This window comes from Afipia sp. GW822-FHT04G07, from assembly GCF_058800765.1.
This window is the reverse complement of sequence record NZ_JBXAMP010000003.1, coordinates 1-55,844: the sequence shown is the minus strand read 5'-3', so window position 1 is coordinate 55,844 and position 55,844 is coordinate 1. Positions and strand designations below refer to the sequence as shown.

Here is a 55,844-nt window from a genome sequence, read left to right as displayed (position 1 = left end):
CGGCCCGCCTCGAAGAAAACGGCCAAATCCGTGAGGTCCAGGCCGACACCCTGGAAGTGGGTGCGACGATCCAGATAAGGCCCGGCGACCGGGTTCCCGGCGACGGTGTCATCCTGTCCGGAGAAAGCGCGATCGACGAAGCGCCGGTCACGGGAGAAAGCACGCCGGTCCGGAAGCGACCGGATGCGACCGTGTTTGCCGGCACCGTCAACGGCGACGGCCTGCTGCGCGTGCGGGTGACTGCCGCAGCCGCGGACAACACGATCGCGCGCGTGGTGCGCCTCGTCGAGGAGGCGCAGGAGTCGAAGGCGCCGACGGAGCGTTTCATCGACCGGTTTTCCCGCTTCTATACGCCGGGGGTGGTTGCGGCCGCCGCGTTGGTCGCGGTCGTTCCTCCTTTAGTGTTTGGAGGGGAATGGAGCGGGTGGATCTACAAGGGTCTGGCCATTCTGCTGATCGGGTGTCCTTGCGCCCTGGTCATCTCCACCCCCGCTGCAATCGCCGCCGCCCTGTCTGCCGGCGCCCGCCGGGGATTGCTGCTGAAGGGTGGCGCAGTTCTCGAACAGATCGGCAAGATCACCGTGGCCTGTTTCGACAAGACTGGCACGCTCACCTCCGGCAAGCCCCAGGTCACGGACATCATCGGCTTCGCGCGCAGCGAGGCTGATGTACTGCGCTTCGCTGCGGCGCTCGAGTCGGGGTCGAGTCACCCCCTTGCTACCGCAATCCTGACCCGGGCGGCAGTAAAGCAGATCTCGCTTCCGCCGACCTCCGACTCGAAGGCGATCGGCGGAAAAGGGATACGTGCGACCGTGGAAGGAGCGGAAGTATTCCTGGGATCGCCCAAGGCCGTCGCGGAATTCTGTCCTCTAACAACCGAGCAGGAGACGCAGATCGCAGCCCTGAACGACGAAGGCAAAACCGTTTCGCTCGTCGCGCTCGACGGGAAAATTGCGGGTGCGATCGCGATGCGCGACGAACCCCGTCCAGACGCGAAAAGCGGGCTCAAGCTTTTGACGGACGCGGGGATCCGGACTGTGATGCTGACCGGCGACAATCGGCGCACCGCGAACGCGATCGGCAAGCAATTGAGCATCGATATCGAAGCGGAACTGCTGCCTGAGGACAAGCAGCGGATCGTCGGCCAGTTTCAAAAGGCGGGCTGGTCGGTCGCAAAGATCGGCGACGGCATCAACGATGCGCCGGCACTCGCAGCAGCCGATGTGGGTATCGCTATGGGCGGAGGGACGGACGTCGCGCTCGAAACGGCCGACGCCGCCGTACTGCACGGGCGGGTCGCCGACGTTGCCGCAATGGTCGACTTGTCGAAGCGGACGATGATCAACATCCGGCAGAACATCGCGGTCGCTCTCGGGCTCAAGGCCGTCTTTCTTGTCACCACCGTCGTCGGATTGACGGGGTTATGGCCGGCCATCCTCGCAGACACCGGAGCGACGGTTCTGGTGACGATGAACGCCTTGCGTTTGCTCCGCTTGCCCACGACCGAGCCGTTCCAGTCTTGAGGAAGAAGAATTGAATGCTTTCCTGAGTGCCCCAACCCTGAGAGTGACGCGATGTTTCAAGCATTGAGCCGACTGTCCATCACGGAGGCGGCGCGTCATGCGGTGACTCAACTTGCGGTCATCGCTCTCACGCTCGGACTGACAACAGGTGGCGCCTTCGCAGCGGCAGGCGATGCCGGTGGTACTACCAGGTTCGATCTCGCGCTGCTTGTCCGGATCGCCGTTGCTGTCGCGCTGGCTTTCCCCATCGGATGGGAACGCGAGTTTCGCGGTTCGGAGGCCGGCGACCGTACCTTCATGCTCGTCAGCCTGGGAGCGGCCGCGTTCACGGCCGTTGGCGTCGAGAACTTTCCGGCGACCGCGGAGAAGATAATGGCGGGCGTCGTCACCGGTGTGGGTTTCCTCGGCGGAGGGATGATCCTCAAGGACGGCGGCAACGTTCGCGGCTTGACCACGGCAGCGGCCATTTGGGCAACGTCGGCGGTTGGCATGCTCGCAGGGATTGGCGAACTCCTCATTGCCGGACTAGTGACCGTCTTGGTCATCCTAATCCTGGAACTGCAATTCCTTCCTTTGATCGGTCGGCTCGATGCGCGGCGCTGGCGACCGAAGGAAGCTAAGCGGGAAGGGAATGGGCATGAGTTTTGACAGAAGTCACTGAATCCGAACGGGATAGCAATGAAGCGCTTTTTGGTCCTCATCGCGATCGCGGCATGTGCCGCTCTACCCGCCTTGGCTTTGCGAGCAGCGAATTGGCGTCTCGGACCGGTCGTTGACACTGCAATCTTCGGCGTTGCGATCCTCGCTGCCGGATTTCTTCTGTCGTGGGGTGCGGAAGCGGCCGAGCGGCACATCGCGCAGGGCCTGATCCTTGCGGCCGTCGCCTTGATAACGGTCCTTCCAGAATATGCGGTGGATATGTACTACGCTTTTCAGGCGGGCCAGGCCGGCCCGGAGTCGCCGTACGTCCACTATGCTGCGGCCAACATGACCGGCGCGAATAGGCTGCTTGTCGGCGTCGCATGGCCGCTTCTGGCACTGCTGCACTGGCTCAAGGATCGGCATCGCGCCATCGAACTGACAAACGACAACGCAATCGAAGTCTCGTTCCTTTTGCTCGCCAGCCTCTACGCGTTTGTCATTTTGTTCAAAGGCAGCATTACCCTTTTCGATTTCACGATGTTGGTGGCAATCTATGGAGGATATGTCTGGCGCGTCCGCAACGTTCGCAAAAGCGAGAACCCGGACGGAGAGGACGAACCCGGACCTGCCGCGGCGCTCAATGAATTGCCGCTCCGGACGCAGTGGATAGTTATGGCAGGCCTCGGGCTGGCCGCCTGCGGAATTATTCTCTGGAGCGCCGAGCCTTTCGCGGAAGCCTTGATCGAAGCGGGCCGCGCCTTCGGCATCAACGAATTCCTTCTCATCCAGTGGTTGGCGCCGCTCGCCAGCGAAGCACCCGCCGTATCTATCGCCGTCCTGTTTGTTCTAAAGGGGCGGGCCGCGGGCGGACTCATCACCATGATCAGCGACAAGATCAATCAGTGGACGCTCTTGGTCGGCATGCTACCGCTGGCGATGACCGTCGGCGCCCGCGGTGCGACAGCACTGCCGTTGGACGCGCGACAAATTGAGGAGTTTTTTCTGACTGCCTCTCAATCCCTGTTCGGGGTCGCACTGCTCATGCGGCTGCGTTTCAGTCTTCTGTCGGCGACCGCACTTGCGCTGCTGTTTTTGATTCAGGTGAGCTTGGCCTACTACTTCAGGAACGAGGAAATACGCACGATAGCCACTCTGTCGGGCTTAGCCTGGGTCTATCTGGCGCTTGCTTCGGTGCTCTTCATATGGAACGGCCGTCGATTACTAGAAATAATTCGCTTCACTCTTGGGTCGTCAACCGCGGCTGCAAATCCCAAGACATCGAATCCGGCTCGGGGTGAACGCTGATCCCTTGGAACCAGGCGTCAGAAAGCTCGAGGCAAGCATTTGCTCTAAACGTTCTAAAAAATCGTGCGGCAAGACGGACAATGACCGATGGAGGAATCCTATCGGCGTGGACCGTCAGGTGGATCCTATAACTAGCTTCGGTGCAGATAGTCTGGAGTCGGCGCTGCGCGACAACTGGGTTTCACGGACATCAATCTCTTCACTCGATCAAAAAAAGGAGATCAAAATGGGGTTCGATCAATATCACGAACCGCCGGAAGAACTTTCGCAGGAAATGCGCACATTCGCTCGGATGATCACGTCGCTCATAGAGGAGGCCGAAGCTATTGGCTGGTACGAACAGCGGATGTCGCTCGAAAAGGACAAGGAGGCGAAAGCCATCATGGCGAATGCACAAAAGGAAGAATTCAAGCACTTCGGGATGAACCTCGAATTCCTCCTGCGCCGCAACAAGGACTGGCGGACCGAACTTCAGAGCATCCTCTTCACGACGGGGGACATCGTGAAACAGGGAGAGGCGGCCGAAAAGAAAGTCGATTAGGCATGTCCCGGTGGGAGGCCCTCATGGAAGACAAGCGAAAACTGCGGCGAACGCGCGTTTTGAAGGCCGGAATGATCTCGTTCGGCGGCGCGGCCATCGATTGCACCGTCCGAAACCTGACGGCCTCCGGCGCACTGCTCGAAGTGGAGAGTCCGCTCGGCATTCCGCACCATTTCATCCTGGTAATCCCTTCGGAAGATATCTCGCGATCCTGTCGACTCATCTGGGCCTCCGAACGCCGCATCGGGGGCCGCTTCGATCGAACCGACGACGGCGCACCGAAGCAAAAAAGGAGGATCGTTCCGTGAAAGCGCCTCGACGAATTTCGCTGGCGGGTGCGCTGCTGCTGCTCGGCTCGCTGCTGACATGCGGGCAGTCGACCGCTCGCGGCAGCTTCGCCACTGAGAACCCGTGGGCATCCGAGCATATTGAGGGACTTCCGGCCGATATACGACGGGGGATTTTCGCGCGCGAAAGCGCGTGCGGCAGCGCGGCGGCTGCGGGGCATTACTTCTCGGTCTCGATCGAGGCGGGAGGCCTACGCTTCGTATCGCTGCACTTTGAAGACTTTGCCTGCGCGAACCGCGCCGCCGTTTGCAATGGCGGCGGGTGTCTGCACGAAGTGTACCTGGAATCACGTGGCCGACACCGGCTCGTCTTCAGCGTGCGCGCGCGCGATCTGAGGATGTTCGAGGACGGCGGGGCCGTCGGTCTGATGGTGACCGGAGGGAAGTCGGACCGTTTCTTTCGATGGGACGGACATCGTTTCGTTGCGGCCATCGGGAAGGGATCGCGGCAACTGCCATTGCCGATCATCGGACATCCTCATTCGGGCGGGCAGGACGTCGTCGCGACGGGCGAAGGCTTCGTGAGTCGGATCGAGCTTCTTCGTGCTGCTGGTCGAACTCGAAACGAAACTGCGCGATGCGATCGGCTCGAACACCGTACGTGGACGCCAGCACCATCGCACGTCAAAGCAGGTCGTCGCTTTCAGCCAGGATGAAATGCTGCCGGCGTCGTTCACGACCCTGCAGACTCAATTTCGAAAACACCGGACTCATTATTGATGGGACCGGCCTCAAAATCACTCAAACGGCACAAAAAATTCGAACTACCGAACGAGCCAAATGTTCCATAAGATGTCTTATGCGAATCCATTTTCATTATGTATCTCAGCTATGTGGCATACCTATTTTCCATAATGATGGGTTTCCATGTTTTCCCAAAAGCCGCGAGAGCGATCCTGCGCTTCACGACGAATATCATGGTCGCCATGCCTGCATCGCTTAATTGGGGGCGTCACCCTTTCTTTCTAATTCGCTATGTCGGAGTTGCCACAAGCCGCCGTGCAACCAGATGGCTGGCAATGTCGAACGTTAGGTCCAGTTAAATGGCTCCTTGGGTCTTGCCTTGCGGCGCACCATTTCTCTGGAATCATCCCGTCCTCATCCTCCCCATAAATCCCGCAAGGCCGGGAGCGGTTGTCCGCCACACGAGAGGTCTGACGCTAGCGTGAGCGCCACAAAGCACGTATCAATTTTATTCGACAACCTGCACCGCCCCTCGGAGATCCCCTTTGCAGTTCACGGTCATACCGTATTCGCGCAGTTCTCGCGCGGAGCGCGACATTGCTGGCGGTCGGCAATGCTTTCTCGTCGCCGATAATTGGGACGACTATTCGTATAAAACGGCGTTCTCGCTCGTCTACCTTGACGGCGACGGCACCCGTCACGACATCGGGGCCGTCAAAATCATGCGGCGTAGCATGAGCCACGGGTACACCCAGATCGAAGACGGCTTCGTCGCCCTCGGACAGGAATATGCGTCGCTTGGACAAAGCCAAGAATATTACGAAAATCTGATTGCGGTCGATGAAGAGGATCGCATCGCGATCTTGGAAGCACTGCAGGACGTGGTCTGGAATGATGACATTTTTGCCGCCTTCCAGAACGAAGCCGCGTTCGAGACGTCGCTTCTGCGCTCTGTTTCTGCGCGAGAATTGACCAAGCTCAGAACCATTGCGCACGAGCAAGCGATGCTGACGCCGTTCCATTTTCGCTACAAGTTCCCGGAATCGGATGATGCCGTCATCGAGGTTCAGGTGACCCCCAACGCGGTTCCGCCGACAAATATTCATGCCATCATCGGCCGCAACGGCGTTGGAAAGACGACACTCCTTCGTTCGATCAGTACCCTGCTGCGTGTCGGCCGGAAGCGATCACTCGGACGCCTGACCTTCATCACTGATGACGATGAGCTCAGCGGCGAGGAAGGCTTCGCAAATCTTGTCACCGTTGCTTTCAGCGCTTTCGATGAATTTGACCCCGCGATTCCGAACGACGGGACGGCCACAGGTCTGCAATACGCCTATATCGGCCTGAAGAAGAACGTGCGTTTGAAGAGCGGCAGGCGCGAGGCGCGAAATAAGACGACAGCCGATCTGCGCGCCGACTTTGTCGCGAGTACTCTCAAATGCCTGCGCAGCTCGCGAAAGCCGCGATGGCGCTCTGCCATGCGCGTCCTGGAAGGCGATCCGCTTTTTGCCGCGCTGCGATTGGAACGACTTGCCGACTTGCCGCAAGACGACTTCGAGGACACTGCAGTTCAATTGTTTGACGAGGCAAGTTCCGGCCACAAGATTGTCTTGCTCACGATGACGCGGTTGGTCGAACTGGTCAGCGAGGGAACGCTGGTTCTGATCGACGAGCCTGAAGCCCATCTTCATCCTCCTCTCGCCGCATCGTTCGTCCGCGCGCTCTCGGGTTTGCTGGCGCAACGCAACGGCGTTGCCATTCTGGCCACTCACTCACCCGTCATTGTTCAGGAAGTCCCCAGCAATTGCGTGTCGCTGTTTTTCCGCGATGGAGCAAGTGTTGAGATCGAGCGCCCTGAGGTCGAAACCTTTGCTGAGAATGTCGGGTTGCTGACACGCGAAATTTTTCGGGTCGAATTCACTGAGAGCGGATATCACGCGCTGATCTCGGATGTCGTTTCAAGATCAAACACTTTCGACCAGGCACTGGCGGCGTTTGAGGGCCATTTGGGTGCTGAGGGCCGCGCGCTAGTGCGGGCGCTCTGGGAGGAGCGCTGAGCCGTGATTGCGATTTCATGTCCAACTGATGATGCAGAGGCGGTGTTTCGCGAGTCGGCGGCGCGCACCCGTAACCCGGAGCTTCGAAGCGCTCTTCTCGCCCTGTCCGAGCGGATCAGCGAGCGTGCGACCGAATATCTGGACTTGGCGGTCCGCGCAGAGCTATTCCGACTGATGGCTGAGGACCCGGACGGCGTCAGCAAAGAGGATCTTTCGAACGTCTACGATCGCGTTCTCGTCCGTGGCAAAGGCCGCCCGGTCTACGACCGCCTGCGGGCAGGCGCGAAATATCGACGTTGCCCGCTCTGTGGCGCGCGAGATGTCAAAACGCTCGATCACTATCTGTCGCAATCGGAGTATCCCGAGTTTGCCGTGTTTCCGGCCAATCTTGTGCCGAGCTGTTCGGATTGTAACAAGGTCAAGCTAGCACATGCGCCTCGCACGCACGCCGAGCAGACATTTCATCCGTATTTTGACGATTGGAGTTCGCACCGCATTCTCCGTGCAGCAATCGATATTACCAACACGGTGCAGGTGAGCTTTTCCATCGAACAGGTCGCCGGTGTGCCGGCAGCACGCATAGCCAGAGCTCAGCAACACTTTGAATTGCTCGAACTCGGGTCGTTGTACGCGGGAAGTGCCGCAGTCGAGCTGGTCGAATCCAAGGACACCTTTCGGCGCAACTTTGCTGCCGGTGCAGACATCCTTCGGTCGGAACTCAACCACACCGCTCGCAGCCGCCAGCGCGGAAATCTGAATGCGTGGCGCGCGGCGCTCTATTGGGGCCTTGCGGCGAGCGACGACTTTTGCAACGGCGGGTTCAAACTGATCGAGGAAAGCTGATTTATCTGAAGAAAAGCGGTCGGTTCACGCTGAGGGCAGAGGTCATCTTTTCCAGAGTCACTGCGGCAGTTGCTGGATCAGCGCTCAATCGAAACGTCATTCTTCCTCCGTCTCCGGCTCATCCCCAAACGACCGGTGAAGGGACAGCAGCGTGTTGGCGGCCTCTTGCACCAGATTGCTCCCAGATCGGGTCCCGAGATGCAACGTCTTCATCATAGCTCCGAAGTTCTCATCCTGTTGCCCGCTGGCGGACGCAAGAATGTCGCGGACGTCGCAGCTATCACCCGGAGTGGATGGCGGGGATTCGCCCAGCGAAAGCGGCTTGCGTTCGGATTTTGGAGTCCCGCGCCGCGCTGTAATGGTAAGCGGCCCGGGGTTCAATGGAGCTGATGGCCTGGCGGTATCGGGTGACTTCTTCGGCGTGCGTTTTGCCGAAGGCCGGCGCAGCTGCCGGACTTTCGCCGGCGCGGCCGCGGTGATCCCGACACTGGTGTCTGCGCCCTCGACCGCCTCTGGCGCCGGATTGATGGCGCCGCCCAGCACTTCGTCCTGCCACGCCCGCAAGGCGGGAAGCTGTGGAGGGTGCCCCTTCGTTGCTTGATAATACCGGCGATACGGCTTGTCGACGTAATGCCGAATCTTCGTCAATTCGAACGATCGTGAGTTCTTGACCATCAGGATCGACAGCCGCGCGGACATTTCTCGAAGCTCAAGCGGGTTGCGCAGCGGCCGCGGCGTGTAATGCGGCGCCCAGACCCGCGGCGCGAAGATGCCCTGCCCCGGCCGCTTGATCGGTGTTTTGTAAATCTGCGTCGTCTCGCCCAGCATCTCGGAGACAAACTCCGACGTTTCGAGATCGTTGATCTGGATGAACAACTTGATCTGCGAGCCCGACACCGTGGTGATGCGCGTGTTGCGGCCGTAGAGCTCGTCGAGCTGCGCGATGTCTTGCATGACGATCGCCATGCGGAAGCCGTAGCCGGCGCTGATCGTGATCTTCGAGATCAACGAGTCCATCCGCCCGACGTGGTAGAATTCGTCGAGCATCAGCAGCACCTGATGGGGCTCATCGTCGCCAGGAATCTTCACCATCAGAAGATCGTGGATCTGCTGGAACAGAATTCGTATCAGCGGCCGGAAGATCGAGAGTTCTGCGATGGTGCAGCCGATGAAGATCGTCATCGGCTGGCGGCGTAACTCGCGAATATCGAAGTCGGACGTCTCGGTCGCTGCGGAGATCAGCCCGTTATTCCACAGCGACATCGCCATGTTGACATTGAAGACGGCGCTGTTGCGCGTCTCAGGTTCCAAGGCGATATACTGGTTAAAGCTGTCGACCACCCATGTCGGCAAATGCGGCCGTTCGGTCCTCACGATGGCGCGCAGCACCGATGAAATGTCTTTGCCGGTCGTGGTCATCCGCGCGACGCTGCGCATGTGCTGAGCACCAGCAATCAGAGGCGACGACAGCACGTAGCCGATCAGGGCAGACAGCAGGAGCCGCCCTGCCCCGGCCCAGGTATCGTCCGCCTTTTCAGGGATCACGAAGGAAGCGACGACCAGGCAGTCGGTCGCCATGCGCTCGTCACGTCGCACGAAATCCAGCGGGTTGTAGCGATGGGTGTCATTCGAGCCCGGCGAAAACATGAAGACCTTGTTGCCCATCGTTGCCCGATGATTTGCTAACGCGCCGAAGTTCTCCCGCTTGGGATCGAAGAACACCGCCGAACCCTGCCAGAAGTAACCGTTCGGGAGGACAAAGCCGGTGCCTTTTCCGGAGCGTGATGGCCCGACGACCAGAATATGCGCGGGTTCATCGGAGCGGATCGTCGCCCCGCCCAGCGTTCCGAGCACGATGCCCTGCCTGGCCGTCAGGCCTTGCTTCGCCGCCTCCATCACCGTGCCGAAGCGCGCGGCACCGTACGGCATCTGGCGCCGGTTGACGAAGGCGAACAGTAGGCCGCCCAGGCCGAGCGCGACAACAGCCGCCGCGGCGTAGCCCGCGCGAATGAGCGCCTCAACCCGGGTTGGCGTGAAGATGAGGCGGTCATAGAAATGACGCCAGGCGACAAGGAAAAAGTCCGCCGAGCGATCGGCGTTCTGCATCCGGAAGAGAGCCCAGCGGCTGGTACCTTCGCTGGGAAATCGGGTCGGCGCCCAGCGGAGCGCCACGACGACCTCGTAGGCCATGCTCCACAATAGCCAGAAGCCGAGAAGAAGAAGGATCGCGATGCCGATCCTATAGGCGACGACGCGCGCCATGGCGGCCTTTCCCCCCTGCCCGTTCCTGCCGCCACTCCGCCACGCGGGAAAAATAGATGGCCGAGGTGCCGCGCCAGCCGCCAACCTTGGTCTGCTGGATGACGATCGGCAGCACCGATTTGATGTAGCCGACGATCTCGTCGCGCCGCAGCCCGAGGCCCGCCTGCATCACCATGAGCGCGAGCTGCTCGAACGCGCCCGCCGGACTGTCGGCATGTACGGTGGTAATGCTGCCCGGATGGCCCGTGTTGATAGCGCGCAAGAACGAATAGGCCTCGGCGCCGCGGATCTCGCCGAGAAAGATGCGGTCCGGTCGCAAACGCATGGAGGCCTGCAGCAGCGTTTCAACGGTCACGCGGGCCTCTCCCTGGTCGCCCTTGGAGGCAACGAGCGGCAGGTAGTTTTTCTGGATCGGGTTGACTTCGCGCGTATCCTCGATGGTGATGATGCGCTCGTCGACCGGCACTTCCTTGAGGATCGCGTTCAGGAAAGTGGTCTTGCCCGAGCTTGTGCCGCCCGACAGCAGGATCGAATAGCGGTTAACGACCGCGAGACGGATGAACTCCTCGATCCGGCCGGCGTCGAGATGTTCGCACAGATGCCGGTCGGTTTCCGACAGCGCTCCTTCGCTTGCTGTCGTCACCTTGTCGAACGATCCGAGCTTGCGATAGTCGTCGAGCCGCATTTCCTTGATGACCTGCTTGCGGATCGCGAAGGCGCCGCCGGCCGTCGTCGCGGGCGGCATCACGCCCTGAAACCGCTCCCCTGTCGGCAGCGCGGCGGAAAGCAGCGGATGCTCCTCATTGACGCTCTGGCCGGAATGACCGGCGACGCGTTCCGCCAGATGGCGGATCGCATGTTCGGTCAGACTTGGCACTTCATGACGTTCCATCGCCGACTGACCGAAGCGCTCGACCCAGACTTCGCCGGGGCCGTTGGCGCAGATCTCGACGACCCGGTCGTCCTCGAGCCAGGGCCGAACGGGATCGAGCGCCCGATCAATGAAGACTGTCAGACTTCGTGCTAGCGCGTTCACGCTTGAGCTCCCTTAGGGCCTCTTTCACCGGATCGGGATAGAGCGCCGAGAAGTCGAGATCGCGCCGCACGAAGACGATGATCCGCGTCCCTTGGTCGAGATAGATCGTCGGCGGAATGTTGATCGAGTTCCGCAGCGCCTGCTGGGCGATGTTGGTGAGCGTTTGCGACACGTTTTGCGCCGCGATCTGACGCGCCTGCAGCGACAGCTGGTTCTGGTTCACGCCCGTCTGCGTCTGCGTCACCGCGCCCGTCATCGGATCAGTCGTGGTGATGATCGTGCCGTTGCCCGTGTTGTTGGCGTTCTGTCCGTAAGCGCTCAGGAACTGCGCCGCGCCACCCACGATGGAGAGCATGATCGCGGAGCCGAACCGCTCAACGTAGTGGTTGTCGACGAAGCCGGCATTGCCGGCGCGGCCTAAATCGTCCGTGCCGTTCGATCCGATCTGGACCGAGACGCCGTCCGACCGCAGCATTCGCGTCCAGACCACAAACACACGCGTCTGCCCTTGGGCGATGCCCGATTTGTATTCCCCGACAAGGCGGCTTCCCGCCGGGATCAGCACGCGGCGCCCGTCGAACGACCAGACGTTCTCGGTCACGACCGCGCGCACCATGCCCGGCAGGTCGCTTTGAACGGCCGTCTCGAGTACGCCGCGAATCATGGTACCCTGCGCCACCAGCGCGTCGATCCGGTTGTTCTTGGTGGCGCGTGAGACCTCGACGCCGGCAGCCGACACCGACGCCAAAAAGCGACGATTGGGATCGTCCTCTGGGCCTGCGGCGGCGTTGCTTCCACCGTCCGGATTTGCAGCGTTCGCCGTCGCCGATGCGTTGTCGGCGATCACCTGAGGCGCCCGCAGGCGCGCCCATTTTCGCCGCTCTTCCTCCTGGCGTTGACGTTCAAGCTCCGCGAGACGCCGCGCTTCGTCGTCGTTCGGTACTGCTGCGGCCAGCGGTGGTTCAGGCGGCGGTGGTGCCGGAAGCGCCAAGGGAGGGGCCACCGGAGGGGGCGGTAGTACAGGTTCGACCGGCGCCTGTGGGATGACGATGGTGCCCTGATTGGTTCGCGTCCGCGGCGCAGACAGGGATGGCGGCGGAAACTGCGTGGTGGTGAATTCCTCCTTGTCGGGCGTCGTCAGGGTGGGCGAACGCCGCACCACCGAGCCGTAGATTATCCAGGCGGCCACGACGAGAACGCCGATCGGGACCCCTAATTTCAAAAAGCTGCCAAGCGCTGTGCGGCCACGCGCGACGGAGGTCGCCGCCGCTTCGAGTTCGAATGAGCGATAGTCGTCGGCGCTCGGCATTGCGCGTCAACCTCCCAGAGTTGTGGCCGAGCCCACACGCTGCGGCGCATAGGGTTCGAGTCCGCTCGGTTCATGCACGTTGGTCAGACGGCGGTTGAAGATGCAGGTCGATTCCTGGCCGTTGCGCAACGTCCACTGCGGCGACACCTTGTCGACGATGATGTAGGGTCCCTCGGTCCGGAAATTGACGAGGCTCTCGTTGCGTTCGCCATCGACGATGTAGATCGTCGGCGTCTCGCCCTCGAAGCGGAACCAGGTCTTGGTGCCGTCATCGAACACCGCAACCGGCTTGTTCACCGACGATCCCTTGTAGCCATAATCGCTGTTGGCGTTGGCGATATTGAGGTCTTTGAGATTCGGATTGGCGGCGCGCTGCTTGGCTTCGGCTAACAGCTTGGCGCTCGCCTCATCATCCGGAAACCGGAACCGCACCGCATAGATTTGCCCGCCTGGCGACCGCGTGTTCGACCGCAGCAGGAACGAATAGATGCGCTTGTCGGTGACGACGTTGAGATTGGACTGGGCGTTCTTTTCGACCGGCTTGACGAAGATGATGTCGCCCTTGCGGTTCGGCTCGACCTTCCAGGCAATCGAATCACCGAGCGCCAGCGTTTCGATCTTCTCGTCCGGCTGCAGCTCGATCATCGTCGAGGTGCCGTAGCTGGCGTCGATCGCGGTGACGTTGTCCTTGTTGTAGACGACGTCGCGCACCCGCGAGTCGATGTGGCCCGGCCGCGGTAAAGCCTCGGCGAAGGCGGCGCCACTCGTGATGCACAGAATGAGAATGGAGGCGACGCAACATTTGATCATTGCTGCACACCTACCGTTCCCGGCGAGGGTGCGGTCTCCTGATCGCGACGATACTCGAGGACCTGGAAGCCGAGGGGGTTGTCGAAGCGCCATTCGTTGCGCATCGGAGCGGAGGTGTAGCGGAAGCGCACCAGCGACACCCAGTTGCGGGTGATGATGTTGGTCGACGACTTTTCCTCCGTCGAAAATCGAGCGAGTGCGGTTCGGTTGTTCGGGAAGGTCACGGACTTGATGTTGACGGCGACCACGGTGTTCGAGCCAAAGGCCTTCACCGGATTGTTAGGATTGGCGGGCGAGTAGATTTCCGTGAGCTCGCGCGCCGCGTCGCCGGTCGCGAGCAACTGCGCCAGATCGAAATTATCCTTCAGGGCCTTGGGATCATAGGTCTCGCGCGCCTTGATGTAGCGCACGACGTTAAACGTCGTGATGGCTTCGTCCTGGCTCAGTGAACCCTCGGCCATGGGCCGCTTTACCTCGACGAAGCCGGTGGTCTTGTCGACCACGACCATGTACGGCTCGTAGGTCTTGAGCGGGACCAGCAAAGCTAGGGTTCCGAGCGCGCCGACGGCCACGACCGCCATCACCGCGGCGACGATCCAGGCGAGCGCCCGCGAGTTGCGGTTGCGGCGCGCGATATCCCGCTCCCACGTCACGCCATCCGTGTAATAGCGTGAATCGACCTGTGCCGGCTCCGGGGCTGTCGTCTCGGTCATGGCCGTCCTCCCCCACTCGACGCCGGCGGGACGCCGGGATTGCGCAGCTGGTCAGCCAGACGACGAAATTCCGCGGACTGAGCCCAGGACGCGGCGCGCAATCCGACGCGCGCGCGCTGACGGGAAGCCAGCTCCTCCCGCCGGGACATCGAGACAGGATTGAGCGGGTTACGGAAGGCAAGGCGCGCCCGGTTGGCGGCGGCGCCGAGCCGATAGCCGGTGGCGGTCGCGAGCACCGCACCGATGCGCGGCGCAAATATTGGGACGCCGCCGGCGATCGCCGCTGCCATGTTGTTGATCTGGCTGAGCAGCAAAATGCCGATGATCGCGAGCAGCACGACCGGGCCGATGGTGGCCCAGGTTGCGGATTTGGAGTTGGCGACGCCGTTGAGTGTGTCGATCGTCTGCTGGATCAGCGAGACATAGAAGGCGAGGAACGCATAGACGAGGACCTGCACCAGGAAATACTGGACCAGCGCGCTCATCCAGCCGCTGAAGAACCGTGTCGTGACGCCAAACAGCAGCAGAATGATAAACAGCGGCGCCAACGCCAGCAGCAACCACATGAACATCTTCGACAGCACGATGAGAAAGATCGCGAAGCCGATCAGGAGGGCCATCACCACATAGAAGACAGCGGCAAAGATGTAGGGCCCCCAGTTGGTGATGCCGGCATTCTGCAGGAACGCCTCGGTCGCGCTGTTGGTTGTGTCCCACATGTTCTGCAACGCCGACTGGACACCGTTCACGGAGTTCAGATTTACGGACATTCCGGTGTTGTTCGCCGACGTCACCGCGCTGAGCAACGCGTTGCCGATCGCTGAAGGGCCATCATTGAGGAAATTGTACGCCAGCGTTTGGAAGTCGCCCCACTTCGTGGCCATGGCGTAAATCAGCACGGCACGGAACAGGCGAAACGCATGGTCAGCGGGACCGCCCGTCGCGGTGCCTTGCCAGATGCCGACGCCCCAGAAGATCACGTAGAGCGTGAGCAGCAAGCCGGCGACGCTGGTGGCGCCGCCCGAGGTCGCCGCGTTTGCCAAGGCCTGGTAGGCGGTCGATACATAGTTCTGACCGAGTTGGTCGACCGATTGCAGAAGCGAGGTAATGCTGAAGCTGTTTCCCATCGCCCCTCTCAGATCGGCCGCATCGGGCCGCAGCGGGCGAACCTTTTCAGATCATCAGGCTCGGTAGGCGGCGTCGCGTCTGAATAGGCGAGCGGCGCTCCGCCCTCATCCGGCGAGCAAGGCGCTTTGAGGGGTTTGTAGGCGCAGCCTGCGAGCAGCGTCGCCATCAGCGTCATGAACGCAAACGAAGTGATCAGCTTCATTGCGCCGACGCCTTCGGCTGCGTGAACGTCATGGCGCGTGAGGCGGCCTTTGCTGCCTCGCCCTGCGCGCTGGTTGCGCTGACGCCCACTGCCGGTGCCGGCGCGCGGTTGAAGCCATAGCGACTGATGAAGACGGCAGCGATCGCGACGATGGCGACAAGGATGGCAATACGTTTGGACAAGCTTCGCTCTCCCGCTCGGCTTACTGCTGTGTGAATTTCATGGCGCGCGCCGCCGACGACTCTGCCGCGATCCGGTCGAGGTTGGCCTGGTTGGCCGCGGCTGCCGCGTTGTTGACGACGCCGTTGAGCTCGTTGATCGTCTGCCCCGTCTGAATCTGCACCTGCGTGTTCTGGTCGACGCTGCCCTTGAGGTCTTGCGCCTTGCCGATCTGCTGGCCGCCCTGCGTGAACGCCGAGGACCTTTGCTGCACGGCGCCCTGCGTCGAGTTGATGAGGCCCGACAGGGTCGCGGCGACGTTGACGGAATTCTTGTATGCGGTGTCGGCAGGATGGCTCTGGCCATTGACGAGGCCGGTGATGGTCTGGACGAGCTGCAAGCCGTTGATCAGCGTCGAGACAATATTCTGAGACGCCGAGCCCATACCGGCAAATGATAAGGCGCCCCCGGAAATCACCGAGCCGAGGGAGGGTGCCTGCGCCATCGAGAAGCCGCCGCCGAGCGCCATCTGGGCGAGCGTGCCTTGGGCCTGCGACGACCGATCGCCGGTAACGGCCTGCAAGGTCTTTTGCGTAAACTGCAAAATCTGCTGATCCGCGGCAAGAATCTGCTGCGTGCTGGTCGCGATCTGCTGCGCCTTGGCGAGGTTGGCGTTGTCGAGCACAGGAACCTGCGCCATCACAGGCGAGGCCCCCACTACGGCCAGCGCGTACAACGTGAGCAGGACAATCAAGCGCATCGAAGCCTCCCTAGCGGCTGTTGGCGGCAATCGCGGCAAGAGCCGCAGTGACGTCGGCGGCAGTGAGCGCGGCGATGGAATTACGTCCTGCGTTCGCGGTGTTCTGCGCCTGAACGAGGTAGAAGATGACGTTGCCGTCGCTATCGACGGTGCGGGCGCTGACACAGGACGGATCGACCCGCGCGCCGGGCGCCGTGGTCGAACAGGCCGTCGGCGTCCGGCAAGGTTGCGCGGCTGTCCCCGCGCCGACCATGCCGACGGGACAGGCCGGCCCCGGCTGGGTGCTGGTCACGGTCGCCCGCATCCCCGTCGCGGCCCGGCTCATGTCGCTGTTGACCGCCAAGTTCAGCGCGTTCAGCGCCGTGACCCAGAGGTTGGCGGAGCCGATCGCGCCGTTCCAGACAAGATTGTTTTGCAATCGCGCGGCGCTGTTCATGTCGATCGCCGCCATCACCGTCTGCGCGGTCCCGACCTGCTGCCCGGCAGCCTGGAACGCCGACTGCGCCGCACTCATGGTCTGGCGGCTGGCATCAAGGCCGGCGACGACATCGCCGCTCGACTTGAAGAGCGTCTGGCTGTTGAGGGTCGCGCCTTGCGCGTTCGGATTGGAGGTCACCGGAAGATCAGGAGCGTAGGACCGGATCGCCTGGCTACCGGCCCCGCTTTGCGGCTGCACGGTCGGGTCGATGACGCTGACTTTCTTGCCCGTGGTCACCGCGCATTTGACGCCGTTATTGGCATCCTGTCGCCGTGTTGTGACCGGTAAGAGCTTCACCGTCGTGCTGGCCGTCTGGGAACGCAGCGTCAGTTGCGCGGCGTCGTTGACCGGGATATCGGCCAGCGCCGGCGTAGCGCCGAGCGCGAGAACGCTAACAATGATTGCAGATCTCATGCCTCGCTCCTGCCCATGAAGAGCGGCAACCACACGGCGGGGTCGTTGCCGACCCGCGCCCGCAGCGCATCGAGCTCGGCGACCGTCTCGGTGCGCCCGGACAGCACCTTGATCAGGTCCGGCATGCTGGCGAGATTGAGCTTCGCCACCACGCTGTCTCGGCCATGCTTGATCAGGAAGGAACGGCTCTCCGGCACGGTGCCGCGAATCCAGGCGACTTCCCGTCCCGACAAACGAAAAGCCTGCTTGTAGCTTTCGTCATCGGCTTTCGGATTCGGAAAGAAGATGTTGGTGCTGGTCTGTTCGATTAGCGTGTTCGAGGCTTTCGAGCGCACGATGTCGGCGGCCGATTGCGTGCCGAAGCCGACGATGCCGTTCTGCTTGCGAATGGTCTTGAGCTTGTCGCGGATGAAGAAGGCGAATACGTCATCGTCGAGCAGACGCCAGCCTTCATCGAGGAAAATCATCACCGGGTCACCGGTCAGGAGCTCTTCTGTCCTGTGGAAAATGTACATCAGCGCCGCAGTGCGGATCACCGGATCGTCGAGCACACGCGTCATGTCGAATCCGAACACGCTCGACAACGAGAACTGATCCTCGTCGTTGTTGAACAGCCAGCCACGCTGATCGGGCCGCATCCAGCTTTCGAGTCGCGCCAGCAGGTCCCCCTCCCCCGCCCGGATGCGGCCGCGCAGCAAGGTGGAGAAGGCTTTCAGCGTCCGACCCGCTGGACCGCCGGTGAGCGCCGCCGCGATGGCGTTGCGGATGACCTGCTCTTCGGACGCGGTCAGATCCGCGCCATTCGCAGGCCGCAACATGAAGGCGAACAGCTGATAGAGAAATTCCCGGTTGGGCGCCGTGTCCGGGAGCGACAGTGGATTGAAGCCGGTCGGCTCGCCGGGGACGAGCGTCTCATATTGCCCGCCGAGCGCCCGGATGAAGATCTCGGCGCCGCGATCCTTGTCGACGAACAGCAGCTTCGGCCGTGGCTGGATGCGCTGCGTCTGCGCCGCGATGAAGGACAGAAACACCGTCTTGCCCGACCCGGTCGGGCCGACGACGGTGAAGTTGCCGATGTCGCGGACATGATGGTTGTAATAATAGGCGGTCTGCGACGTCGTCTCGAACACGGAGATCGCCGGCCCCCAGTGATTGCCGGTCGGCCGACCGCTCGGATAATTGTGCAGTGAGGCAAAGCCGGCAAAGTTCTTCGATGAGATCACGCCCTTGCGGGCGATATAGGCAAAATTGCCGGGAAGCTGCGCCCAGAACGCCGGCTCGCAATTGAGGTCCTCGCGCGTCCAGATCACCGAGCGGTCCGTGAGCGCTGCGCCGACCACCGTGACGGCGGCGCCGACCTCCGACAAGTTGCGGCCGAGGCACATCACCGTCATGTGGTGCTCGCCATAGATCGCTTCCGAGGCCAGCAGTTCATCGCGGGCATCATCGAGATGCTCCGCGACAATCGATCCGGCCTCATCCGACATGTCGACTTGGCGCGACACCCGATCGATCTGCTTGGCAGCCTCGGGCCGGTCGACGATGGCGAAGCTCTGTGTGGCAATGAATTCGTGCGGCACGCGCAGCAGGTTGTCGAACGAGCCGGGACCGGTCTGCGCCGGGTATTCCCGGATCGAGACCATGGCGCCGAAGCGGGTATCCTCGGGGCCCGCGCCGCGAATTTCGATGGCGTTACGACCGAAGAAGATGCGTTTCATTGACAGCGCATCGGCGATGTCCAGGCGTGGCAGATGCATCGGGCGCGGGATGCCGCCATCAAGAATCTGCACCAGGAACTCGAGCGGCTCGGAGAACCAGACGCCATCGCGCCGCACCACACCGAGCTGGCGGGCGCCATAGCCGGCGAGAGTTTCGCGCACCGCGGTCGCCGCATCACGCAGCTCGGTCAGTGCGGTCTGCATCGCGACCGACTCGCCGGCCTCGTCCTTGCGGCCGAGCAACTTCGTCAGCATGAGATCGAAGGTGCCGGCCTGACCCTGCAAGGGCCGCCGCACGATGGTCAGGTAGATATCGTTGACGAACATGCGCCGCTGCGACAGCGCTGCGTCGTAGCGCTCGTCAAGCTCGCGGCACAACGGATTGTCGAAGGTCGAGTCGATCCTTGGCTGGACCTCCCGTCGGATGATGTGGGATACGAGCGCGAATCTCGAATTGGCAAGAGTCCGAATGACGTCGTTGCGTCCCAGCAGGCGCGAGTTGACTTCGCTCATGTCGGACGTCTCGAACGAATAACCATCGAGCTTGAGGACCGTCATGACAAGGCCATCGCGGGTCTTGATGATGTGGTCGTCGACATGGCGCGTATAGGGAACATGGGAGGCGACAGGACGCTCGCGCCGTGAAACGGCGCCGAAGGTCAACTCGTCAAGCAGGGCACGCGCAACCATCGCTTCCTCCTCACGCCGAATAGCTGTCGGCCGCCCAGAAGGCGCGCGAGCGGGGCGGGCATTTAGTGGATTTGACGAACAGGATTTCGAAGATGCGGTCGTCGCGCAGCGTCATCACGTAGCCGAACAGGTGCAGCGGGATGGCCACCAGCAGCATGAAGAGGTTATGCGTGACCAGGAAGCAGACGCTGGAGACCACGCCGCTGAACATGAAATACATGTATGGCACCCCCATCAGCGTGGGCGCGCGCGTCAACGCTTTGACGAGCGGTGTGATCAGCGGATCCTCGAGTTCGTCTTCGGTCATTGCCCGACCGCTGACTGGAAGAACTGGACGATCTGCGCCGAGCCGAACACCAGCACGATTCCGAAAATGACGCTGCCGGCGATGCCCCAGGTCAGCCGGCCGGACCAGGCGAAGAATCCGCAGGCGATCACGGCGAGCGTCGCCAATGCTGTCGCAATGGGCCCCGTGAGCGCTGAGACCAATTGCGTCAGCGTCGATTGAACGGGTTGCAGCGTCCCGCCACTCGACTGCGCCGCGGCCTTCGTGATGGTCTGTAACAGAAGCGCTCCGGCCAATGGCGCGCGTGAAAGCAATCTCTTCATCCAGTCCTCTCTTTTCAATCGACATGCATGACAAAGCCGTCATCCCAGCGTGCCTGGCCCGGCGGCGTCGGCGCGGAGGTCTGCGGCGGAGCGCGCGTTGACCCCGGTTCGATCAGGTCAGGCCGATCGGCGACTTTGCGGTGGAGTGCGCGCCGGGAATCCGCGTGGCCCGGCGCCGGCCAGGTGTAGAAGTCGTTGATCACCCGCGCGACGAAACGGACGGTTTCGGGAAACGGGGGCACGCCGCGATTGCTGTCCACGGCGCCCTCGCCGGCGTTGTAGGCCGCGAGGATAAAAAGCGGATTCCGGTACTTGTTTTGGAGGGCGCGGAGAAAGCGCACGCCGCCACGGACATTGTCGGCGGGATCGCATCGATCGACCTTGAAGCGTTGCGCCGTTTCCGGCTCCAACTGCATCAAGCCGACCGCACCCTTGTCCGACAGTGCGGTAGAATTGAAATGGCTTTCGATCTTGGCGACCGATTGGACGAAGTCAGGATAGAAGTTCTCCGCCGTAGCGATGCGAACGACCAGCGCGCGGGCTTCATCCGCCGCCATCGCTCTGGCGTTCGGGCAGGGCGATGTGCCAACCGATGTGCCGTCGATCCGTTCAATCGCGACTGGCGCGTCCGCGAGCGGCAGGATACGGCCGTCAGCGTCCACGGCGGCCACGCGCGCTGGCTTGGTGTCCTGCGCGTTGGCCATTGCCATACCCGCCAGGACGCTAAACCCGATTGCCGCGAAGCGGACTGACATACCACCCAACCCCATTATCTGATAGACAATATATTAGATGTTGGTACCTTGGCAATAGCGTGCAGCACGCCTGCTGCAACTCTAACCCCGGGTACCAGATGAAGCGCAGTGCAGCTTTGCTCGTGGCTTTCGGACTTGGATTCGCGCCCGGCGTCGGGATCGGAGCCCGCGCCCAAGACGCGTCGTTTGGGTGCAAGGTGCTGTTATGCGCAGCGGCTGCCCCGAGCTGGCAGGGCATCCCTTACTGCGTACCGGTTATGCAGGCGCTGTTTCGGCACCTGGCGAAAGGCGGCGGCTGGCCATCCTGCCCGGAGGGCAACGCCAGCGGTCTCGGCTATGAGCCTTATCAGGCCTGTCCTGCCGGCCTGACGTCAGTGCAGTCACCGACGGATGGTGGGGCCGACTTCATGCCTGCGCCGAACGGCAGTCTCTGCGCCGATCTCTCCAAGCCACAGCAGATCTGCTCGGGCGGGGATGGTGGCTGTACCACGAGTTATCCAACGACACCGCGCGATCCACGCAGCGAGCCCTACTACGTTGATATCAGCACGGCGAACGGCAGCCAACGCTTCTACTTCTCTTTACGGGGCTACTAGCATGCGGTGTACGCGCGCCGTCGTCGCCTTCTTTGCGCTGCTCATCGGCTTCGGCGCCGCACCGACGTGGACCGCTGAGTCCCACTGGTTTGCAGTTCCCACCACGGCCCTTTACCTCACCGGAGACAGTTGGTCCGACGCCGGCGTCACCTACCGGCTTTACGGTGTGCAGGCCTGCCTTCGCGGAACGAGCTTCACCAATGGCCATGGTCTCAAGCGCGACTGCGGTGAGGCGTCGCTCACGATGCTGGTGGCGCTGACGCGCGATCTGCGTCCTGTATGCTATGATGCGGCCGAGCAACCTGAGACGCGCACCGTCTTCGTGTTCTGCGTGGCAACGCGCATCAGTGGTGCCGGCGCCGGGTCGCGAATCGACCTCGGCACCGCTTTGATCGCGACGGGCTTTGCCTTCGCGGCCCTGAAGCCTGACGGCCAGCCGGTACATCCACCTTATTTCATCGCGGAGCTCGTGGCGCAGCGCGCTAAAGCGGGGCTTTGGGATTTTGCCGACCTGCCCGATCCAAACGCCATCATCCTGCGCGCGCTGCATCGGAGTGTGCCTGCCACTTCGCCTGCGCCTGCAACGTTGCGCTCGCAGGCGCCAACGCCCTGATAACCATCCAGCAACCCAAGGAGGAAGATCCATGAGAACGACAAATCTGTTCATCTTGCGCGGACGCGTCGGCCAAACGCCGAAGGCTTTCAACAAGGCTGCCAAGATCAACGTGGCGACTGATCGCGCCTGGACCGACGCCAAGGGCGAGCGCCGGGAAGAGACCGATTGGGTGACGGTCACGATCCTCAATGAAAAGGCCGCCGAATGGGCGATCGCAAATATCGCGAAGGGCGATGCGGTCTATGCCGAATGTCGCATCGCGGACGGCTCCTACAAGAAAGATGGCGAGACGGTCTACACGACCGACATTATCGCCAACGTCTTTCACAAGCTCGATCTCGGATCGCGCGATGATGTCGCCGCCTAAACTCGTTGTTGCCGCGCTGACGGGGCTGGCTGTTCTCAGCGGTCGAGCGAGCTTTGCTCAGACGCCTAATGCGGCTTCCGGAATCTATTCGCCGAAGGCCGCGGTACAGTCGCCACCATTGCGCGTTGAGGTGATTGACGGCACGCGCTTCCGCGACATCGAGACTCACGCGGTCTATCGGCTGTACGGAATCGACACCTGCGCGCCCGATCAAACCGCGCACCTCGGCCGCCAGCCTTGGCCTTGCGGTACAATGGCGACCGCCTGGCTCGTGACTGCGACGCTTAACGTCTGGCTCGCTTGCAGGACGCTGCGCGATGACGACGGTGAACGTCTCGTGCGTTGCGCTTCGGCGGGTCATCCGGATATCGCCGCGGACATGGTGCGCGAGGGCATCGCTGTCGCGCGGCCGCCCTCCCCGGACGATCCCGGCATCCGCGTCTACGCGCTCGCTGAACAGGACGCCCGCAAGGCCTACCGCGGTCTATGGTCCAGCACCTTTCAGATGCCGTGGGATTGGCGGGCTGGTTCCGACGGCAAACGCCGGGCGACGGCGAGCGGCGAGGCAACACCATGATCCACCGAACCCATGGTCTGATGGTGCCGCTGCTGATTACCCTGGCCGGCTGCGCCACACCGGCCGCGCCGGTGGTCGACCTCGGACCGTTTGCGCCGGAGCCGCTTTACAGCCCTGCTCAGGTCAGGCCGGGCCGACTCGAATACGCGCCGGATCGCTCGACCTTCGCGCCGCTGCTCACCGAGCGCTTCCCCTATCCCACGCAGCCGGAGGCAAACGCCGCCTATCTTCGCCTGATCGCGGCCGCGCCGGCGGACCGCCTCTACCCATCGTCGATCTGGCTGTTCGGATGCAAGCCCGGTGCTCTTGATGAGCAGACCGCGCGCGTGACCCGTTACCGCGGTCCGGTCGTGCATTGCGCCACGGATTTCCTTGATGCTTCCGGAAGGCGGTTGCGGCGCGAGACCGCGAACTTCTACTACTACGGCGCCGTCTGGAATATGCAGTCTATCCATCCGCCTGTGACGGCCGCCCCGTGGCGCAATCGCGAGCACTCGCCCAAGGATTTCTGGTGGTGGGTGCCAGGCCGATCCCGTTATGAATAGGAGAGCCGGTCGTGGGCGTGCTAGCATCGACAACACAAAGATATTATATTAGATATTGTCATACCGAGACGGTGCCGGCCGCACGCATTGCCAGACGTTCGGCGCGCATCCTGGCCGCGAGCTTGATTGCGATGACCGAAATCACCAGTGCCGTCACGGCGCGGCCGCTGACACCCGACCCCGGTGCATGGCGTGCGATGAGCTATGCCAATCTGCAACAGCGCTCGGCGGAAACGGCGACCTATGCCGATATCTGGAAGGACGCCATCGACGCCAACAATCGCGCCTACAAAGCGCGTGGCGACCAGAGATTTGCCGATGGTAACGCGCCCGCCACGGAAGCGCATTTCGTGATCTGGAGTCCCACGAAGTCCGTCGTCCTCTCAATCCTCAACACGGTCACCGGCTGCACGCTCAAGGAGCTGCGGGCGGTCGCCGGCGCGACGGTAAAACTCTGCCCGCTGCGGATAGCCATCTACGAAGGGATTCAGGTGCGGACCCTCGACGGCGGCCGCGCCTGCTTTCTCGAACTCGCTTCGCCCGCCGTCGGCACCAGCGGTGACCCGCAGACTGCTTCTTACGCTTCCTACGATGTCGCCACCAAGACCGTGAAGACCGGTGTCATCATCGATCACCAGGCCGTGGATGGCTGCTCTCAAAACATCGCGCTGCACCCCCAATGAAACGCCGCCCGCCGGTCCATCATGGTGCCACGCCCGCTGACGGCGCCGTCAAGGCGACCCCAGCGGGGCGCGCTGGCGCGCGGCCTGGACCGCGCTCGCGGCCGTGCCATGCTGGTCGGCAATCTCAGCATCAGGAGGCTTCGATGCGATTTAGGTTCATCCTTCCGATCGTCGCGCTACTCGCGACTCCTTGCCTCGCAGCCGCGCAGGATCAAGCTGCCAGCCGCTGGCAGGCGATGAGCTATTACAGTTTCCAGATCCCGTCGACCACCGACCCGCTACAGACGCTGATTTGGCCCGACGTCATCCGGGAGGCCAATGCCTACGTGACCACCGAGCTCAAGCGGAGCCTCGGCGGTAAAAACGCGCTGGTGACCGCGCTCGCCTCGACCTATCGCGACGGCAGCCGCACCATCATCGTGAGCACGGCGCTGTCGCGCGCATGTGATAGCGGGGCGAACGACAAAGGGGCCGAGATCGAGCCGTCTGTCTGCCCTCTGCGCATCGTCACGATCGAGAACGGCAAAGTGATATCCATCAAGTCAGATACCGGCTGCTACACGGATCACGCCGATCCCGACCTGCCGGCGAAGAACCGCAACGATAATTCCTACACGCGCTACGATCCGGCCGCCGGCACGATCAGCTTCCGCACCACGATCGGTGGCCATGACGTGCCGAGCTGCGCACGTGTCTATTCGCTCAAATGACGTTCTAGGATGCGGAGGGAACTTCATGTGCACGCGACTTAGCGGTCTAATGTTCGTCGTTGTTCTTTGCGCGAGCATTTCGTGGTTCGGCGCCGGGCGGGCAGTTGCGGGACAATATTGCGAACGCACCAATTACTCCGCTCAGCAGATAACGGATGCGGTGAGGAATTCTCCGCTGCGGGATGATCTCAAGGGAACGTCCTGCTCACTCGGCGGCCTGGGACGCTTCGAGTCGGGCGGCAACAAAGGCAACTATAATGGCAGCTGCTGCACCGGCATTTTCCAGCTCAACAACGCCAACGTCCAGAAATACGCGGGGACCGACCGCTCGGTCTACGGCTGCATGTCGCTGCAGGACCAAGTCGACGCATGGGCCAAGCTGACCAACGACGGCTATAATTCATCCGCAGTCAGGCAACTGGCCTCGATGTCGACGTTCGACGGTCAGAAGGTCGATGCCAGCCTTATCGCGGCCTGCATCCAGCTCGGCACCGGCAACTGCCAGAAGATGCTCAATTCAGGCACATGCTCCGGTTTCGCCGACATCAACGGGACGACCATCTGCAAGATGGCCAACAATGCGGGCGCCCTCGCGGACCCGAACTGCAAAGACGGCCAAGCCGTGTGCGGGCCGTCAGGGCCAGGCGACTTCCCGACCTCGACCGGCATCGCTGCAAACCCGCCGACCGCCGGGAGTGCTTCGATTATCGTGGCGCCGACCGACGTCTAGCGATCACTGCCTCAGTTCACCTCTGACGGATCCCGGATGATGAAGTCGGCGAAGGCGTGCAACTGCTCCTCGGCGACGGAACATAAATCGCCGCCGCGATAGTGCGCGTGCACTAGGGCCCAGAAGACGACTTCGTCGGAACGCCCGGCGAAGAGCGCCTTCTGCAGCGTGCGGCCAATGATGGTTACAGCGCGGACGTGGTCGTAGCGCATGTGAAGTTCCTGGGCGACGATCTTCGTGTCTGCAGTGCGGATCACCAGGCGACCTCCTCTCTTGTTGATGTCTCGTTCACGCAGCCGAAGGCAGCGTGGCGTCGGGAAGCACGCGGTCCTCGCAGCCGCGCGCCTGCCGGATCGCAGCGAGCGTCTCGCGGTTGAAAGACATGCGAAGCGCGACCACCTCGTCGCGGCCGATGCGTTTCGGAAATCCGAGAGGACGGACAAAGAAACGGAGCTGCATCGCGATTACCATCAATCGCCAGTCGATCGCGACCGTGACGGTGTCGACCTTGCTCGCCATGCCCCATTCGACAACGCCCTGCGCGAGCTCGAGAAAGGGGCTGTCGCCGCGCGGACGCATTTCGCGATGGCCGTGCGCGACGCAAAAGCGTGTCCACTCGAATACACGCGGTCCGCGCGGCGGGCGCTGACGGCACAGGTCAGACAGCACATCGGTGAGCAAGTGCGGACGCGTCGTCGGAAGCAGGCGCTGGTAGCCTACGATCTCGTCGCCGCGCAGGCAGATATGGTGAGTTGCATGTACGTCGTCGAACCGATCGCGCTCAAGACCGTCGGGCTGGCGCAAGTCCTCCCAGCCCTTCTCGTCGACGAACACGGCGTGGCGGAAGCGGAAGGCCCGATCCATCAGCGCGGCATGGCGGCTGATGTCCGAGCCGGGAATGACCATGAGCATGGGCGTCTCCTCGGCTTGTTGAATGAGCCGAGTTGGCCACGTATGGCGGCGCGCCGGTATGGTCAGAAAAGACCATTGCCGCCGGAAGTTGCGACGTCAGTTGCTGTTGCGCGTTGCTCGTGTCGGCGCAGAAGACTCGGAGTGCCAGCCTTTAGGTTTGTCCTTGCAGCCGCAGGCGGCGACAGGGAGATGATGCCGCAAGCTGGCGACCCGGGTGTCACGTTAGCCGGCGCGGGATCGCGAGGGGCAATGGGCGGACGGCAGGGCGATCCCGTGACCGACGGGTACGTAGCCGAGCTTGTCGCACAGGTCGCGAAAGAGAACGCGCCGGCGCTCCTTCTCGGCCTCCGCGGAGGCGCAGCGAAGAGCGTGCTCGCGGTCTGTGGTGCCGTCGGGCTGACAGGTCGGGCAATTCGCGATGTGAACCGCGCGTTCCAATGCCGCCAGCGCCTCAACATAGGCGCGGTGGGCCGCGACCGCCCGCGACTCGAGCGAGGTTTCAGGTCGCTCCCTAACCACTCGAACTCTCCCGGCGGGCAGTGTCTGCGGTGCGCCCCCGCAAACGAACCCTCGCTGACTCTTGGTGATCGGGGAGTTCGAAACCGTACGAGACGGCCCTATGGCCTTTAGTTCGGGTGAACCTGTTGCATACGCCACAGGCTCCCCGACCATAAGGTCAAGGAGTGCGGTGCCGAATCGGCCGGCACCAACCGCTCGTAGGGGTTTCGACGCCCCAAGGCAGCGCGTACTGCCCCGCACGACTCATAACCGCTTGTGCGGCCGCATTCCAGATGGTTTCCGAAAACTGTCGATTGCGCAGAAGGTGCAAGGGGTTGCGCTAAAGGCGCAGACCGCCTGCACGTAGCGGCCACGGGCGCGCGGGACGCCAAGGCAGGCAGCGGCGTCAGCCGCCCGCGCTGTCGCGACCTGTCCGCACAGTCTCGACGGTGAACGATGCGGGAGGCAGCGGGCGCAAAAGCTCCGACTCCGGGCGCGTGAGGTAGATCCAATGCGCCCAATCGGACGGCCGCAACACCACGACCTGGCGGTCTTGGTAGGGGGCGACGTCGGGGCCGGGCTCGGTCGTCAGCATTGCAAAGGCAGGACACCCGTCTGCCTTGCCTTCCCGCCAGACCCCGGCGATCGCCGTGAAAGGCGCGTCGCGCAGCACGAAACGGTGCTTGCTCTCGGGGTAACGCTTCCCGGTGAATTCGAAGAAGGCAGAGACGGGTATCAGGCAACGATTGCTTTTCGCGAAACTCCGCCTCTCCGAGCGGAAGTTGAACACCGGCTTGCCTCCGGGCCGCGCCGGCGGAAAGCTGAAATTCATCGAGACGAGCCCGATATCATTTCCGGCAGCGCGCATCACCGGGCCGCGATCGTTGATCCTGACGTCGTCGGCTTGTGGCAGATCGAGCTCGGTCTGCTGCGTCGGAATGCCCAGCTCCAGCTCCTGCATCATCTTGCAGTATTCGGCCCAGCGAACATGTTGCTCGTAGTCATTACACATCCAGCGATTATGCGTCATTGGCGAAATTGCGGAGAGGGGGTGGGCGTCTCCCCTGCGGGGCCGGGCTGGCGGCTGCGCTGAAGCCCCGCGCGCGGGTCTTCCCCCATTCGGGCTGCCATCCCTGACGCAAACGATGACATTTGAAGCATAACGCACGCCTATCGCGCGCTATTACGGCCGAAGATCGGCGCCGGGATGTACGCGCCGCCGCCGACTGACTGACGCACTGGGATCTCCCTTTCGCAACGATGCGCTCAAATCTGAACGTTCGACTTGTACCATCGACCGATCAGCGCGGTGCGTCTTCGGTGACTTGCGGCCGGGAGATCTGGACCGGTGCCGCGGTCGGGAGGTGATCTGGGGCCCGGGCCCATCAGCGTCGACGACACCCCGCTCTCGAATGGGCTTTCTTGGTTCCGGCACGGCCTCCGACGATCAACCCCCAAGGGGTTCGCTACGCCAGCGTGCGACCTCTGCGGCTGTGCCTGCGAGGTGACCGCGGCCGCCCCCGAACCTGTCGGCGCCTGTCGAGCGGGGATAGTCCCCGCCGCAAGACGGGAGCCAACCATGTCGACCAACCTCACCCTCGCGCAGAACCACGCTCACGATCTCGCACGCACGCTGATGGTGCCTGTGACCTTGTTCGAAGTCGATGGCTCGCTCGGCGTGATGCCGACGGCCGATCTCGACGACGAGGATATCACGATCATTCACGAGTACGATCCGTGGTCCCCGGCTCATTGAGCCGGGCGACAGATGCCGCTGGCGCTGCGCCCGATGCAAGGGAGGCTGCGCCGCTGTCGAAATCCGACCTCGCGACGGCTTGTCAACGCGCCCTTGCATCCGGCACGCTTCGCGGCGGGCGGGTAGCGTTCCGTCACGATGACGCGAGAGGAACATCAACCGATGAAAGGACCGGGTGGCGCAGAACGCGCCTGGTGAAGGCCATGGAGAAAAGAGAAATCGAAGAATTGCGAGCCAAGGTTAGCTGCGCCGCCCTGCTCCAGCAGGACGGCTGGAAAGTCGATCTGAAGGAAAGCACACGCCGCGCGGTGAAATATCGCCGCAACGCAGAGATCATCATCGTCATTCACAATGATCGCGGTTGGTTCGATCCATTGTCGACCGCGAAAGGCGACGTGTTCGATTTGGCCGAGCATCTCGGGGCGCAGGGCTTCGCCCAGGCCTGCGCCCATGTCGCTTCGCTCGTCGGCTTCGTTCCGAGCCCGCCGGCGTGGCAGCGCGAGGCCCGCCCCACAACGCTGCACCCCATCGGCGATCGCTGGATGCGCCGTGGCGTTCCGCGCCCCGGCTCGCCGGTCTGGCGCTACCTGACGGTGGAACGCAGCATTCCCGACACGGTCGTCGCGATGGTGGTCGAGCAAGGCGTCCTGCGCGAGGGTCCGCACGGCAGTATGTGGGCGGCGCACCGTCGCGGCGACGGAGTCTTGATCGGCTGGGAAGAGCGCGGACCGCAATGGCGCGGCTTCGCCACCGGCGGGGCGAAAGAGCTGTTCCGCTTCGGTCCCGCGGCCGCGTCCCGGGTCTGCGTGACGGAGGCGGCGATCGACGCCATGAGCCTCGCCGCGATCCAAGTTCTGCGACCGGATACGCTGTTTGTCAGCACCGGCGGAGGCTGGTCCCCGGCGAGCGAGGATGCCATCCGCGATCTGGCCATGCGCGCAGACAGCCGACTTGTTGCCGCCACCGACAACAATCGGCAGGGCGATGTCTATGCCGACCGCCTGCGCGTGATCGCTGTGGAGACGGGCGCGTCGTATGCGCGGTCGCGGCCGCGCGCCGGCGATTGGAACGATGACTTGAAGATCCTCGTCGGCCGATTGGCGGAGGAACCCGTAGCAGCAGCCGGATGAACCCCGCTGCCGCATGCCCGGCCGGCGCGTCAAGGGAAGCTGCGCCCGCGTGCCGCGGCCCTTGACCCGCCGGACCTTCGATGCGGTCGCCCCGAGGGTGTCTTCAACACCCGAAGGGAAGGACGACCCTCATGCCCATCTTTACGATCGAGACCACCCACCGTCTGCCTGTGTATCGCCAGCGCAGCTATGACGCGGCGAGCCTCGCTGAGGCCTGCCGCCTCGCCGTCGCGGACGACGACTGGGACAACGAGAAGCAGGATTATGAATCCGCCGGCGAGACCTATGTCACCGGCATCTGGGAAGGCCCGGACACGGCTTACAAAGGCGCGACCGCGCTGGTGCCGTCGCACTATCGCGAGACCGTGCAGCGCAAGGCCGATCACTTCGAGGTGCTGCTCGGCCTGGTGAAGGTGCTGTGCGGCGACGACCAGGCGCTCGATCGCGCTTATTGGCGCGAACGCGCCATGCCGGCCATCGCCAAGGCCGAAGCCATCCTCGCCGGCGCCCGCGATCCCGACTGATCCGCCAGCGCACATCCTTTCTTCCGCACATCCCGCCCGGCCCTGCCGGGCTTTGTCATTTTCAGGAGCCGGATATGGCCAGCTATTACGTTCCGACCGTCGTGCAGACGACGATTCCCGACACCGATATGACGCCGCTCGAGCGGCTCATCCTCTCTCATATCTTCAGCGCCGAACCCGACGGCGACGGCCTTTATTTCTTCGCCGAGGACAGTCCGGCGGAGTGCCTCGAACTCGATGTCGCGGTGCTGCGCGACGCGCATCGCGCCTCGGCCGACGCCGACAGCGTGCTCAATGCCATCGTCGCCGATCGGCTGGCCGAAGTAGAAGCCGGCGACACCCATGTCGAGCTCGATCTGAGTGTCATCTCCTGGGCGACGATCTTTCAGGATGTCGTGCGGCGTTCGCCGACACTCGATGAGGTCGCCGTCTCCTCCGCCTTCACCTGCTCGCGCATGCGTTCGGATGGCTTCGGTGGCATGGCGACACTGATCACGGTGACCGCGATTCTGTCGGGCTCGACCGATGAGATGCTCGCGGGATTCCGCGAAGTGGCGGACGCCGCGGCCGCGCCCAGCGTTCACGTCCTGCTCCGCTTCGACGAATCCGAAGTGCGAACAACGGTCGGCGAGGTCATCGCCTATGACGGCGCCACGACCATAGTCCCGTTCGCCAGCATCAGCGACGACGATATCCACGCCGCCTGCCTTGCCGTCGCGGCATCGACGGATTTTGCGGAGGAACGCGGCTCGGCCGTGTTCAAGGCGGCGCTTGCGGCGATCGCGAATGCCGCGGCGCCTCGCTGAAGAGCGGAAAGGGAATGGAAGAGCGGAAAAGAATTGAAGGCGCGATGCCGCATGCCCGGCCGTCGCGTCAAGGGTGCGCTTCGCCCGCGTGCCGCGGCCCTTGACCCGCCGGACCGGAGAGGCGGCCCGCCGGAGAGGTGATGAAGGGCTGAAGTGATGAGGGATCACGCGGATCGCTCGCGCCTCAGCCCGCCAAGCCGAAAGGAGCCGCCATGCACACCCTCCCGACACTCCGCAAGATTTTCCAGGGCGTCGCCACGCGCCATGAGATGTATCGCATGTTCAACCGCCATCGTGGCGATCCGACCTGGGCTGCCGGCGACGCCGCGCATCTCTTCGCCGGCGAGTGGTTTGAGATCGCCGAGGCCGAGCACGATCACATGCTCGACATCCTGCCGCCGCTGTTCCTGCGCGGCGATCTATTCGCGATGCGTGAGTTCATGACCGGCAGCGTCACCAGTGTCTTCTTCGCGCTCGCCATCGACGGACGGCGACGCTGGTTTCACGGCTATTGCGATCTCTCGGATCGGACTTCGCCGGAGCGGATGAAGGCAGCGATCATCGAGCGCGAGTCGCGGCCGGTTCGCGCCATGACTCGCGATGAGCGGCTCGAGCACATCTGGTCGAGCACGCATGAAGACTATCGCGGCTATGCCGGCGAGCGCTGGCCCGCGTCCATGCGTGGCCGCCGCACCGTGCTCGTCTATGCCGGGCGGTTCGGCACCATGCTGAAATTGCTCGACGAGCTCACCGACGCGGAGATTGCGGCCAAGCTGCCAGTCCAGCTCCGCCATTTGCCGGAGACGATCGCGGCCTAGCCCGTCCTCTCCCTCTCCGACTTGCGAACAGCCCGGCCACGCGCCGGGCTTCGCATTTCCGCACCCGGCGTCGCGCCGGGACCTCCCTCACTTCCGCAACGCCGTGCCGTCGTCGCAGCCCGCGCCGGCGGGCAGCTGCGCGCGCCCAACAGAAGGACATTCCCCATGGCGCATGACGATCCCTTCACCCTCGATCTGTTCGGCAACACCGCGCTCTCGTCAGGCCTCGGCCTCGGCGTCACCGCGTTCGCCGATTTCCGCAGCGATGACGACCATGACGACGATCTACCACCGTCAACGCCGGCTCTAGCGACACCGCCGGTCATATCAGCGCGGGTGCCCGCGGCCCGTCCCGGCAAGCGCGGCGACAATTTCTATCTGTCCGGCGAACGCGGCCTCGCCAAGGGTTGGAAGCAGCGCGCCCGCGACAACATCGCGGCGCTCCGCCTCGCCACGCAGATCGATGCGGAGCAACGGCCCGCGACCGTCGAGGAGCAGCGACAACTCATCCGCTTCACCGGCTTCGGGGCCTCGGAGCTCGCCAATGGCGTCTTCCCCCGGCCGGGCGAAATCGAATTCGCGAAGGGCTGGGACGAGATCGGCGCCGATCTGCAGGATGCGGTCGACGATGCGGATTACGCCTCGCTCGCACGCTGCACCCAGTATGCCCATTTCACCCCGGAGTTTATCGTCCGGGCGATCTGGGCTGCGGTGCTGCGTCTGGGCTGGCGCGGTGGCCGCGTGCTCGAGCCTGGTATCGGCACTGGCCTGTTTCTGGCGCTGATGCCCGAGGATTTACGCGAGGTCTCGCACGTCACCGGCGTCGAACTCGATCCCGTCACAGCCCGCATCGCACGGCTGCTGCAGCCGCGCGCGCGCATCGTCGCCGGCGATTTCGCGCGCACCGAGCTGCCGCCACGCTTCGACCTGGCGATCGGCAATCCGCCCTTCTCCGATCGCACCGTGCGATCGGACCGCGCGCTGCGTTCGCTCAGGCTTCGCCTCCATGATTATTTCATCGTCAAGGCGATCAACCTGCTGAAGCCGGGGGCGCTGGCCGCCTTCGTCACGTCGCACGGCACCATGGACAAGGCCGACGGGGCGGCGCGCGAGCTCATCGCGCAGCACGCCGATCTCGTCAGTGCGATCCGTCTGCCGGAAGGCAGCTTTCGCGCCGATGCCGGCACCGACGTCGTCATCGACATCCTGTTCTTCCGCCGGCGCAAGCCCGGCGAGCCGGAAGGCGATCTGTCCTGGCTCGACCTCGAGGAGGTGCGTCCGGCAACCGAGGACGAGGGCGCCATTCGCGTCAACCGCTGGTTCACGCGCCATCCCGGGCTTGTGCTCGGGATGCATGCGCTGACCGCCGGCCCGTTCGGCGAGACCTACACCTGTCTTCCCAAACCCGGCGAGGATCTCCGCCTCGCGCTGGACGAGGCGATTACCCGCCTTCCGGACGCCATCTATAACGGTGAGCCCGAGCCGATCGATTTCGACGTGGAGGAAGCAGACTACGAGGCATCCGTCCATGTGACTGCCGATCGCCATGTGCGGGAGGGCAGCTTTTTCTTCGACAAGGCCCGCGGCCTGATGCAGATCCGTGATGGCGGGCCCGCCGCCATCACGGTGCGCAAGGGCCGCAGCGCCGACGGCGTTCCGGAAAGACACGTCCGGATCATTCAGAAGCTGATCCCGATCCGCGACGCGGTTCGCGAGGTGCTGAAGTGCCAGGAGTTCGACCGGCCGTGGAAGGACGCGCAGGTCCGCTTACGCATCGCCTGGTCGAACTTCGTCCGCGCCTTCGGGCCAATCAACAGCACCGTCGTCTCGACGAGCGAAGACGCAGAAACCGGCGAAGTGCGCGAAACGCATCGCCGGCCCAACCTGCAGCCATTCCTCGACGATCCCGATTGCTGGCTCGTCGCTTCTATCGAAGACTACGATCTCGAAACCGACACGGCGAAGCCGGGCCCGATCTTCACCGAACGGGTGATCGCTCCGCCCGCGTCGCCCCTCATCACCAGCGCTGCCGATGCGCTCGCCGTCGTGCTCAACGAGCGGGGCCGTGTCGATCCCGACCATATCGCCGAACTCCTGCATCGCGATGCGGACGACGTGATCGCCGAACTCGGCAGCGCCATCTTCCGTGATCCGACCGACGGCGCGTGGCAGACGGCCGATGCCTATCTCTCCGGCGCGGTCCGATCGAAGCTCATGGCGGCTGAAGCTGCCGCCGCGCTCGACCCCGCCTATGCGCGCAACGTCACGGCGTTGCAGGGCGTGCAGCCCGCCGACCTGCGGCCATCCGACATCACCGCGCGCCTCGGCGCACCGTGGATTCCCGCCGCCGACATCGTCGCCTTCGTTCACGAGACGATGGGCGCGGAGATCAAGATCCGTCACCTGCCGGAGTTGGCGTCATGGACTGTCGAGGCCCGCCAGCTCGGCTGGATGGCCGCTGGCACGTCGGAATGGGGCACCGAGCGACGGCACGCCGGTCAACTTCTGTCGGATGCGCTCAATTCCGCGGTGCCGCAGATCTTCGACACCCTCAAGGGCGGCGATAGCGAGCGCCGTGTTCTCAACGTCGTCGACACCGAGGCGGCGAAGGAGAAGCTGCAAAAGATCAAGACCGCCTTCCAGAGCTGGATCTGGTCCGATCCTGACCGGACCGATCGCCTGGCGCGGGTCTATAACGACCGCTTCAACAACATCGTGCCCCGCGCCTTCGAGGGCTCGCATCTAAAGCTGCCCGGCGCCTCAGGCGCCTTTGTCCTCTACGGGCATCAGAAGCGCGGCATCTGGCGCATCATCGCCTCGGGCGCGACCTATCTCGCCCACGCCGTCGGCGCCGGCAAGACGATGACTTTTGCCGCCGCCATCATGGAGCAACGCCGGCTCGGCCTGATCGCCAAGGCGATGCTCGTCGTGCCCGGTCATTGTCTGGCGCAGGCCGCGCGCGAATTCCTGGCGCTCTATCCGGGCGCCCGCATCCTCGTCGCCGACGAGACCAACTTTACCAAGGACAAGCGGTATCGCTTCCTGTCGCGCGCGGCGACCGCCAGCTGGGATGCGATCATCATCACGCACTCGGCGTTCCGGTTCATCGGCGTGCCATCGGCGTTCGAACAGCAGATGATCCAGGACGAGCTGGAGCTTTATGAGACGTTGCTGACCAAGGTGGAAGGCGACGACCGCGTCTCGCGCAAGCGGCTCGAACGGCTGAAGGAGGGATTGAAGGAGCGGCTCGAAGCGCTCACCACCCGCAAGGACGATCTGCTGACGATCTCGGAAATCGGCGTTGACCAGATCATCGTCGACGAGGCGCAGGAGTTCAGAAAACTCTCCTTCGCCACCAACATGTCGACGTTGAAGGGCGTCGATCCCAACGGTTCGCAGCGCGCCTGGGACCTTTATGTAAAGGCCCGTTTCATCGAGACGAAGAACCCGGGCCGCGCACTCGTCCTCGCCTCCGGCACGCCGATCACCAACACGCTCGGAGAGATGTTCTCGGTCCAACGCTACCTCGGCTACGCGGCGCTTCTGGATCGCGGCCTGCACGAGTTCGACGCCTGGGCCTCGACCTTCGGCGACGTCTCGACTGAGCTCGAGCTCCAGCCCAACGGCAAGTACAAGCCGGTCACGCGGTTCGCGACGTTCGTCAACGTCCCCGAATTGATCGCCATGTTCCGCTCTTTCGCCGACGTGGTGATGCCGGAGGATTTGCGCGCGTATGTCAAAATTCCGGCGATCTCGACCGGAAAGCGGCAGATTTTCACCGCGAAGCCGACATTGGCGTTCAAGCGCTACCAGCTCCTGCTCGATGCGCGGATCAAGGCGATCGAGATGCGGGATGGGCCGCCGGAGCCCGGCGACGACATCCTGCTCTCTGTCATCACCGATGGCCGGCATGCCGCGATCGATCTGCGTCTGGTCGATCCGGACAACGACAACGAGCCGGACAACAAGCTGAACCTGCTCGTCGCCAACGCCCTGCGCATCTGGCAGGAGACGTCGGCGAACAGCTACGTGCGCGCCGACGGCAAGCCCTACGAGCTGCCTGGCGCCGCGCAGATGATCTTTTCCGATCTCGGCACCATCAACGTCGAGAAGACACGCGGCTTCTCGGCCTATCGCTGGATCAGAGACGAACTCGTCCGTCTCGGCGTACCGGCGTCCGAGATCGCCTTCATGCAGGACTTCAAGAAGTCCGAGGCCAAGCAGCGCCTGTTCGGCGACGTGCGCGCCGGCAAGGTCCGCTTCCTCATCGGCTCCTCCGACACAATGGGCACTGGCGTGAACGCACAGCTTCGGCTGAAGGCGCTCCATCACCTCGACGTGCCGTGGCTGCCGTCGCAGATCGCGCAGCGCGAGGGCCGGATCGAGCGACAGGGCAATCAGCATGATGTCATCGACATCTTCGCCTATGCCACTGAGGGTTCACTTGACGCGAGCATGTGGCAGAACAATGAGCGCAAGGCCCGCTTCATCGCCGCCGCGCTCTCGGGCGACACGTCGATCCGCCGACTCGAGGATCTCGGCGAAGGCCAGGCCAACCAGTTCGCCATGGCCAAGGCGATCGCGAGCGGCGACCAGCGGCTGATGCAGAAGGCCGGGCTCGAAGCCGACATCGCCCGGCTCGAACGCCTGCGCGCCGCGCATATCGACGATCAGCACGCCGTCCGCCGGCAGATTCGCGACGCCGAGCGCGACATCGAATTCTCGACGCGGCGGATCGCGGAGGTTGGCAAGGATATCGAACGCCGCGTTCCCACAACGGGCGAGGCCTTCGCCGCGAGCATCGTCGGCAAGGGCTATGTCGAGCGCAAGGAGGCCGGCCGCGCGCTGATGAAGGAAATCCTGACCCTGGTGCAGCTTCAGCAGGAGGGCGAGAGCACCATCGCCGCGATCGGCGGCTTCGACCTCGACTATACCGGCGAGCGCTTCGGCCGCGACGGCTACCGGTACAGCACCGCCCTGATCCGCACCGACGCCGAGGTTGAGATCGAGTTGCCCGTCACCGTGACGCCGCTCGGCGCGATCTCCCGCCTCGAGCATGCGCTCGACGATTTCGAGGGCGAGCGGGAGCGCTATTGTCAGCGTCTCGCCGACGCGCATCGCAGGCTTGCCTCCTTCCAGTCGCGTGAGGACGGCGATTTCGCTTTCGCCGGCGATCTCGCCGAGAAGCGCCGCCAGTTGGCGGAGGTTGAGAAAGCCCTTGCAAGCGATGTGGAGGGAAGCGGCGCGAGCGCGATCGCCGCGTGAGGAAGAAAAGGGAATTGAAAGCCCGCTCGCAGATCGGCCAGCCCGGCAGCGCTAACGCTCAACCGCCGCCTGCGCGATCCCGGCCCGTCGTCCTGCGCAGGGCTGGAAGCCCTGCTGGTCCGGCCAGGCAGGGATGCTCGGCCGCAGTTGTGCCGGCCCGACCGCTCCGCGGGCCGGGGGGTGTCTTCGGAAAGAAGACGAGGAAGGACGCGCGAGGCGCGGTCCGCAAACCCGAACAGGAGAAATCCGATGCATCTCATCAAGGTCGATCCGCGTGCGCTGAAGGAAAATCCCGACCGCATGCGCCAGACGAAGTCGATGCCGCAGGCCGACGCCCTGCTGCTGGCGACGATCAAGGCCGTCGGCATCGTGCAGCCGCCCGTCATCACGCCCGATACCGGCGGCGGCAATGGCTATGTGATCAATGCCGGTCATCGTCGTGTGAAGCAGGCGATCGCTGCCGGCCTCGAGGAGATCGACGTGATTGTCGACGAGGTGGCGAACGACAACGGCGCCATGCGCTCGATGATCGAGAACATCGCCCGCGAAGCGCTCAATCCCGTCGACCAGTGGCGTGCGATCGAACGCCTCGTCGCGCTCGGCTGGACCGAGGAAGCGATCGGCGTTGCGCTGACCCTGCCGGTCCGGCAGATCAGGAAGCTCCGTCTGCTCGCCAATGTGCTGCCTGTCATGCTCGATCACATGGCCAAGGGCGACATGCCCGACGAGCGGCAGCTCCGCACCATCGCGTCCGCCTCGCTCGAAGAGCAGAAGGAGGTTTGGAAGAAGCACAAGCCCTCCAAGGCCGATCCGCAGGTGTCGTGGTGGAGCGTCGCGCAGGCTTTGACCAAGGCCCGTATGTACGCGCGGCACGCCAACTTCGGTGACGATCTCGCCCAGGCCTACGGCATCCAGTGGGTCGAGGACCTGTTCGCGCCGGCGGACGAGGACGGCCGCTACACGACGGATGTGGAAGCGTTCCTCGGCGCGCAGCAGGAGTGGATGGCCAACAACCTGCCGAAGAAGGGCATCATCGCCGAGACGACGAACTGGGGCGAGGTCAAGCTGCCGCCAAAGGCGGAACGGGTCTACGGCAAGCCGTCGAAGTCGGATTGCACGGCGATGTATCTCGACCGCGACGGCCGAGTGCAGAGCGTGCATTACCGCATGCCCGTGGCGAAGAAGCCGAAGGGCAAGGACGCGGTCACCGGCGATGACTCTGCGGATGCGTCTACCGTCTCCAAGACGCGTCCCGACGTGACGCGCAAGGGCGTCGAGATGATCGGCGACTACCGCACCGATGCCCTGCATGAGGCGTTGGCCCGCGCGCCGATCGAGGACGACACGCTGATGGCACTGTTGATCCTTGCCTTTGCCGGACAGAACGTCTCGGTCGATTCCGGCAGTGGCGGGACCCGTTACGGCAACCGGCGCATCGCGCGGCATGCGACCGCACTGTTCGATCAGGACGGCAAGCTCGTCCTCGACATGGATATGCTCCGCGTCGCGGCGCGCTCGACCCTCGCCGACGTGCTGTCGTGCCGGGAGAACCGCACCGACAGCGGCATCGTCGCCCGCATCGCCGGTGATGTGGTCGGCGCGGACAACTTCCTGCCGAACATGGGCACCGATGACTTCCTGTCGTGCCTATCGCGCGCAGCGCTCGAAGGCTCGTGCAAGGACACGCCGGTTCTTCCGCGACAGAAGGTGAAGGACACCCGCGCCGCCCTGGTCGATCACTTCAAGGAAGGCCGTTTCATGCCTGCGGCCGCGCTGTTCGCTCCGGACAAGGCCGCCGTGTCGTCGTGGCTCGCAAAGAACGCCGTCGCAGCAGACGACGAGGCCGACGACCAGCTCGAGGACCCGGAGGTCACCGACGGCGATGGCGACGACGCCTCGGACGCCGAGGCGTTCTCGGAGGCAGCGGAATAGTCCGCCCGCCTACGACAATCTGCATGACATCCCGCCGCCGGCTCTGTCGGCGGCGGTTTCGTTTCCACTCCCACGAACAGGAGGACGTCATGTCCGCACAGTCGATCTACGACCTCGCCGCGCTGGGCGCCATCATCCGGTTTTCCGATGGCACGCGGCGGCCGCCGGAGCGGCATCGCAAGAAGCTCGCAGCCTGGGAACACCGCAACAGCAGCGGCCGCCTGATCCGCAAGCAGGCAGAACGCCGTGTCGGCAACACTGTCATCAGCGCAAGCATCACGCTGCATGCCGGCGACTATGGTGGTGGCGGCGTCGTGGTGCTTCGCGTCCACCGCACCTTCTCGGTCGACAGCGACCTGACCTTCGTCGTCACCGAATGTCCGAAGGTCGGCGCGGTGCGCGTGTTCGATCGGCCCGGCGACGATGCCGAGCTGGTCTATCTCGCAAGCCACCGTGCTGACGCCGAATGCTGGCTACAGAGCCACGGCTACCCGCACGCCGTTCTCGACGAGGTGACGGCCGACGCGGTCGCCGCCGACGTCGTGGAAGGGAGGATAGTCGCATGAGCGCCCCCGCCCTCCCCACCACCAAGACCGACGACTCGGTCTCCGGATTCCCGGAGGTCGCGTTCGGGCGCAGCGGCGACGGCTTCCTCGCCGCGCGCGTTGCCGACACGGCCTTCGCCATGCTGCCGGCGCGCGACGGCGGCCATTATCTCGCAACCGGCTGGCGCATCGGCCGGCCGATCGCGGAATGGACGCGCTCGGACTTCTATGGCCATCCCGGCGAACTTGCCGATGAGGCGGCCTTCCGCGCGAAGGTCGCGGAGAATTCCGAGCATCAGCGCGAAAAGCGTGCGCTTGCCCGCCGCGAGATCGGCTCGACGGCGCACTCGCCCTGGGGCCCGTCGCAGGGCGCGACCGTCTACGCAGAAGGCGTCGTCTGCCACTCGACGGCGGGCCACGGCGGCTTTCATCTCGCGGCCGCGCGCAACCGCAGCGTCCATTCGATGCTGCGTGAGCGGCGCGGCTGGTACGAAGAAGACGAGGGCTGGGCGATCGTGGCGATCACTTTCCCGCATCTGTTCACCAGCTACGAGCGACGCTGCGCGGAGCGCACAATCAAGGATAGCTGGCCCGATGCCTGGGAGGCAATCTTCGGCACTGTGCTTCACCCCGGCGAATCCCGCGAGAAGGATCGGCGCGCCTTCGAGCAGGAGCACGCCGATGATTGGATCGTCGCGTCGGCGATCACCTCGGACCAACACCCCGGCTTCGTCGAGGTGGTCGCCACGCCGGGTGGCCGACGTGGCGCCGGCACCGAGGAGCGGCGCTTTCTCGTCCCCTTCCACGAATACCGGATCGGTCGCTTCGGTTTCGTCGTCGATGAGACCCGCCATGCGGTGTATTCCGGGCCCTCGAGCTTCATCGCCTGGCAGGGAAGGACGTCGCCATGACGGCCTCTCCCCAATGCCTTGCTAAGCTTTCACGCATGGAGGAAGCGCGCCGCCAGACGCAGCGCCAGCTCGACATGATCGAGCGGCAGATCATCCGTCGCATGACGACGCTGATTCCACAGCTCGGTCGCAAACGGTCCGGATACCATCGCGGCAAGCCGCCCGACCCGAGCGCGTTCCTCGAGCGCTACCGTTCGAACCTTGCGGCGATCACGGCCGAGCGCCAGCCGGAGATCGACGCGCTCTCGCGCAAGCTCGCCCGGCAGGATGCCGCGATCGACGCATTGCGGGCCCGATATGCGCCGATATCCGGTCACGCTCATGACAACCCGCAGGATGCGGATCGCACGCACGACTGTCGCAGCCCGGCCGAGTGTCGCCCGGGGAAGCGGCATGGCGCGGCGGCATAGCAGGACCGAGCCTGAATTCGCGGCGCGCTTTGAGCGAACGTCTCGAGCATGGCGCGGCGACGGCGGTTGGCAGGGGCGAATCTTTCCGGCATCGCCAACCCGGCCCGGCCCCTGTCGGCTCTTCCTTCGGGTTTGCTGCGGTCTGCGCCCCCGGCGGTCCGCTTCAAGGCCAAGTCGCAAGCGACCGGTTGCCGCCGATCTCGCCAAGGTCCGGCCGCGTCCGGCGCAGGGCTCCAGCAGGCTGGAACCCCGCTTGTCCGCAACCGGATCTCGCTCGCCTGGCGGCCCCCGGACCTTGAAGCGGCCCTCATCCCGGCGGCGCTGGGCGACCGCACCCGAAGGGAGAGCCGGCAGGGGCCGGATCGAACCCGACGGCGAAACCTTGGAAAGGACTTCACCATGACCAAAACCGCTCGCGCACCCCGCACCAGCGCTCGCATCGTCCCGCTGCGCCGCGGCACAACAGTCGAAATGGTCCGGCTCGTTTGCCCGGACGCCGCCCAAGCCACCCGCATCGCCGAGAGCTTCGGCCTCCCCGTCCTCGACAGCGACGGCATACGCGATCTCCACCAACGGCTCATCACCGAGACCGCCGATGCGCTCCGCGAAGGCCTCAACGAACGCGCCATGCAGATCCACCTGCAACGCATCGTCGGCTCCTATGTCGGCTCAGCGCACGGCGCCGGCCAGTTCTACAGCCGCGCCGTCACCGAGGCGCGACAGGCAACAGCGAAGCTCGCCAACGACACGCGCGACGAGGACCTCGACGGACCCGTCGGGTTCGAATCCGCGGCCCAGCGCAAGCGCGAATTCGCCGCAGAGGTCGCCGTTCAGGCGCATGCACTGCGCATGGCGGCGGAAGGCGCCGCCGCAGCCTATGAGCACGTCGTCGGCGAGAGCTGGAAGCCGTTCGAGCGCCAGCCCGAACAACCCGGCGAGACCGTCAGCCGCAAGGCCGCCGAGGTTCAGATGGCAGCATTCGGTTGACGCCGCCGGCGGGGCTTCGGCCCCGCCTCCCGCTCGCGATCCGATGTCGGCCGGTCCTTCGGGACCGGCCATTTTCATGTCGCACGGCGTCACGGCAGAAAAGAGCAAACAGAAATGAATCGGAATGGAGCGCCATTCGCGGCCCGTGCCGGCTTGCGGTCGATGCTCCGGCCGGCGTGGCAGCGCAACGGCTTTGCCGTCCTCCACTGCGTTCCGGTCCCGCGTCTCTGCCGACACCCCGGCCACCATCGCCACCGGATGCGCGGCCCCGCCGGCCTTCGCAGCGGACCGCCGTGACGGGCCGCGATGAGCGCGGCCTCCCAACGGAGGTTAGGATCATGACAGGTAAGGAAACCAAACCCCGCGCCGACATCTATGCGCGGATCACCGATCGCATCGTCGCGGATCTCGAGCGCGGCGTGCGTCCATGGGTCAAGCCGTGGGATGCGACCAACGCGGCTGTACACATCACGCGCCCGTTGCGCCACAACGGCATGCCCTATCAGGGCATCAACGTCGTGCTGCTCTGGTCGGAAGCCGTCGCGCGCGGCTTCACGTCGCCGATCTGGATGACGTTCAAGCAGTCGCTCGAACTCGGCGGTCACATCCGCAAAGGCGAGAGCGGAACGGTGGTGGTCTACGCCAACAAGGTCACCAAGACCGAGACGGACGAGCATGGCGACGAAGTCGAACGCGCCGTCCCGTTCCTGCGCGCCTACACGGTGTTTTGCGTCGAGCAGATCGACGACTTGCCGGATCACTATTACGGACGCCCGCAGCCGACCATCGCGCCGGCGCAGCGCATCGCGCATGTCGACGCGTTCTTCGCCAACACCGGCGCAACCATCCGGCACGGCGGTGACAAGGCGTTCTTCGCACCGGCGCTCGACGTTATTCAAATGCCGCCGTTTGAGAGCTTCCGTGACGCGGAAAGTTACGCCGCCACGCTCGCGCATGAATGTGTGCATTGGACGGCTCCGGCGCATCGCGTCAATCGCGATCTCAGCCGTTACGCGAAGGATCGCAGCGAACGCGCACGTGAAGAACTGATCGCCGAGCTTGGCGCGTGTTTCCTCAGTGCGGATCTCGGTATCGTGCCCGAACTTGAGCCGAGGCCGGACCATGCCAGCTACCTCGCATCGTGGCTCGAAGTCCTCGCCAACGACAAGCGCTTTATCTTCTCGGCAGCCGCGCATGCGCAACGCGCGGTAACCTATCTTCATGATCTTCAGCCCAAGCCGGCCGAGATCGATCAAGCGGCATGAGGCGCAATCATCCGCGGCTCGGACGCCTGCACGTCATCGTTTCGCATTTCTCGAAACCACAAAGGCCTCGCCTTGCGGCGGGACCTTTCTTGCGTGCGGCGTCGCGGCTGGCATCCGGGGGATGGCGGTGTTTGCCCTTCGCCTGATCGAGCCGCATCGGCGAGATGCGTCGGGCGGGACCGCGGGGTGTCCGAAACGCCCGTCTGTTCTTGGGTGGACGTCTTCCCGCTGGACGAATGCCTGGTGTCATCGCAATGCGAGCGCCCGGGGTCGCGGCTGAAGCCGCTGGCCGGAGAAAAGCCTGCACAACGCGTGCGAGTCTCTTTCACGAAACGTGCCCTTGCCGTTGTCGTGCGGTGTGGCGTGTCTGTCGCTCAGTCATATCCCCATCGTTCGGCCTGACGCGGCCAATGCGTCCTCGATTTGGCATGTCTAACCGAAGGCCGTCGTCGCTGCGCTCCGCCTCGATCCCAAGACCGCAACGGCCGTGCTCGGCTTTCTTCCCCTGTTCGCTGCGCGCCCATTCCTCGCGAGACAAGAAAGCCTTGCCTTGGCCGCCCTCTACTGCGTGGCGGCCCTTCGGGTGCGGTCCGATCGCCTCCGGTCAACGACCGCCATCGAGGTCGCGGTGGTCGCGGCCCGAGAAACGAAAGAGGACACGAACATGGCTACCATCGGCAACTTCACCGTCAACGGCAACGGCTTCGTGGGCAGCGTCAAGACCCTCGCCCTCGGCACCGTGAAGGCCAAGATCGTCCCGGCCGAGCGGACCTCGGACAAGGCCCCCGATTACCGGATCTTCGCGGGCACTATCGAATTCGGGGCAGCTTGGAAGAAAAAGTCCCAGGAGCAGAACCGCGATTATCTCTCGGTTAAGCTGGACGACCCGAGCTTTCCGGCTCCGATCTACGCCACGCTGGTCGAGGTGGAAGGCGAAGAAGGCCACTCGCTCATCTGGTCTCGTCCGAACCGCGACTGAGACGCCCGCGTAGAAGGTCTCGCCGCAAGGCGGGGCCTTCCCGCGTGAGCGGAAAGGAGAACGATCATGTGCAAGGTCTTGAATGCGGGCGCTGTCGGCAAGCGCACGAGTGCGACGCAGGTTTACATCGGGCACCCGAGTACATGGGGCAACCCGTTCGTTATCGGGCGCGACGGTTCTCGCGCCGAGGTCATCGCGAAATATCGCGCGTGGATCGTCGCGCAGCCCGCGCTGGTCAAAGCGCTCGACGAGCTTCGCGGCCGCGATCTCGTGTGCTGGTGCGCACCGCTCGCGTGCCATGGCGACGTGCTGGTGGACCTCGCGAACAGGCGCTGATTAACCGCGTGGCCGGTCGAGTGCCGCCAGCCGTTCGGGCATGTCGAGCAGCTTGATCGCCGCGGCGGTTATGGCCTCGGCGATTGTCGGGTAGGTCTCCTCTGAACTCATCGATGCTCCGTCGGCGAACGTCACGGTAGCTTGATAGCCATTTCCCTTTGGGGTTGCGGAGAGTTGGATACTCGCCATGCTGCGCTTCCTCCTTGGCCTCATACGTCAGCTGCCTTTTGCTTCAGCTTCGATGCCCCGCACGACGTGCGCGAGGACACGTTGACCTTCTCGAAAGACTTTCTCCCCGGGGAGCATCTGTGCACCCGCCATCGACCCCGGCGGCAGCACGAACGCTCTCGCATTCAATCCGAGCTTTCGGCCATTGTGGAACAGTTGCCACAGGGTCTCATAGAGTGCGTGGAGAAAACCGAACGCCGCTTTCATTTCGGCAACGCTGGTGTTTGCAAGAAGTTGATTGGCCAAGTCGAGATCGAAGATTTCGTTGTGAGCGAACACCTTGTCGCGGATGTCCCGATATCGCGCTTCGTAAATCACGCGTTGCGCTTTGATCTTTTTGCGAAACGCTCTCAAGTCGCTCGCTGTCGGCTCGAACGCGTCGCTAACATACGCTGCGGCCTCGTCCGTCTTCAGTCCGGCTTTCTCTTTCCTCTTCGCAAGAGCCGGTCTCGAAAAGACCGAAAGGTCTTTTGAAGCGAGCGCCATCAGGCTGTCGATATTGTGAGCGGAATTCTGGTCAAAGATGCGACCGAGCGCGATGAAGGCCGACACGAGCATGGCATGATGAGTCGTCAGCCAGAAGAGTGGCGTCGTGTTCATTGCCCTGAGAACCTCGGTGTCGGAGGCCGCCAGCTCGCGCACGGACAGATAGGCAAAAAACTGTTGTTGGGCGGTCTCTTCCTCTTTGCGGAAGATTTCCAGCTCTTGCTCGAATGCCGCCTCCGCTGTGATCGTCACCGCTTATCAGCCTTTGCGTGAGACCCAATCTTATCTGCCGCGTGTTGAGCGAGACAAACGCCGTTTGGCGTCATCGCTCGATGCTGTCGCCACGAGTTCTTTCCAGGTGTCTGGCGGATTTCCGCGGTCTAGCATCTTGCGAAACACGGCGTAGGCGTCGTTGGCGCTTTCATAGGCGCGCAGCGTCGAGTCATCATTCACCCAGGCAAGGACGATGATCTTGGAAGCCGCCGATTGCTGATAGCGAAAGAAGAGCCGGAACTGCTGCAAGAACTTCGCGCGAAACCAGTGTTTGTAGTCGTCGCCGAGCGTGCCGCCCTGTCGATAGACGTCGCGGGTCGGGTCACCTGGAATATCTTCGAACGCGACCTTCAAGACGGCCGCGAGGAGTTTTGCGGTGCGTCTCTTCTTATATCCCTTTGGGTCTTTCTTGCGCCCCTTCTCGACCGCCGCGATCATCGCCTCGAGCTGGTCGAGAAACAGCGGATGCGCAAAGATCGTCCAACCGTTGATCTCGACGGTGTCGCCGCTGCTCACGCCTCATCTTCCGGCAGAGCCGCGTCGAGATCGATCTTGACGCCCTTGACGAGGGACTTGCCGCGCGCGACCAGCGACTTCGGCACCGGCCGAATCCGCGATGGCTCGTTTGCCATGTCACGCGCCAGGAATGCGAGGAACGTGCCGATCACCGGATCGCCGTCGTCCGCCGACTTCTTCGCGATCACGACGGTGCCGTTTGCCAGCCCGCGAAACACGACTTGGTCGCGCTTGCCGAGCGCAAGCATCTTGCGGATGGCGGCGGGCACGGTCGTCTGCCCGCGGTCCGTGATGGTCGCGGGGATTTCGAGGATTTCAGCCGTCTTAGCCATAACCGGCTCCTTGCGTCGTCATGCCAACCCATGTAATGCATTTGCATTGTATGTCAAGCTCAGCCGAGTCGTCCGCAGTGACACGGAGGGTTGGACCGCGGCGGCTGGATCCACCGATTCGATGGACGCTCCCGGCGGCGAACGATCTTGGGGGAAGCGGTATGGCGCTGGTCCGTGTGGTTGAGATCGACAATTTTCGGGCCATCAAAGGCCTTCGCTGGCTGCCTGGACCAGGGATAAATTGCCTGATCGGCCCCGGCGACAGCGGGAAGTCCACGATCCTTGATGCCATCGATCTTTGCCTTGGCGCTCGCCGATCGATTTCCTTCACCGACGCCGACTTCCATGCTCTCGATTTCGGCCAAGCCGTCCGCATTGCACTGACTCTGGGCGCCCTCGATGACCCCCTGAAGAACATCGACACCTATGGCGACTTCCTGGTGGGCTTCGATGTGGCCACCGGGTTGGTGGAACCGGAACCCGGCGCAGGGCTCGAAACCGCGTTGACGCTGCAGCTCACAGTGCAGGACGATCTTGAACCCGAATGGACGCTCGTCTCCCCACGCGCTCAGGCTGCAGGTCGGACACGCAATCTCAACTGGGCTGATCGTACCCGCATCGCTCCCGCGAGGCTTGGCGTTACCGGAGATGTGCATCTGACTTGGCGACGCGGCTCAGTGCTGACCAAACTCACCGATGGCAACGCAGACGCATCAAAGGAGCTGACGCGCGCGGCTCGCGAAATGCGCGAGGCCTTCGACCAAAAAGAACTCGAAGAACTCAAGGAACCGCTCAAGATCGTCACGGCCGCCGCCGGGGATATGGGCGTACCCGTTGGAGCAGCCGTACAGGCATTGATTGATGCCGGTTCGGTCACGTTCACCGGTGGCACTATCTCGCTCCATGATGAAGAGGGGGTGCCGCTACGTGCTCTCGGTCTTGGTTCGTCGCGACTGCTGATCGCCGCCCTGCAGCGGAAGGCGGCCGAGAAGGCAACTACGTTTCTGATCGACGAGCTGGAATATGGGCTCGAGCCGCACCGGATCATCCGCCTGCTCGGTGCGCTGGGCGCGAAGGAAGAGCTGCCGCTGCTGCAGGTCTTTGCAACGAGCCATTCGCCGATTGCCGTCGCCGAACTGAGTGCCTACCAGCTCCATATCGTTCGCGAGAAAGGCGGGCGGCATATGGCCACTCGGGCGAGCGATGCGGGAAATGTACAGGGCACAATCCGCGCCCACGCCCATGCCTTGCTCGCCTCGTCGATAGTGGTGTGCGAGGGCGGAAGCGAAATCGGTCTGATGCGTGGCCTGGACCAGCATTTCACCGCGAGCGGCGAGACGTCGCTGTCCGCCTGCGGTGCGACCTTGGTCAACGGCAATGGCGACGAAACCTTCAGCCGCGCGCTCGCTTTGCAGTCGCTCGGATACCGGACCGCCATTCTGAGAGATAGCGACAAGCCCGCTCCAGCAGCGGCTGAGGCAACTTTTATGGCGGGCGGCGGCAGGGTCTTTGCATGGGGGGGCGGCCGGGCGCTCGAACAGGAGCTGTTTGCCGCGCTGCCGGACGGTCCTGTCGGCGAACTGCTCGAGCTCGCTATCGAGACGAAGGATCGCGCGTTGATCGAAGCGCATGTCAAGACAATCTCAGGAGGCACGAAGGCGCTCGGCGATCTGGAAACGGAAGCGCTGATAGACGGCCTCTCTCCCGATAGTCGCGCTCTTCTGGGGAATGCAGCAGCGCGCTTTGGATGGCTGAAGACCATCAGCACGATGGAGACGGCGGGGCGGGCCATTGTCGGCCCCGCATATGGAAATTCCGACGCCAGCCTCACCAGTGTAATGGATGGCGTTCTTGACTGGGTCGAAGATGGCAGCCGTTGAGATCGACTTGCGCTCGATAAGCCGCGGGCTGGTGATAGCACCGGCGGGCTGTGGTAAGACCCAACTCATCATCGAGGCTCTCGCGCGACATAACAGGTCGAAGCCGATCTTGGTGCTGACGCACACCAACGCCGGGGTAGCGGCGCTCCGCGGCCGCCTCGAGAGGGCTGGCGTGAAGCCGAGCTCCTACCGCGCCACGACACTGGACGGCTTCGCAATCAGATTGATCTCGACGTTTCCGCAACGCGCGGGACACGATCCCCATATCGTCAACGGTGCCCGGCCGAATTACGAAGCGATCCGCGGCTCGGCAGCGCGGCTCGTTGCGGCCGGACATCTGAACGATGTCCTCGCCGCCAGTTTCGCGCACCTGTTCGTCGACGAGTACCAAGATTGTTCGATCCGCCAGCACTCCCTCGTAACCTGGCTGGCGCAGAGCCTACCTGCCGCCGTCGTCGGAGATCCCTTTCAGTCGATATTTGGATTCGGCGGCGATCCGTTGGCGGACTGGCAGGCGGACGTCGTGTCGTTTTTTCCGATTGTGGGAGAACTCGCGACCCCTTGGCGGTGGATCAACGCGGGGGCACGCGACCTGGGAAATTGGCTGCTGGCGATAAGGCCCGATTTAGCGACAGGCAGACCAATCGATCTCCGGATGGCACCTGGCGGTGTCGAGTGGATTCAGCTCGATGGTCGGCAGGACGATACGCTGCGGCACGCTGCCGCTGCGGTAGAGGCGCCGGGCGAGACAAAGGTCCTAATTATCGGCGACAGTACGGATCCTCGTGGACAGCGTCGCTTCGCTCGGCAGGTCGAGGGAGCGGTGACGGTCGAGGCTGTTGACCTGCGCGATCTCACCGATTTCGGAGGCGCGCTCGACCTCGCTAGAGCGGACGCGCTCTCCGTCGTGGCCGATTTCGCGGAGAACTTGATGAGCGCCTTTTCCGCAGACGACCTCATGCGATCGGTCGCCGCGGCGAGCGCCGGAAAACTCGGCCGGGCTCTTTCCGACATCGAGCAGACCGCCGTTCGATTCGAAGCGTCGCGGTCGCTCGCGCAGGTCGCCGATCTCCTCGCCGCCATCAATCGAGCGGGCGGCGTCCGATGCTACCGCCCCGCGGTGCTGGCGGCCGCGCAGCGGGCTCTGCAACTTGCGGCAGGCGGGCCGTCGTTCCGAGACGCGACGGTCGCGATACGGGAACAGTCCAGGCTCATTGGCCGGCCACTTGCCAGACGCTCCGTCGGAAGCACGCTGTTGCTGAAAGGTCTCGAAGCTGACATCTCTGTGGTCCTCAATGCCGGCGTGCTCAACGCGCGCAATCTCTACGTCGCGATGACGCGCGGCTCGCGCCGGGTGCTTGTCTGCACTCCGACACCGATACTGAATCCGCCTTGGTGACGCTACGTGGGTTCGATCCAGGACACTTGGCCCGTGGTCATGTAAACGACAGCGCCCCGTTGCGCATTCGTGACGCTGAGGTAGTCGCGCAGCTGCGCTGCGTGCGCGCCGTGCGCCGCCGTGGTCGGATTCACGTCCGACTTCCAGTCGATGACGAGTGCAATGCGTTCCCCCTCGATAGCGGCCGCGTCCGCGCGCCCGGCGAGGTAGTGCGGCGGATTTGCCGCCCAGAGCGGGATTTCAGGAACAAGTAGCCCGAGGAAGGGTGCGAGTTCAGGAAGAGCCAATGTGCGCAGGGCCGTCTCCGCCATTTCGAGCGCGTCGGGTCCTCCTTCATCCCGCTCGTCGCGGACGCTCGATTCCAGTTGGACGAGCAGCTCAGCCGCGCGCGCCGCCGCCTGGCCCCGGGTCGATCCGAGCTCGCCCGTGAGGAGTTCTTCCATAAGCTTGTGCAGGATCGAACCGCGCAGCGCGCCCGCTCCATCTATCTCCGGCCACGCATGGGACGCGTCGTCGAGAACGAACGCGTCCACGATCTCGGCGCTGCGATCCGCGTCGCGCTCGCTTGGGCGGTCCCATATGATCGGCGGTGAAGCATCTGCCAACGTCTTCCGTTCGGCCGCGAAGACGATCTCGGTCTGATCATTGGCGGCGGGGTGCACAACGCCGGGGACGGGCTCAGGCAACATGTCAGCTTGGATTTCGGGAAGCTCCTTTTGCCCGAGATTCATCACCCTTGACCACGAGCGTGAAGGCGCGCCCGGCAGCTCCGGGATCACCAGCAGATCGCGTGCGCGCGTCGTCGCGACATACCAAAGCCGTTCGCGCTGCCGTGCCTCGCGAAATTCCTCCTCTTCGCGGGCTGCCGCAAGCGCAGGCGGTTCGATGCCTCCGACGATCCAGTGGATCGTGTCGTCGGATTGCCGATAGACAAACTGGTCCTGGGGTTTGAAGCGGGTCGATGAATTCACCGTTATGACGACGGGCCATTCGAGACCCTTGGCGCTGTGCATAGTGACGATCTCTACCGAGTCCTCGGATGCGTCGACCCTTCCTTCCGGATGTCGGCGCTTGCTCTGCCATCCGCGTTGGAGATCGAGCGCGAAGGCGCGGAGACCAGCGACGTTGTAAGGCCTTGCGAGTTCGACAATAGCGTCGAGGTTTGCGAGCGCACGCGCGTTCCGCTGGCCGTGCCGTGCCGCCATGACCACTCTCAAGTTCAGGCGCTCGATCGCAAAGGCGACGAGCTGCATCGGCGTGAGTTCTGCGGCAAGACGATGAAGCGCCTGAAGCTTTGCCAAGACGTCCCGTGCAAGGGGATGGCTCACCTCGTCTGACGACGTCCGCAGCTGGAAGCGCCGACGACCGTCTTGGTCGGGAGAGAGCGCCGCCGTGATATCAAGAAGATCTTCGTCGCTCAGACCGACAACCGGGCCTCGCATGAGCGCACCGAAGGCCAGCGTGTCCAGCGGGTCCGCAATCGCGCGAATAAGAACGAGGACGTCCTGAAGCTCTTGCCGGCGGAATAGCGCATGGCCCGCTTGAGAGGCCACCGCGATCCGGCGGGCTTCAAGGGCGCGCTCGTAGCGCCAAAGATCCGTGTGTGTCGGCGCGAGCAACGCGATATCGCCTGCGCGCAAGTACCGCTCGGTCCCGTCCGGTCGGCAGATCTTCAGCGCGCCGATCAGGCGTGCGCACAGCCCGGCGACGGCGGCCGCCTCCGCTTCGCGCTGTTCCTCGGCGTTCGCATCCCGCTGAACGTCGATTGTCAGTTTCGCGGCCGCCGCGAAAGGCAGTGGCGGCAACTCAAGGGTCGGCGCGAGTGGTACGAAACCCGGCTGGCCCGCTTTCTCGAGAACGCCTTGGAACACGCGATTGACGTGCGCAATAACTTCCGGGCGGGATCTGAAATTCGCAGTGACAGCAAGCAGGCAGCCATTCTTGGCCTTTGCAATGACGGACTTCGCGAGCGCGTAGGACTCCACGTCAGCGCCGCGAAAGCGATAGATCGCCTGTTTGGGGTCACCAACCAGGAACAGCGCGCCGGGGCGCAAGACCGCACTGCTCCAAGTCTCGGGCTGCGAGCGCGCGGCTATGCGGAATACGATTTCCGCCTGTACGGGGTCGGTGTCCTGAAATTCATCGACCAGCAGGTACGCGTAGCGGGCGGCGAGCCAAGCGCGAATGTCGGGATTCTCGCAGATCAGCGCTCGCGCCTGCCGCAGCAAGTCATCGAAGTCGAGAACGGCCGCCTCGCGCTTGCGCCGGTCATAAGCCTCGATCACTCCGGTTAGGTGGGTAGCCAGCTCATGCACCAAGCTTTGCGCAATGGAGCCAATCAGCGTCCGATAAGCCGCTCGAACCCTTTCGAAGTGTTCCGCTGCTTCCTGTCCGCGACGGCGCCCGTCCGCTTCGCCGAGCGCCTGTCTCCAGACGCGCATCCTGTCGTAGGGCAGCAGGTCGATACTTTTCTGCCGCATCATGCTGATGCGCGGCGGCCGAGTCAGGCGCCACAACGCGGAAAATCCCGCGTTCGCGTGGTCACCTTCGAAGAACGCAGCAAGGCGCTCGAGATCGGCGATGAGATCGGCTGTCCACGTCTCTCCAGGTCCCGCGGCATGCCAGCGGGAAAATGCGGTGACGGCGTCGGCGAAAGTGCGGTCCGGCCGAGTTGAGAAATCCGGGGCTGGCACGGTCGCGCTGCGATGCTTTCGCCGGAGGTCGGCAAGCTCCCGGACCCGCTCTACGACGCCCAGTGGATCGTCCTTCGCAAGAACAGCAACCGGACCGTCCAGTTCGTCGCCGCGCGCCAGCATCTCCTTCAGCCAAGCCGCAAGCACTTCATCAAAGAGGGCATCGGCAATGGTCTCGTCGACCACGCGCGAACCAGGGTCAAGCGCGGCGTCGATCCCGTGCGAACGAAGGATGCCTTGGCAAAAGCCGTGGATCGTCGTTGCCGTGATTTCTCCGATGCGTGGCGCTGCCGCATCGAGCTGCGCGCGCTCCGCCTTGCCTAAGGGCATCGAGAGAATCCCGGAGAGTGCAGGCGGCAGCCTTCCATGGCGGAGCTCGTCGATCGTCCAGCGTATCCGCGCCTCGAGCTCGCTCGCCGCGGGCTCGGTGAAGGTGATCGCAGCAATCTTTGTGGGATCAATTCCGGTCGCGATCATCATCGCGACCCGGGCGGCCATCAACGACGTCTTGCCGGTGCCAGCCGCGGCCTCGACCAGTATGTTGGATTCGAAATCGGTGAGTGCGCGCCTGCGGGCGTCGAGGTCGGGCACACTCACGGGCTGCTCCAAAGCTTGTCGAGTGCGCCGTTCGCCTGGGCAAACAAACGACGCTTCACACGACGGTAGGAGTCCAGGTCCGCCGGCAGGGCAATAGAGAGCGGATCGAAGAATACCGGCGCGGGCCCGGGCGCAATCTCGCCACTACGTTGCAGGCGAGCGCCCGCCGCGGTGAAAGCGACGGCCTGGTCTATGGCCTTCTCAAGCTCCTCGTTAGTCAGGCTCAGCGTGCGCGCTGGGTCGTGCTTGAGGTACGTCAGCTGCGAGCTTACGCTTCGAAGCTCAGGAAGAAGAGACCGCACTGCGAGGCCGTAGAAGACGCGCTGGAGTTCAGTACCGCGATCGAACACGACCGGCTTCTTACGCTCGGGTGCGGTCCCAACTTTGTAGTCAGTGATGACCGCCGAGCCGCGCGCTCCATCTTCGTCAAGTCGATCAATCCGTCCCCGGAAGGAAATGCCGGTCTGCCCGATTGGGACGGGCGCGAGTGTGGCCCACGGGTGAGGCCCGTCGCGTGGCTCGCCGAAGGAAAGCTCTGTCCAGGTCACGCCGCGCTGTTCGCCCAGAGCTTCTGTGAGCCCTCGCAACGCGCGCTCGCGGGCCATCGCCATTGTATGACCCCAGAGAAGGCCGGGTGGAACAGCCCTGGTGATCGGCCAGGTTTCGGCAAGGCCCGCCGCCTCTCGATCCAGAGCGCTCCCGATCTCGTCGGCGTTTCGGGGGACGCCGTCGCGCAGCACGCCACCGATGAGGGAGTGAACGAGTTCGCCGAACGCGCGATGGTCGAGCGCGAGCGGCTGAGAGTCGAGGTTTGGCTCGCGCCAGTGAAGCGCGTATTCCCAGACGAACCCCTGCGGATCGCAGAGAAGCCGATGGAGCGACGTCGTGGATTGAACTTCGGCGAGAGCCTCGACAATGAGCGGGTGGTCGGGACGGACCCGCCCGTCGTGTGCGGTGTGCTGCTCGCTGTCCCACCACGCGCGCCAGCAGGCACGACTTGCGCGTACTTGCGGGTCCTTGCCGGCGTCGGTCGCGCGGGCATAGAGACGATCACTCTCGCTGAAGGCATGCGCGGGTATCGCGCTACGTCCCACGACTTGCTCTCGGTCCTTCGGCCACAATGTACTGGCTGCCTGCAGGGAGCCCGTCGCACTCCTGTAAGCGCGTGAAAGTGTATAGTTCTGCGATTGGCCGACGATGACGTCATGCATCACCTGGTCACTTTCGGCGGCTTCCGCAGACGGCAGCCGGAGGTGTCCCAGCAGGTGTTGCGGTATCAGTGGGTTTTCGCTCGACCGTCTTGGCCACGCGTTCGCATCCAGCCCGATGAGGCGGACATGCGCGCGAGGGGCCGCTGCTAGGTGACGGGCAGGTCCCCACGCGATGGCGTTTCCGGGTTCGCGTCCGTCGGCCACGCGCAGCGCCTGCAAGGAGAGCTCGATGGCCTGTGGGGGCGCCATACGCAAAGCATCGCGCCACAAGGTGAGTGCCGGTCCCTTCAAGAGACGGCGTCCGACCACCTCCGCAGCCGCAATGCCGCGGGCCAAGTCATCCAGAACAGGCAACAATGCGCGTTCCGCGAGATCGCCGTTTGCCCGCTCGCCTCGCGCCTGCTCGAGAGCGTGCCGCCAAAGCCCCGGGCTTGTCAGCGCAGCGCTCCGCCGCAAGCCTTTGGCCCAGTCGCCGGGCAGGCTCTCTTTGGCTGGGCTACGCGGGAGCCGGGCAAACAGGAACCTTACGCGCTCTTGCGACAATCCACGTAACAGGATGTCCGCGACGGCAGCACAGGCCTGCCCTTCGCGGGTCGCCAGCGCCGGAATACCGTGTGTGAAGTGCACGGGAAGCCCTGCCTCGCGCGAGAGAACCAGAAACGCATCGTCCCACGCCGCCGGCGAGGCGGCCGAAATAGCGATCTCATCGGGAGTGGCTTTTCCACCCGTCACAAGCGCGCGCGCCCAGCGCAATGCCTCCCTCACTTCACTTCGCGGATCGGCACAGAGATCGGCGGAATCGAGCAATGCTGCACCGGAGGAGCGCGTTTCAATCTCTCCGATGAACCCGTCGCGCCGGCTGTGCTGTGACCCAATCCATCGCACGGGCACGACATCGCAGAGCGCCCGAATGAGCGGACGCCAAACCGCTTTGATATCCGGAATGTCTTGAACAGTGATGGCGCCGACCAACTTCGGCGCAAAGTGAAGTCGCTCCAGGGCTGTTTTGACCAGATCGGGAGGTGACAGCATTCCGGGCGGCAGGGCACCCCGCACGCGGCCCTCGAGCAACGTGAAGTCCCTGAGACGAGCATTTTCGGGCAATGAAGCCGGGAGCTTCATGTCCCACCAGTCTCGGAGCGCGGATAGCACAGCCACCGGCATCCCCGGCAGTTGGGAAACCTTGTCGATGTCCTCGTATCCGCCGGCCTCGAGCGCCTCCCTTATGGCCGGATACAAGATTTCTCGCGTTGCCGGTGCAATAAAGCCGCCGGCGAGTTGTGCGGCAAGAAGGGGGAGCGTCAGAATTTGGCGGCCTATAGCCCGTTCCCGCGCCGCATTAA

The 55,844-nt window shown here is 63.7% G+C and carries 56 protein-coding genes (1 of these 56 running past the window's edge); 32 read left to right on the top strand and 24 right to left on the bottom strand.

Features of this window, described 5'->3' with window-relative positions; translation table 11 throughout:
• The 8 genes from AC1RKJ_RS22240 to AC1RKJ_RS22205 form a co-directional block, all read left to right on the top strand.
• Positions 1 to 1,523, top strand: partial view of a heavy metal translocating P-type ATPase gene (locus AC1RKJ_RS22240; protein ID WP_292619063.1) — the 3' portion only. It extends 664 nt beyond the left edge of the window; the window shows 1,523 of its 2,187 coding nt (coding positions 665-2,187); its start codon lies off the left edge, out of view; it ends in the stop codon at positions 1,521 to 1,523.
• A 51-nt stretch (positions 1,524 to 1,574) separates the two neighbouring features.
• Positions 1,575 to 2,171: an MgtC/SapB family protein gene (locus AC1RKJ_RS22235; protein WP_292619061.1), complete on the top strand. Its 597-nt coding sequence runs from the start codon at positions 1,575 to 1,577 to the stop codon at positions 2,169 to 2,171.
• A gap of 30 nt (positions 2,172 to 2,201) precedes the next feature.
• Positions 2,202 to 3,470 carry a calcium:cation antiporter family protein gene (locus tag AC1RKJ_RS22230; protein ID WP_043854899.1) on the top strand — a complete coding sequence of 423 codons (1,269 nt, stop codon included), beginning with the start codon at positions 2,202 to 2,204 and terminating at the stop codon, positions 3,468 to 3,470.
• 226 nt (positions 3,471 to 3,696) lie between these two features.
• The gene (locus tag AC1RKJ_RS22225; protein WP_043854900.1) at positions 3,697 to 4,011 is read left to right on the top strand and encodes a ferritin family protein; all 315 of its coding nucleotides are present in this window, start codon (positions 3,697 to 3,699) and stop codon (positions 4,009 to 4,011) included.
• Between the two features lie 23 nt (positions 4,012 to 4,034).
• Positions 4,035 to 4,319, top strand: a complete 285-nt coding sequence (locus tag AC1RKJ_RS22220; protein WP_043854901.1) for a PilZ domain-containing protein — start codon at positions 4,035 to 4,037, stop codon at positions 4,317 to 4,319.
• A complete protein-coding gene (locus tag AC1RKJ_RS22215; RefSeq protein WP_349642604.1) occupies positions 4,316 to 5,014 on the top strand; it encodes a hypothetical protein in 699 nt (232 codons plus the stop codon). Before AC1RKJ_RS22220 ends, AC1RKJ_RS22215 begins: the two co-directional genes overlap by 4 nt.
• Positions 5,015 to 5,587: 573 nt before the next feature.
• Complete coding sequence (locus AC1RKJ_RS22210; RefSeq protein WP_292619057.1) at positions 5,588 to 7,102, top strand: ATP-dependent nuclease; 1,515 nt, start codon at positions 5,588 to 5,590, stop codon at positions 7,100 to 7,102.
• A gap of 3 nt (positions 7,103 to 7,105) precedes the next feature.
• Positions 7,106 to 7,945, top strand: a complete 840-nt coding sequence (locus tag AC1RKJ_RS22205; protein WP_152648144.1) for an HNH endonuclease — start codon at positions 7,106 to 7,108, stop codon at positions 7,943 to 7,945.
• A gap of 96 nt (positions 7,946 to 8,041) precedes the next feature.
• Here AC1RKJ_RS22205 and AC1RKJ_RS22200 read toward each other — a convergent pair whose 3' ends face one another.
• From AC1RKJ_RS22200 to AC1RKJ_RS22135, 14 genes are read right to left on the bottom strand one after another with little or no spacing between them, the layout of a single operon-like run.
• Positions 8,042 to 10,207, bottom strand: coding sequence for a type IV secretory system conjugative DNA transfer family protein (locus AC1RKJ_RS22200; RefSeq protein ID WP_043854997.1), 2,166 nt, complete (start codon positions 10,205 to 10,207; stop codon positions 8,042 to 8,044).
• Positions 10,185 to 11,243, bottom strand: a complete 1,059-nt coding sequence (gene virB11, locus AC1RKJ_RS22195; RefSeq protein ID WP_043854998.1) for a P-type DNA transfer ATPase VirB11 — start codon at positions 11,241 to 11,243, stop codon at positions 10,185 to 10,187. Before virB11 ends, AC1RKJ_RS22200 begins: the two co-directional genes overlap by 23 nt.
• A complete protein-coding gene (virB10, locus tag AC1RKJ_RS22190) occupies positions 11,206 to 12,552 on the bottom strand; it encodes a type IV secretion system protein VirB10 (RefSeq protein ID WP_292619054.1) in 1,347 nt (448 codons plus the stop codon). The genes virB11 and virB10 overlap by 38 nt, the downstream gene beginning before the upstream one ends.
• Before the next feature lie 6 nt (positions 12,553 to 12,558).
• A complete protein-coding gene (gene virB9 / locus AC1RKJ_RS22185) occupies positions 12,559 to 13,362 on the bottom strand; it encodes a P-type conjugative transfer protein VirB9 (RefSeq protein ID WP_043854999.1) in 804 nt (267 codons plus the stop codon).
• Positions 13,359 to 14,075 (bottom strand): VirB8 family type IV secretion system protein, encoded by a 717-nt coding sequence (locus AC1RKJ_RS22180; protein ID WP_043855000.1) that lies wholly within the window; start codon positions 14,073 to 14,075, stop codon positions 13,359 to 13,361. Before AC1RKJ_RS22180 ends, virB9 begins: the two co-directional genes overlap by 4 nt.
• On the bottom strand, positions 14,072 to 15,202 hold the full coding sequence (locus AC1RKJ_RS22175; protein ID WP_043855001.1) for a TrbL/VirB6 family protein: 1,131 nt from the start codon (positions 15,200 to 15,202) through the stop codon (positions 14,072 to 14,074). Before AC1RKJ_RS22175 ends, AC1RKJ_RS22180 begins: the two co-directional genes overlap by 4 nt.
• Positions 15,203 to 15,210: 8 nt before the next feature.
• Positions 15,211 to 15,405, bottom strand: a complete 195-nt coding sequence (locus tag AC1RKJ_RS22170; protein ID WP_043855002.1) for a hypothetical protein — start codon at positions 15,403 to 15,405, stop codon at positions 15,211 to 15,213.
• The gene (locus tag AC1RKJ_RS22165) at positions 15,402 to 15,587 is read right to left on the bottom strand and encodes a hypothetical protein (protein WP_052506857.1); all 186 of its coding nucleotides are present in this window, start codon (positions 15,585 to 15,587) and stop codon (positions 15,402 to 15,404) included. Before AC1RKJ_RS22165 ends, AC1RKJ_RS22170 begins: the two co-directional genes overlap by 4 nt.
• A 20-nt stretch (positions 15,588 to 15,607) precedes the next feature.
• Positions 15,608 to 16,324 carry a type IV secretion system protein gene (locus AC1RKJ_RS22160; RefSeq protein WP_292619046.1) on the bottom strand — a complete coding sequence of 239 codons (717 nt, stop codon included), beginning with the start codon at positions 16,322 to 16,324 and terminating at the stop codon, positions 15,608 to 15,610.
• Positions 16,325 to 16,334: 10 nt separating this feature from the next.
• Positions 16,335 to 17,216, bottom strand: coding sequence for a hypothetical protein (locus AC1RKJ_RS22155; RefSeq protein WP_043855020.1), 882 nt, complete (start codon positions 17,214 to 17,216; stop codon positions 16,335 to 16,337).
• On the bottom strand, positions 17,213 to 19,624 hold the full coding sequence (locus AC1RKJ_RS22150) for a VirB4 family type IV secretion/conjugal transfer ATPase (RefSeq protein WP_292619043.1): 2,412 nt from the start codon (positions 19,622 to 19,624) through the stop codon (positions 17,213 to 17,215). Before AC1RKJ_RS22150 ends, AC1RKJ_RS22155 begins: the two co-directional genes overlap by 4 nt.
• 10 nt (positions 19,625 to 19,634) lie before the next feature.
• Positions 19,635 to 19,931 carry a VirB3 family type IV secretion system protein gene (locus AC1RKJ_RS22145; RefSeq protein WP_043855018.1) on the bottom strand — a complete coding sequence of 99 codons (297 nt, stop codon included), beginning with the start codon at positions 19,929 to 19,931 and terminating at the stop codon, positions 19,635 to 19,637.
• Entirely contained in the window at positions 19,928 to 20,233 is a 306-nt protein-coding gene (locus AC1RKJ_RS22140) for a TrbC/VirB2 family type IV secretion system protein (protein ID WP_043855017.1), read from the bottom strand. Before AC1RKJ_RS22140 ends, AC1RKJ_RS22145 begins: the two co-directional genes overlap by 4 nt.
• Positions 20,234 to 20,247: 14 nt before the next feature.
• A complete protein-coding gene (locus AC1RKJ_RS22135; protein WP_349642605.1) occupies positions 20,248 to 20,937 on the bottom strand; it encodes a lytic transglycosylase domain-containing protein in 690 nt (229 codons plus the stop codon).
• Positions 20,938 to 21,086: 149 nt separating this feature from the next.
• Here AC1RKJ_RS22135 and AC1RKJ_RS22130 point away from each other — a divergent pair, with 149 nt between their 5' ends.
• From AC1RKJ_RS22130 to AC1RKJ_RS22095, 8 genes are all read left to right on the top strand, one after another.
• On the top strand, positions 21,087 to 21,584 hold the full coding sequence (locus tag AC1RKJ_RS22130) for a hypothetical protein (RefSeq protein WP_080890818.1): 498 nt from the start codon (positions 21,087 to 21,089) through the stop codon (positions 21,582 to 21,584).
• Position 21,585: 1 nt separating this feature from the next.
• Positions 21,586 to 22,197 (top strand): thermonuclease family protein, encoded by a 612-nt coding sequence (locus AC1RKJ_RS22125; RefSeq protein WP_244468596.1) that lies wholly within the window; start codon positions 21,586 to 21,588, stop codon positions 22,195 to 22,197.
• 31 nt (positions 22,198 to 22,228) lie between these two features.
• Positions 22,229 to 22,567, top strand: a complete 339-nt coding sequence (locus tag AC1RKJ_RS22120) for a single-stranded DNA-binding protein (protein ID WP_043855015.1) — start codon at positions 22,229 to 22,231, stop codon at positions 22,565 to 22,567.
• Positions 22,554 to 23,144: a thermonuclease family protein gene (locus tag AC1RKJ_RS22115; RefSeq protein ID WP_483992744.1), complete on the top strand. Its 591-nt coding sequence runs from the start codon at positions 22,554 to 22,556 to the stop codon at positions 23,142 to 23,144. The genes AC1RKJ_RS22120 and AC1RKJ_RS22115 overlap by 14 nt, the downstream gene beginning before the upstream one ends.
• Positions 23,141 to 23,689: a hypothetical protein gene (locus tag AC1RKJ_RS22110; RefSeq protein ID WP_292619036.1), complete on the top strand. Its 549-nt coding sequence runs from the start codon at positions 23,141 to 23,143 to the stop codon at positions 23,687 to 23,689. The genes AC1RKJ_RS22115 and AC1RKJ_RS22110 overlap by 4 nt, the downstream gene beginning before the upstream one ends.
• Positions 23,690 to 23,700: 11 nt before the next feature.
• Complete coding sequence (locus tag AC1RKJ_RS22105; protein WP_244468585.1) at positions 23,701 to 24,372, top strand: hypothetical protein; 672 nt, start codon at positions 23,701 to 23,703, stop codon at positions 24,370 to 24,372.
• A gap of 143 nt (positions 24,373 to 24,515) precedes the next feature.
• The gene (locus AC1RKJ_RS22100) at positions 24,516 to 25,082 is read left to right on the top strand and encodes a hypothetical protein (RefSeq protein ID WP_043854981.1); all 567 of its coding nucleotides are present in this window, start codon (positions 24,516 to 24,518) and stop codon (positions 25,080 to 25,082) included.
• Between the two features lie 25 nt (positions 25,083 to 25,107).
• Complete coding sequence (locus tag AC1RKJ_RS22095; RefSeq protein WP_043854982.1) at positions 25,108 to 25,812, top strand: hypothetical protein; 705 nt, start codon at positions 25,108 to 25,110, stop codon at positions 25,810 to 25,812.
• 11 nt (positions 25,813 to 25,823) lie between these two features.
• Here AC1RKJ_RS22095 and AC1RKJ_RS22090 read toward each other — a convergent pair whose 3' ends face one another.
• From AC1RKJ_RS22090 to AC1RKJ_RS22075, 4 genes are all read right to left on the bottom strand, one after another.
• Positions 25,824 to 26,069 carry a hypothetical protein gene (locus tag AC1RKJ_RS22090; RefSeq protein ID WP_043854983.1) on the bottom strand — a complete coding sequence of 82 codons (246 nt, stop codon included), beginning with the start codon at positions 26,067 to 26,069 and terminating at the stop codon, positions 25,824 to 25,826.
• Between the two features lie 31 nt (positions 26,070 to 26,100).
• Positions 26,101 to 26,724: an acyl-homoserine-lactone synthase gene (locus tag AC1RKJ_RS22085; protein WP_043854984.1), complete on the bottom strand. Its 624-nt coding sequence runs from the start codon at positions 26,722 to 26,724 to the stop codon at positions 26,101 to 26,103.
• A 222-nt stretch (positions 26,725 to 26,946) separates the two neighbouring features.
• Positions 26,947 to 27,243 (bottom strand): transcriptional repressor TraM, encoded by a 297-nt coding sequence (locus tag AC1RKJ_RS22080; RefSeq protein WP_152648141.1) that lies wholly within the window; start codon positions 27,241 to 27,243, stop codon positions 26,947 to 26,949.
• A 385-nt stretch (positions 27,244 to 27,628) separates the two neighbouring features.
• On the bottom strand, positions 27,629 to 28,234 hold the full coding sequence (locus tag AC1RKJ_RS22075) for an SOS response-associated peptidase family protein (protein ID WP_043854985.1): 606 nt from the start codon (positions 28,232 to 28,234) through the stop codon (positions 27,629 to 27,631).
• A gap of 567 nt (positions 28,235 to 28,801) precedes the next feature.
• On the opposite strand from AC1RKJ_RS22075, the gene AC1RKJ_RS22070 reads away from it, so the two are divergent.
• The 14 genes from AC1RKJ_RS22070 (at position 28,802) to AC1RKJ_RS22005 (ending at position 44,886) form a co-directional block, all read left to right on the top strand.
• Complete coding sequence (locus AC1RKJ_RS22070; protein ID WP_043854986.1) at positions 28,802 to 28,978, top strand: hypothetical protein; 177 nt, start codon at positions 28,802 to 28,804, stop codon at positions 28,976 to 28,978.
• Between the two features lie 203 nt (positions 28,979 to 29,181).
• A complete protein-coding gene (locus AC1RKJ_RS22065) occupies positions 29,182 to 30,108 on the top strand; it encodes a DUF3991 and toprim domain-containing protein (RefSeq protein ID WP_292575272.1) in 927 nt (308 codons plus the stop codon).
• A 131-nt stretch (positions 30,109 to 30,239) separates the two neighbouring features.
• The gene (locus tag AC1RKJ_RS22060) at positions 30,240 to 30,632 is read left to right on the top strand and encodes a hypothetical protein (protein ID WP_043854988.1); all 393 of its coding nucleotides are present in this window, start codon (positions 30,240 to 30,242) and stop codon (positions 30,630 to 30,632) included.
• Positions 30,633 to 30,706: 74 nt separating this feature from the next.
• Entirely contained in the window at positions 30,707 to 31,438 is a 732-nt protein-coding gene (locus AC1RKJ_RS22055; RefSeq protein ID WP_244468588.1) for a hypothetical protein, read from the top strand.
• A 212-nt stretch (positions 31,439 to 31,650) separates the two neighbouring features.
• On the top strand, positions 31,651 to 32,256 hold the full coding sequence (locus AC1RKJ_RS22050; protein WP_292575270.1) for a DUF1419 domain-containing protein: 606 nt from the start codon (positions 31,651 to 31,653) through the stop codon (positions 32,254 to 32,256).
• Positions 32,257 to 32,421: 165 nt separating this feature from the next.
• A complete protein-coding gene (locus AC1RKJ_RS22045) occupies positions 32,422 to 37,521 on the top strand; it encodes a helicase-like domain-containing protein (protein ID WP_298272533.1) in 5,100 nt (1,699 codons plus the stop codon).
• A gap of 249 nt (positions 37,522 to 37,770) precedes the next feature.
• A complete protein-coding gene (locus AC1RKJ_RS22040; RefSeq protein ID WP_298272536.1) occupies positions 37,771 to 39,453 on the top strand; it encodes a ParB/RepB/Spo0J family partition protein in 1,683 nt (560 codons plus the stop codon).
• Positions 39,454 to 39,542: 89 nt separating this feature from the next.
• Positions 39,543 to 40,019 (top strand): UCP036055 family protein, encoded by a 477-nt coding sequence (locus AC1RKJ_RS22035; protein WP_043854919.1) that lies wholly within the window; start codon positions 39,543 to 39,545, stop codon positions 40,017 to 40,019.
• Positions 40,016 to 40,909, top strand: a complete 894-nt coding sequence (locus AC1RKJ_RS22030) for a DUF7007 domain-containing protein (protein WP_043854918.1) — start codon at positions 40,016 to 40,018, stop codon at positions 40,907 to 40,909. Before AC1RKJ_RS22035 ends, AC1RKJ_RS22030 begins: the two co-directional genes overlap by 4 nt.
• Positions 40,906 to 41,319: a hypothetical protein gene (locus AC1RKJ_RS22025; RefSeq protein WP_043854917.1), complete on the top strand. Its 414-nt coding sequence runs from the start codon at positions 40,906 to 40,908 to the stop codon at positions 41,317 to 41,319. Before AC1RKJ_RS22030 ends, AC1RKJ_RS22025 begins: the two co-directional genes overlap by 4 nt.
• 399 nt (positions 41,320 to 41,718) lie before the next feature.
• Entirely contained in the window at positions 41,719 to 42,306 is a 588-nt protein-coding gene (locus tag AC1RKJ_RS22020) for a hypothetical protein (RefSeq protein ID WP_298272680.1), read from the top strand.
• Positions 42,307 to 42,644: 338 nt separating this feature from the next.
• Entirely contained in the window at positions 42,645 to 43,571 is a 927-nt protein-coding gene (locus tag AC1RKJ_RS22015; protein ID WP_043854914.1) for an ArdC family protein, read from the top strand.
• Between the two features lie 664 nt (positions 43,572 to 44,235).
• On the top strand, positions 44,236 to 44,550 hold the full coding sequence (locus tag AC1RKJ_RS22010; RefSeq protein WP_492793263.1) for a DUF736 domain-containing protein: 315 nt from the start codon (positions 44,236 to 44,238) through the stop codon (positions 44,548 to 44,550).
• A gap of 66 nt (positions 44,551 to 44,616) precedes the next feature.
• On the top strand, positions 44,617 to 44,886 hold the full coding sequence (locus AC1RKJ_RS22005) for a DUF4326 domain-containing protein (RefSeq protein ID WP_043854908.1): 270 nt from the start codon (positions 44,617 to 44,619) through the stop codon (positions 44,884 to 44,886).
• On the opposite strand, the gene AC1RKJ_RS22000 is transcribed toward AC1RKJ_RS22005, so the two are convergent.
• Genes AC1RKJ_RS22000 through AC1RKJ_RS21985 form a run of 4 tightly spaced genes read right to left on the bottom strand, consistent with a single transcriptional unit; the run spans position 44,887 to position 46,721 of the window.
• Positions 44,887 to 45,075 (bottom strand): hypothetical protein, encoded by a 189-nt coding sequence (locus AC1RKJ_RS22000; protein WP_043854910.1) that lies wholly within the window; start codon positions 45,073 to 45,075, stop codon positions 44,887 to 44,889.
• Positions 45,076 to 45,102: 27 nt separating this feature from the next.
• Complete coding sequence (locus AC1RKJ_RS21995; protein WP_043854907.1) at positions 45,103 to 45,852, bottom strand: AbiU2 domain-containing protein; 750 nt, start codon at positions 45,850 to 45,852, stop codon at positions 45,103 to 45,105.
• A gap of 30 nt (positions 45,853 to 45,882) precedes the next feature.
• A complete protein-coding gene (locus AC1RKJ_RS21990) occupies positions 45,883 to 46,389 on the bottom strand; it encodes a type II toxin-antitoxin system YhaV family toxin (protein WP_043854906.1) in 507 nt (168 codons plus the stop codon).
• Positions 46,386 to 46,721 (bottom strand): type II toxin-antitoxin system PrlF family antitoxin, encoded by a 336-nt coding sequence (locus AC1RKJ_RS21985; RefSeq protein WP_043854905.1) that lies wholly within the window; start codon positions 46,719 to 46,721, stop codon positions 46,386 to 46,388. Before AC1RKJ_RS21985 ends, AC1RKJ_RS21990 begins: the two co-directional genes overlap by 4 nt.
• Before the next feature lie 161 nt (positions 46,722 to 46,882).
• Between AC1RKJ_RS21985 and AC1RKJ_RS21980 the strand changes: the two genes are divergently transcribed.
• On the top strand, positions 46,883 to 48,601 hold the full coding sequence (locus tag AC1RKJ_RS21980) for an ATP-dependent nuclease (protein WP_292616034.1): 1,719 nt from the start codon (positions 46,883 to 46,885) through the stop codon (positions 48,599 to 48,601).
• The gene (locus AC1RKJ_RS21975) at positions 48,564 to 50,000 is read left to right on the top strand and encodes a UvrD-helicase domain-containing protein (protein WP_200894364.1); all 1,437 of its coding nucleotides are present in this window, start codon (positions 48,564 to 48,566) and stop codon (positions 49,998 to 50,000) included. The genes AC1RKJ_RS21980 and AC1RKJ_RS21975 overlap by 38 nt, the downstream gene beginning before the upstream one ends.
• A 2-nt stretch (positions 50,001 to 50,002) precedes the next feature.
• On the opposite strand, the gene AC1RKJ_RS21970 is transcribed toward AC1RKJ_RS21975, so the two are convergent.
• Together AC1RKJ_RS21970 and AC1RKJ_RS21965 are read right to left on the bottom strand one after the other, a co-directional pair.
• The gene (locus AC1RKJ_RS21970; protein ID WP_298272548.1) at positions 50,003 to 53,290 is read right to left on the bottom strand and encodes a UvrD-helicase domain-containing protein; all 3,288 of its coding nucleotides are present in this window, start codon (positions 53,288 to 53,290) and stop codon (positions 50,003 to 50,005) included.
• Positions 53,287 to 55,844: PD-(D/E)XK nuclease family protein (locus AC1RKJ_RS21965; protein WP_492793262.1), on the bottom strand; the 2,558-nt coding region annotated here is incomplete at its 5' end. The genes AC1RKJ_RS21965 and AC1RKJ_RS21970, both read right to left, overlap by 4 nt.

What these genes read in the sequence shown, in the direction of transcription:
- AC1RKJ_RS22225 (WP_043854900.1), top strand. Translation starts at nt 3,697, where the DNA reads ATGGGGTTCGATCAATATCACGAACCGCCGGAAGAACTTTCGCAGGAA.
- AC1RKJ_RS22020 (WP_298272680.1), top strand. Translation starts at nt 41,719, where the DNA reads ATGACCAAAACCGCTCGCGCACCCCGCACCAGCGCTCGCATCGTCCCG.
- AC1RKJ_RS22045 (WP_298272533.1), top strand. Translation starts at nt 32,422, where the DNA reads ATGGCGCATGACGATCCCTTCACCCTCGATCTGTTCGGCAACACCGCG.
- AC1RKJ_RS22055 (WP_244468588.1), top strand. Translation starts at nt 30,707, where the DNA reads ATGGCCAGCTATTACGTTCCGACCGTCGTGCAGACGACGATTCCCGAC.
- AC1RKJ_RS22125 (WP_244468596.1), top strand. Translation starts at nt 21,586, where the DNA reads ATGCGGTGTACGCGCGCCGTCGTCGCCTTCTTTGCGCTGCTCATCGGC.
- AC1RKJ_RS22155 (WP_043855020.1), bottom strand. Translation starts at nt 17,216, where the DNA reads ATGAGATCTGCAATCATTGTTAGCGTTCTCGCGCTCGGCGCTACGCCG.
- AC1RKJ_RS22000 (WP_043854910.1), bottom strand. Translation starts at nt 45,075, where the DNA reads ATGGCGAGTATCCAACTCTCCGCAACCCCAAAGGGAAATGGCTATCAA.
- AC1RKJ_RS22160 (WP_292619046.1), bottom strand. Translation starts at nt 16,324, where the DNA reads ATGCGCTTGATTGTCCTGCTCACGTTGTACGCGCTGGCCGTAGTGGGG.
- AC1RKJ_RS22095 (WP_043854982.1), top strand. Translation starts at nt 25,108, where the DNA reads ATGTGCACGCGACTTAGCGGTCTAATGTTCGTCGTTGTTCTTTGCGCG.
- AC1RKJ_RS22130 (WP_080890818.1), top strand. Translation starts at nt 21,087, where the DNA reads ATGAAGCGCAGTGCAGCTTTGCTCGTGGCTTTCGGACTTGGATTCGCG.
- AC1RKJ_RS22050 (WP_292575270.1), top strand. Translation starts at nt 31,651, where the DNA reads ATGCACACCCTCCCGACACTCCGCAAGATTTTCCAGGGCGTCGCCACG.
- AC1RKJ_RS22025 (WP_043854917.1), top strand. Translation starts at nt 40,906, where the DNA reads ATGACGGCCTCTCCCCAATGCCTTGCTAAGCTTTCACGCATGGAGGAA.
- AC1RKJ_RS22060 (WP_043854988.1), top strand. Translation starts at nt 30,240, where the DNA reads ATGCCCATCTTTACGATCGAGACCACCCACCGTCTGCCTGTGTATCGC.
- AC1RKJ_RS22180 (WP_043855000.1), bottom strand. Translation starts at nt 14,075, where the DNA reads ATGACCGAGACGACAGCCCCGGAGCCGGCACAGGTCGATTCACGCTAT.
- AC1RKJ_RS22065 (WP_292575272.1), top strand. Translation starts at nt 29,182, where the DNA reads ATGGAGAAAAGAGAAATCGAAGAATTGCGAGCCAAGGTTAGCTGCGCC.
- AC1RKJ_RS22220 (WP_043854901.1), top strand. Translation starts at nt 4,035, where the DNA reads ATGGAAGACAAGCGAAAACTGCGGCGAACGCGCGTTTTGAAGGCCGGA.
- AC1RKJ_RS22015 (WP_043854914.1), top strand. Translation starts at nt 42,645, where the DNA reads ATGACAGGTAAGGAAACCAAACCCCGCGCCGACATCTATGCGCGGATC.
- AC1RKJ_RS22030 (WP_043854918.1), top strand. Translation starts at nt 40,016, where the DNA reads ATGAGCGCCCCCGCCCTCCCCACCACCAAGACCGACGACTCGGTCTCC.
- AC1RKJ_RS22235 (WP_292619061.1), top strand. Translation starts at nt 1,575, where the DNA reads ATGTTTCAAGCATTGAGCCGACTGTCCATCACGGAGGCGGCGCGTCAT.
- virB10 (WP_292619054.1), bottom strand. Translation starts at nt 12,552, where the DNA reads ATGCCGAGCGCCGACGACTATCGCTCATTCGAACTCGAAGCGGCGGCG.
- AC1RKJ_RS21985 (WP_043854905.1), bottom strand. Translation starts at nt 46,721, where the DNA reads ATGGCTAAGACGGCTGAAATCCTCGAAATCCCCGCGACCATCACGGAC.
- AC1RKJ_RS22140 (WP_043855017.1), bottom strand. Translation starts at nt 20,233, where the DNA reads ATGAAGAGATTGCTTTCACGCGCGCCATTGGCCGGAGCGCTTCTGTTA.
- AC1RKJ_RS22230 (WP_043854899.1), top strand. Translation starts at nt 2,202, where the DNA reads ATGAAGCGCTTTTTGGTCCTCATCGCGATCGCGGCATGTGCCGCTCTA.
- virB9 (WP_043854999.1), bottom strand. Translation starts at nt 13,362, where the DNA reads ATGATCAAATGTTGCGTCGCCTCCATTCTCATTCTGTGCATCACGAGT.
- AC1RKJ_RS22010 (WP_492793263.1), top strand. Translation starts at nt 44,236, where the DNA reads ATGGCTACCATCGGCAACTTCACCGTCAACGGCAACGGCTTCGTGGGC.
- AC1RKJ_RS22075 (WP_043854985.1), bottom strand. Translation starts at nt 28,234, where the DNA reads ATGTGTAATGACTACGAGCAACATGTTCGCTGGGCCGAATACTGCAAG.
- AC1RKJ_RS22115 (WP_483992744.1), top strand. Translation starts at nt 22,554, where the DNA reads ATGTCGCCGCCTAAACTCGTTGTTGCCGCGCTGACGGGGCTGGCTGTT.
- AC1RKJ_RS22040 (WP_298272536.1), top strand. Translation starts at nt 37,771, where the DNA reads ATGCATCTCATCAAGGTCGATCCGCGTGCGCTGAAGGAAAATCCCGAC.
- AC1RKJ_RS22120 (WP_043855015.1), top strand. Translation starts at nt 22,229, where the DNA reads ATGAGAACGACAAATCTGTTCATCTTGCGCGGACGCGTCGGCCAAACG.
- AC1RKJ_RS22070 (WP_043854986.1), top strand. Translation starts at nt 28,802, where the DNA reads ATGTCGACCAACCTCACCCTCGCGCAGAACCACGCTCACGATCTCGCA.
- AC1RKJ_RS21980 (WP_292616034.1), top strand. Translation starts at nt 46,883, where the DNA reads ATGGCGCTGGTCCGTGTGGTTGAGATCGACAATTTTCGGGCCATCAAA.
- AC1RKJ_RS22150 (WP_292619043.1), bottom strand. Translation starts at nt 19,624, where the DNA reads ATGGTTGCGCGTGCCCTGCTTGACGAGTTGACCTTCGGCGCCGTTTCA.
- AC1RKJ_RS22135 (WP_349642605.1), bottom strand. Translation starts at nt 20,937, where the DNA reads ATGGCCAACGCGCAGGACACCAAGCCAGCGCGCGTGGCCGCCGTGGAC.
- AC1RKJ_RS22110 (WP_292619036.1), top strand. Translation starts at nt 23,141, where the DNA reads ATGATCCACCGAACCCATGGTCTGATGGTGCCGCTGCTGATTACCCTG.
- AC1RKJ_RS22145 (WP_043855018.1), bottom strand. Translation starts at nt 19,931, where the DNA reads ATGACCGAAGACGAACTCGAGGATCCGCTGATCACACCGCTCGTCAAA.
- AC1RKJ_RS22005 (WP_043854908.1), top strand. Translation starts at nt 44,617, where the DNA reads ATGTGCAAGGTCTTGAATGCGGGCGCTGTCGGCAAGCGCACGAGTGCG.
- AC1RKJ_RS22175 (WP_043855001.1), bottom strand. Translation starts at nt 15,202, where the DNA reads ATGGGAAACAGCTTCAGCATTACCTCGCTTCTGCAATCGGTCGACCAA.
- AC1RKJ_RS22035 (WP_043854919.1), top strand. Translation starts at nt 39,543, where the DNA reads ATGTCCGCACAGTCGATCTACGACCTCGCCGCGCTGGGCGCCATCATC.
- AC1RKJ_RS22200 (WP_043854997.1), bottom strand. Translation starts at nt 10,207, where the DNA reads ATGGCGCGCGTCGTCGCCTATAGGATCGGCATCGCGATCCTTCTTCTT.
- AC1RKJ_RS22170 (WP_043855002.1), bottom strand. Translation starts at nt 15,405, where the DNA reads ATGAAGCTGATCACTTCGTTTGCGTTCATGACGCTGATGGCGACGCTG.
- AC1RKJ_RS21975 (WP_200894364.1), top strand. Translation starts at nt 48,564, where the DNA reads ATGGCGTTCTTGACTGGGTCGAAGATGGCAGCCGTTGAGATCGACTTG.
- AC1RKJ_RS22100 (WP_043854981.1), top strand. Translation starts at nt 24,516, where the DNA reads ATGCGATTTAGGTTCATCCTTCCGATCGTCGCGCTACTCGCGACTCCT.
- AC1RKJ_RS22085 (WP_043854984.1), bottom strand. Translation starts at nt 26,724, where the DNA reads ATGCTCATGGTCATTCCCGGCTCGGACATCAGCCGCCATGCCGCGCTG.